The sequence below is a fragment of the Sphingomonas sp. Leaf28 genome (assembly GCF_001421685.1).
In the GTDB taxonomy this organism is placed as follows: Bacteria; Pseudomonadota; Alphaproteobacteria; order Sphingomonadales; family Sphingomonadaceae; genus Sphingomonas; species Sphingomonas aurantiaca.
In genome coordinates this window covers 285226-335739 of sequence record NZ_LMKX01000011.1, presented here as the reverse complement: position 1 = coordinate 335739, position 50514 = coordinate 285226, and the positions used below count along the sequence as shown (strand labels likewise).

The 50514-nt window shown below is 67.7% G+C and carries 43 protein-coding genes and 2 tRNA genes (1 of these 45 only partly in view); 22 read left to right on the top strand and 23 right to left on the bottom strand.

What is annotated here, in order from left to right; genetic code table 11:
• Positions 1–36: 36 nt before the first annotated feature.
• Positions 37–113, top strand: a tRNA-Met gene (locus ASE79_RS19115).
• 134 nt (positions 114–247) lie between these two features.
• Here the strand turns inward: ASE79_RS19115 and ASE79_RS19110 are convergent.
• The 6 genes from ASE79_RS19110 to ASE79_RS19085 all read right to left on the bottom strand — a co-directional run bounded on the left by ASE79_RS19110 (position 248) and on the right by ASE79_RS19085 (position 9480).
• Positions 248–1312 carry a LacI family DNA-binding transcriptional regulator gene (locus ASE79_RS19110; RefSeq protein ID WP_056420482.1) on the bottom strand — a complete coding sequence of 355 codons (1065 nt, stop codon included), beginning with the start codon at positions 1310–1312 and terminating at the stop codon, positions 248–250.
• Between the two features lie 10 nt (positions 1313–1322).
• The gene (locus ASE79_RS19105) at positions 1323–2834 is read right to left on the bottom strand and encodes a tryptophan halogenase family protein (RefSeq protein WP_056420481.1); all 1512 of its coding nucleotides are present in this window, start codon (positions 2832–2834) and stop codon (positions 1323–1325) included.
• Positions 2831–3862 (bottom strand): cupin-like domain-containing protein, encoded by a 1032-nt coding sequence (locus tag ASE79_RS19100; protein ID WP_056420478.1) that lies wholly within the window; start codon positions 3860–3862, stop codon positions 2831–2833. Before ASE79_RS19100 ends, ASE79_RS19105 begins: the two co-directional genes overlap by 4 nt.
• On the bottom strand, positions 3855–4577 hold the full coding sequence (locus tag ASE79_RS19095) for a SapC family protein (protein ID WP_056420475.1): 723 nt from the start codon (positions 4575–4577) through the stop codon (positions 3855–3857). Before ASE79_RS19095 ends, ASE79_RS19100 begins: the two co-directional genes overlap by 8 nt.
• Complete coding sequence (locus tag ASE79_RS19090) at positions 4577–6169, bottom strand: tryptophan halogenase family protein (protein WP_056420468.1); 1593 nt, start codon at positions 6167–6169, stop codon at positions 4577–4579. The genes ASE79_RS19095 and ASE79_RS19090 overlap by 1 nt, the downstream gene beginning before the upstream one ends.
• Before the next feature lie 263 nt (positions 6170–6432).
• The gene (locus tag ASE79_RS19085) at positions 6433–9480 is read right to left on the bottom strand and encodes a TonB-dependent receptor (protein WP_056420464.1); all 3048 of its coding nucleotides are present in this window, start codon (positions 9478–9480) and stop codon (positions 6433–6435) included.
• Positions 9481–9732: 252 nt separating this feature from the next.
• On the opposite strand from ASE79_RS19085, the gene ASE79_RS19080 reads away from it, so the two are divergent.
• On the top strand, positions 9733–10947 hold the full coding sequence (locus ASE79_RS19080) for an MFS transporter (RefSeq protein ID WP_056420462.1): 1215 nt from the start codon (positions 9733–9735) through the stop codon (positions 10945–10947).
• 9 nt (positions 10948–10956) lie between these two features.
• Here ASE79_RS19080 and ASE79_RS19075 read toward each other — a convergent pair whose 3' ends face one another.
• On the bottom strand, positions 10957–11760 hold the full coding sequence (locus ASE79_RS19075) for a family 16 glycosylhydrolase (protein ID WP_235517070.1): 804 nt from the start codon (positions 11758–11760) through the stop codon (positions 10957–10959).
• Between the two features lie 232 nt (positions 11761–11992).
• Between ASE79_RS19075 and ASE79_RS19070 the strand changes: the two genes are divergently transcribed.
• The 4 genes from ASE79_RS19070 (at position 11993) to ASE79_RS19055 (ending at position 14464) form a co-directional block, all read left to right on the top strand.
• Complete coding sequence (locus tag ASE79_RS19070) at positions 11993–12358, top strand: hypothetical protein (protein ID WP_056420456.1); 366 nt, start codon at positions 11993–11995, stop codon at positions 12356–12358.
• Between the two features lie 131 nt (positions 12359–12489).
• Positions 12490–13503: a ribosome small subunit-dependent GTPase A gene (gene rsgA / locus ASE79_RS19065; RefSeq protein ID WP_235517069.1), complete on the top strand. Its 1014-nt coding sequence runs from the start codon at positions 12490–12492 to the stop codon at positions 13501–13503.
• Between the two features lie 69 nt (positions 13504–13572).
• Positions 13573–13770: a hypothetical protein gene (locus ASE79_RS19060; protein ID WP_056420453.1), complete on the top strand. Its 198-nt coding sequence runs from the start codon at positions 13573–13575 to the stop codon at positions 13768–13770.
• A gap of 28 nt (positions 13771–13798) precedes the next feature.
• On the top strand, positions 13799–14464 hold the full coding sequence (locus ASE79_RS19055; RefSeq protein ID WP_056420450.1) for a UPF0149 family protein: 666 nt from the start codon (positions 13799–13801) through the stop codon (positions 14462–14464).
• A gap of 6 nt (positions 14465–14470) precedes the next feature.
• On the opposite strand, the gene ASE79_RS19050 is transcribed toward ASE79_RS19055, so the two are convergent.
• The 5 genes from ASE79_RS19050 to ASE79_RS19030 all read right to left on the bottom strand — a co-directional run bounded on the left by ASE79_RS19050 (position 14471) and on the right by ASE79_RS19030 (position 19247).
• Complete coding sequence (locus tag ASE79_RS19050) at positions 14471–14785, bottom strand: hypothetical protein (protein ID WP_056420448.1); 315 nt, start codon at positions 14783–14785, stop codon at positions 14471–14473.
• Positions 14772–16742 (bottom strand): beta-N-acetylhexosaminidase family protein, encoded by a 1971-nt coding sequence (locus ASE79_RS19045; RefSeq protein ID WP_056420444.1) that lies wholly within the window; start codon positions 16740–16742, stop codon positions 14772–14774. The genes ASE79_RS19050 and ASE79_RS19045 overlap by 14 nt, the downstream gene beginning before the upstream one ends.
• A 100-nt stretch (positions 16743–16842) precedes the next feature.
• A tRNA-Thr gene (locus tag ASE79_RS19040) sits at positions 16843–16918 on the bottom strand.
• A gap of 46 nt (positions 16919–16964) precedes the next feature.
• On the bottom strand, positions 16965–17840 hold the full coding sequence (locus ASE79_RS19035) for a hypothetical protein (protein WP_056420442.1): 876 nt from the start codon (positions 17838–17840) through the stop codon (positions 16965–16967).
• Positions 17841–17927: 87 nt separating this feature from the next.
• On the bottom strand, positions 17928–19247 hold the full coding sequence (locus ASE79_RS19030) for a replication-associated recombination protein A (RefSeq protein ID WP_056420440.1): 1320 nt from the start codon (positions 19245–19247) through the stop codon (positions 17928–17930).
• A 175-nt stretch (positions 19248–19422) separates the two neighbouring features.
• On the opposite strand from ASE79_RS19030, the gene ASE79_RS19025 reads away from it, so the two are divergent.
• Together ASE79_RS19025 and ASE79_RS19020 are read left to right on the top strand one after the other, a co-directional pair.
• The gene (locus tag ASE79_RS19025) at positions 19423–20016 is read left to right on the top strand and encodes a PadR family transcriptional regulator (protein WP_056420438.1); all 594 of its coding nucleotides are present in this window, start codon (positions 19423–19425) and stop codon (positions 20014–20016) included.
• Positions 20013–20303, top strand: a complete 291-nt coding sequence (locus tag ASE79_RS19020) for a DUF2218 domain-containing protein (RefSeq protein WP_056420436.1) — start codon at positions 20013–20015, stop codon at positions 20301–20303. The genes ASE79_RS19025 and ASE79_RS19020 overlap by 4 nt, the downstream gene beginning before the upstream one ends.
• Positions 20304–20331: 28 nt before the next feature.
• Here the strand turns inward: ASE79_RS19020 and ASE79_RS19015 are convergent, their stop codons facing one another.
• Positions 20332–21486, bottom strand: coding sequence for a glycosyltransferase family 4 protein (locus ASE79_RS19015; protein ID WP_056420433.1), 1155 nt, complete (start codon positions 21484–21486; stop codon positions 20332–20334).
• 120 nt (positions 21487–21606) lie between these two features.
• Here ASE79_RS19015 and radA point away from each other — a divergent pair, with 120 nt between their 5' ends.
• The 5 genes from radA to ASE79_RS18990 all read left to right on the top strand — a co-directional run bounded on the left by radA (position 21607) and on the right by ASE79_RS18990 (position 26145).
• Entirely contained in the window at positions 21607–22977 is a 1371-nt protein-coding gene (gene radA / locus ASE79_RS19010) for a DNA repair protein RadA (protein WP_056420431.1), read from the top strand.
• Positions 22978–23064: 87 nt separating this feature from the next.
• Complete coding sequence (locus tag ASE79_RS19005; RefSeq protein ID WP_056420428.1) at positions 23065–23631, top strand: CvpA family protein; 567 nt, start codon at positions 23065–23067, stop codon at positions 23629–23631.
• Positions 23628–24059, top strand: a complete 432-nt coding sequence (locus ASE79_RS19000) for an iron-sulfur cluster assembly scaffold protein (protein WP_056420425.1) — start codon at positions 23628–23630, stop codon at positions 24057–24059. The genes ASE79_RS19005 and ASE79_RS19000 overlap by 4 nt, the downstream gene beginning before the upstream one ends.
• Entirely contained in the window at positions 24059–25822 is a 1764-nt protein-coding gene (locus ASE79_RS18995) for a cation:proton antiporter (protein ID WP_056420421.1), read from the top strand. Before ASE79_RS19000 ends, ASE79_RS18995 begins: the two co-directional genes overlap by 1 nt.
• Positions 25819–26145, top strand: coding sequence for a DUF423 domain-containing protein (locus tag ASE79_RS18990; RefSeq protein ID WP_056420419.1), 327 nt, complete (start codon positions 25819–25821; stop codon positions 26143–26145). Before ASE79_RS18995 ends, ASE79_RS18990 begins: the two co-directional genes overlap by 4 nt.
• A 6-nt stretch (positions 26146–26151) precedes the next feature.
• On the opposite strand, the gene ASE79_RS18985 is transcribed toward ASE79_RS18990, so the two are convergent.
• Entirely contained in the window at positions 26152–27156 is a 1005-nt protein-coding gene (locus ASE79_RS18985) for a helix-turn-helix domain-containing protein (RefSeq protein WP_162237067.1), read from the bottom strand.
• Positions 27153–28424, bottom strand: coding sequence for an MFS transporter (locus ASE79_RS18980; RefSeq protein WP_156359770.1), 1272 nt, complete (start codon positions 28422–28424; stop codon positions 27153–27155). Before ASE79_RS18980 ends, ASE79_RS18985 begins: the two co-directional genes overlap by 4 nt.
• 451 nt (positions 28425–28875) lie before the next feature.
• On the opposite strand from ASE79_RS18980, the gene ASE79_RS18970 reads away from it, so the two are divergent.
• The 3 genes from ASE79_RS18970 (at position 28876) to ASE79_RS18960 (ending at position 33595) form a co-directional block, all read left to right on the top strand.
• Positions 28876–30006 (top strand): lactonase family protein, encoded by a 1131-nt coding sequence (locus ASE79_RS18970; protein ID WP_162237066.1) that lies wholly within the window; start codon positions 28876–28878, stop codon positions 30004–30006.
• 96 nt (positions 30007–30102) lie between these two features.
• Positions 30103–31614, top strand: coding sequence for an ATPase domain-containing protein (locus tag ASE79_RS18965; protein WP_056420407.1), 1512 nt, complete (start codon positions 30103–30105; stop codon positions 31612–31614).
• 13 nt (positions 31615–31627) lie between these two features.
• On the top strand, positions 31628–33595 hold the full coding sequence (locus ASE79_RS18960; RefSeq protein WP_162237065.1) for an ATP-binding protein: 1968 nt from the start codon (positions 31628–31630) through the stop codon (positions 33593–33595).
• 3 nt (positions 33596–33598) lie between these two features.
• Here ASE79_RS18960 and ASE79_RS18955 read toward each other — a convergent pair whose 3' ends face one another.
• From ASE79_RS18955 to ASE79_RS18930, 6 genes are all read right to left on the bottom strand, one after another.
• Entirely contained in the window at positions 33599–35005 is a 1407-nt protein-coding gene (locus ASE79_RS18955) for a coniferyl aldehyde dehydrogenase (protein ID WP_056420402.1), read from the bottom strand.
• 57 nt (positions 35006–35062) lie between these two features.
• A complete protein-coding gene (locus ASE79_RS18950) occupies positions 35063–35620 on the bottom strand; it encodes an NMCC_0638 family (lipo)protein (protein WP_056420399.1) in 558 nt (185 codons plus the stop codon).
• 88 nt (positions 35621–35708) lie between these two features.
• On the bottom strand, positions 35709–36914 hold the full coding sequence (locus tag ASE79_RS18945; protein WP_056420396.1) for an acyl-CoA dehydrogenase family protein: 1206 nt from the start codon (positions 36912–36914) through the stop codon (positions 35709–35711).
• A gap of 12 nt (positions 36915–36926) precedes the next feature.
• Positions 36927–38024, bottom strand: a complete 1098-nt coding sequence (locus ASE79_RS18940) for an acyl-CoA dehydrogenase family protein (RefSeq protein WP_056420393.1) — start codon at positions 38022–38024, stop codon at positions 36927–36929.
• Complete coding sequence (locus ASE79_RS18935) at positions 38021–39559, bottom strand: acyl-CoA synthetase (protein WP_056420390.1); 1539 nt, start codon at positions 39557–39559, stop codon at positions 38021–38023. Before ASE79_RS18935 ends, ASE79_RS18940 begins: the two co-directional genes overlap by 4 nt.
• The gene (locus tag ASE79_RS18930; RefSeq protein ID WP_056420387.1) at positions 39559–40812 is read right to left on the bottom strand and encodes an acetyl-CoA C-acetyltransferase; all 1254 of its coding nucleotides are present in this window, start codon (positions 40810–40812) and stop codon (positions 39559–39561) included. The genes ASE79_RS18935 and ASE79_RS18930 overlap by 1 nt, the downstream gene beginning before the upstream one ends.
• A gap of 119 nt (positions 40813–40931) precedes the next feature.
• On the opposite strand from ASE79_RS18930, the gene ASE79_RS18925 reads away from it, so the two are divergent.
• Together ASE79_RS18925 and ASE79_RS18920 are read left to right on the top strand one after the other, a co-directional pair.
• Complete coding sequence (locus tag ASE79_RS18925; protein ID WP_056420383.1) at positions 40932–41486, top strand: TetR/AcrR family transcriptional regulator; 555 nt, start codon at positions 40932–40934, stop codon at positions 41484–41486.
• Between the two features lie 58 nt (positions 41487–41544).
• A complete protein-coding gene (locus ASE79_RS18920; protein WP_056420380.1) occupies positions 41545–43164 on the top strand; it encodes a choline dehydrogenase in 1620 nt (539 codons plus the stop codon).
• 290 nt (positions 43165–43454) lie between these two features.
• Here ASE79_RS18920 and ASE79_RS18915 read toward each other — a convergent pair whose 3' ends face one another.
• Positions 43455–44234, bottom strand: coding sequence for an SDR family NAD(P)-dependent oxidoreductase (locus ASE79_RS18915; protein ID WP_056420377.1), 780 nt, complete (start codon positions 44232–44234; stop codon positions 43455–43457).
• Between the two features lie 105 nt (positions 44235–44339).
• On the opposite strand from ASE79_RS18915, the gene ASE79_RS18910 reads away from it, so the two are divergent.
• From ASE79_RS18910 to ASE79_RS18895, 4 genes are read left to right on the top strand one after another with little or no spacing between them, the layout of a single operon-like run.
• Positions 44340–45710 (top strand): cytochrome P450, encoded by a 1371-nt coding sequence (locus ASE79_RS18910; RefSeq protein WP_056420374.1) that lies wholly within the window; start codon positions 44340–44342, stop codon positions 45708–45710.
• A 42-nt stretch (positions 45711–45752) separates the two neighbouring features.
• Positions 45753–47822 carry an alpha/beta hydrolase family protein gene (locus ASE79_RS18905; RefSeq protein WP_056420372.1) on the top strand — a complete coding sequence of 690 codons (2070 nt, stop codon included), beginning with the start codon at positions 45753–45755 and terminating at the stop codon, positions 47820–47822.
• Positions 47819–49927 carry a S9 family peptidase gene (locus tag ASE79_RS18900; RefSeq protein ID WP_200910415.1) on the top strand — a complete coding sequence of 703 codons (2109 nt, stop codon included), beginning with the start codon at positions 47819–47821 and terminating at the stop codon, positions 49925–49927. Before ASE79_RS18905 ends, ASE79_RS18900 begins: the two co-directional genes overlap by 4 nt.
• Positions 49928–49972: 45 nt before the next feature.
• The gene (locus ASE79_RS18895) at positions 49973–50287 is read left to right on the top strand and encodes a hypothetical protein (protein WP_056420369.1); all 315 of its coding nucleotides are present in this window, start codon (positions 49973–49975) and stop codon (positions 50285–50287) included.
• A 54-nt stretch (positions 50288–50341) separates the two neighbouring features.
• Here the strand turns inward: ASE79_RS18895 and ASE79_RS18890 are convergent, their stop codons facing one another.
• A protein-coding gene (locus ASE79_RS18890) for an aldo/keto reductase (protein WP_056420367.1) crosses the window boundary here: on the bottom strand, positions 50342–50514 show its 3' portion. Its footprint extends 775 nt past the window's final position; 173 of the gene's 948 nt are visible here — the last part of the coding sequence; the start codon falls outside the window, past its right edge; its stop codon occupies positions 50342–50344.

Here is a 50514-nt window from a genome sequence, read left to right as displayed (position 1 = left end):
CACAAGTCATCTACCCTCAGTCCGTAACCGGACCGTCGCGGGGTGGAGCAGCCCGGTAGCTCGTCAGGCTCATAACCTGAAGGTCACAGGTTCAAATCCTGTCCCCGCAACCATATCCCTACCACAACAACGCCGCCCTCACGGGCGGCGTTGTCGTTTGTGGCGTATGTCATAAAGCTCGCCCAAAAGGGTGGCGGAGGCGTTCCATCCGTTCGACGCCGGTAACATCAGTCCCGACGCTTTCCGTTTACCGCCCTCTAAACTCACGAGGCCGAGCCGTCGAACTGCGTAGCGACAGCAGCGCGGGGACCGTAATGGGCGTGGGCGAGGTGGGGTGTGCGCCGAGATCGGCGATGATGCGGTTGACCGCTTGGGTCGTAACTTCCGCAATCGGCTGTACTATCGCTGTGAGTGGCGGATGCGCGAGGCGGATGATCGGCGTGTCGTCGAAGCTGATCAGCGACAGGTCGCCGGGGACAGCGAGGTTCCGCGTGCGCGCCAGTTCGAGCGTTGCCAGCGTCATCTGGTCGTTGCTTGCGATGATTGCCGTCGGAGGGGTGGGGAGTGCGAGCAACTGCTCCGCTGCCGCACGGCCCGATGCATAGCTGAAGTCGCCGACGGCGAGAAGGTCCGCGTTCGCAACGCCGGCCGCCTCCATCGCGCCGCGCCACCCATCGACACGCCATCCGCTCAGTTCATACTCTGCGGGCCCGGCGGTGAAGCCGATCCGCGTGTGACCTAGCTCCAGGAGATGCTCGGTCGCGATCCGGGCGGCGCGTGCGTCGTCCATGATCAGCCGGATGCCGGGTCCCTCGGTGAGCGAGCCGATCCGCGCGAAGCTGATGCCGTGCGCCGCGAGCAGGTTGATGATCAGCGGGTTGCCCGAATGCGGTGGCGTCAGAATCACGCCATCGGGTTGCAACGCCGCGATCGCCGCGAGGAGCTCGCGCTCGATATGGTCGCTATGCGTGTCGACCAGCTCGACGATCAGCCGATAGCCATGTTCGGCGCAGGTCAGCATCCCCCCCAGCATCATCTGGTCGAACCAGTCGGTGCCCTGCCGCGCCCGCCAGTCGGCGATCGTGCGCTCGCGGTCGTTGAGCGCGAGGATGAGGTAGGAGCGCGATCCGCCCATGCGCTGCGCGGCGATCGACGGGACATAGCCGAGCTTGTCGATCGATGCCTGGACACGGCTCATCATCTCGGGCCGGACGCCCGTATCCTTGTTCACCACGCGGCTGACGGTCTGGAGCGATACGCCCGCATCCGCCGCAACATGCTTGATCGTTACCGCCTGACGTCGCCTTGCCATCCGTGTCGGCTCAGGCAACGACGGTGGAGGGGCGGGCGGGCGCCGCGCCGCAATAGCGCGCGACGTAATCGGCATGTTCGGGCAGCCCCGCGACGGTCGCGTTGGTGCCGTCGCGCAGTCCTGTGAGCAACCGTGCCAGCTCCTCGTCGCGCAGCTTGGTCGCGATCGGGTGATAGCTTTGCGGGACGATCCCCTGACCGAGCATCACCTGCACCCAGCTATTCTCCGCAAACAACTCCTCGTTCTTGCGGAACACGCGGCCCGTCTCGCGGAACAGCTCGATCTTCTGGTCGAGCGACTCCGGGATCGGCATCGCCGCGCATTGCCGCCAGAACGCGCTGTCGCGGCGGTTGGTCGCCTTGTAATGCAGTATCAGGAAGTCGCGGATCTGGAGCATGTCGGTATGCTGCTGGTCGTTGAACTCGGCGACGTCGCGCGGGGACACCGCACCCGCGGGGAACAGCCGCAACAGTCGCAGCACCGCGCGCTGGATCAGGTGGATGCTGGTCGATTCCAGCGGCTCCATGAACCCGCCCGACAGCCCGATCGCGATGCAGTTGCGGTGCCATTGCTGGCGCCGCGCGCCGGTGACGAAGCGGATCATGTTGGGCTCGGTGAGCGTCTTGCCATCGATGTTGCCGAGCAGCCGGTCGAGCGCGGCATCGCGGTCGAGATAGCGGCTGCAATAGACGAGGCCGTTGCCGGTGCGGTGCTGGAGCGGGATGCGCCATTGCCAGCCCGCGTCATGCGCCATTGCCCGCGTATAGGGCAAAGCAGGGCGGACGCTTTCGGTCTGGATCGCGATCGCGGAATCGCAGGGCAAATAATGCGTCCAGTCGTCGAAGCCCGCGTGGAGCGCGCCTTCGATCAGCAGCGCGCGGAAGCCGGTGCAGTCGAGGAACAGGTCGCCCTCGATGCGAGCGCCGGATTCGAGCACCAGCGCGGCGATGTCGCCGCTCTCGCCGTTTAGTTCTACCTGCGCGATCTTGCCCTCGACGCGGCGCGTGCCGTCGGCCTCCGCCATCTTCCGCAGAAACCGGGCGTAGCGCGTCGAATCTAGCTGATACGCATAGTTCATGCGGTCGTCGGGGAGGTGCGCGAACTTGCCCTGGAGCGCCGCACGCAGCTCGAGGCAGTAATCGTCATAGGGCTGGTCGTGGCCCTTGGTCAGGCCGTGGAGCCAGAAATGCTGGAAGCCGGCGGACCAGTGATCCTTGCCGGTGATGCCGAACGAATGGAAATAGCTCTCGCCGCGATCCTTCCAGTCGTCGAACAGGATGCCGAGTTTGAACGTCGCCTGCGTCTCGCGCATGAACTCGGCTTCGTTGATCCCGAGCAGCCGGTTGAAGGTGATCATCGGCGGGATCGTCGATTCGCCGACGCCGACCGTCCCGATCGCGTCGGATTCGACCAGCGTGAGCGCGATTGTGCTGCCCATCGTGCGCGCGATCGCTGCGGCCGCCATCCAGCCTGCGGTGCCGCCGCCGGCGATTACGACGCGGCGGATGGGGTGTTCGGTCATCGGCTTAGGGCTCTCAGGAGGAAGGCACGAAGGCGGCCTGCGGTGTCGGCGGTGAGCGGTGCGAGCACGCCGCGCGCGACATCGGGAATATGGTCGACGACGTCGGGCCCGTTGGCGAAGACATAATGATCGAACATCGCGCGCCAATGCGCCTTCTCGTCGTCGGGCAGGTCGCGGATCGCCAGCATCGCATGGTTCAGCGCGTCCTGAGGCTGACCCAGCCAGCGCGGCGTCTCGCGCCACCAATAGTTCACGAGCACATTAAAGTCGGACAGTCCCTCCACATGATGCCACCACATCGCCGGGATGTAGAGCGCGTCGCCGGCCTCCAGCTCGGCGACCTGCCCGTGCTGCAAGGCCTCGCGAAAGCGCGGATGCGCGGCGTAATCGGGATCGTGGAAATCGACCATGCTGACCGCGCGGCCGGCGGGCGTGTTATCGACCGGGCCGAGATAGAGGTTGCGGAACTGGTCGCGCGGAAACAGCGTGAACCGACGTCGGCCGACCGCGACGCAGGCGAGATTGTCGGGCACGTCGTTATGCGCCGCGATCCGCGTGCGCGTGCCCATCCAGATGCCGGCGAGCGGGGTGCGGTCGCCGAGGTCGACATGGTTCGCCTCGTGCAGCCCGTTGAAGAACTGGTGCATGTCGATCGAGGCGAGATAGATGGCGTGTGCGTCGGCTGCACCTTCGTTCGCGTCGATGCGCGCGAAAATTTCGGGCAATTTCGCGCGGAGCATTTGGAAGTTCATCGCGTGCGCGGCGTCGTAGAAGAGCCGGCCGCCGCTGTCGGGCATCGCGACGGACACCGCGAAGGGCATGTCGCGCGCGTGCCGCTCGATATAGTCGCGTGCCGCCCTCGGCGATTGCTGGCCGGCGCGGACCATCGGCCAGTCGGCGATCAGTCCGCGTATGATGAACGGGGTGGTCGCGTCGCGTAGCCGTGCGTCGAGATCCGCGGGGTGATCGACGACCAGCTCGCGGATCCGCGGCATCGCCGCAAAGATGCCGGCATCCGTCTCAGCCACGCGCCATCCGCCGGTTCTTGCGGGCGACGAGATCGCCGATCGCGCCGAGCGAGGCGAGCGCCATGAAGATCGGCATCAGATGCCCGGCAGTGTGCAGGTCGGCGACCGCGGCGGGATCGAGTGCGGCGAGCCGGTCCTCGTCGATGACGTGATAGCCGACCAGACGGTTCTTCGACCCGTCGTCGAGCGTCACGTCCATCGTCAGCGGCTCGAGCAGATCGTAGCGGCGCAGGGTCGCGAAGAAATCGGCGGACGCGACATAGTCGGTGTCGAGCGCGCGGAGCTGATCGGCGACGCGTTCGAGATACGGCGTCGGCCGGCCGGTATCGTCGAACACGCGGATGCCTTCGCCGCCGCCGATCCCGTGTGCGATCCGCGGGCTCGCCATGTCGATATGCACCTGGCGGACGTCGCCTGCGCCGCGGCCGACCAGGAAGGGCTGGCTGTCGATCGCGAGCGGGCGATAGCGGGCGTCCCAGCCGGCGTCGGTCAGGAACAGGTTCTCGCCCGGCTCGAACCCGAACATCGCCAGCGCAGTGAAGCTGTCGCGCGCGGAATCGAGCTGAAACAGGATCGGATAGTGCGTCTGCACGCGGCGGAATTCGCTGGGGACGGTGATGCAGGTCATCACCGCATCGCCCATGTCTGCCGCGCGGTCCGTCCGGATGCGCAGGTCGCGGTGGTCGTCGGCGGTCAGGATCACGTGGTCGGACATCAGGCTATCGGTTCCATGGCGGGGGCAGGGGCGGGGGCGGTCGCGTGCCGCAGGGCATCGAGATAGGCGCGGTTGGTCGGCAGGCCGGCGGCCAGCATACGCCTGCGCTGATCGACCTGCGCGAGCAAGGTTTGCGTACGAGCCCGGTCCGGCGTAGCGATCGGTCCGCGGGTCGGCGCAGGGAATCCCATGCCGTACAGGACGTATTGATAGCTCGCCGCCGGGAAGATCTCGTCGACCATCGGGAAGTCCGCGCGCGAGGGCGGCTGGTGGCGCCAGAGCTGGAGCAACTCGGCCAGCCGCGGCGGGATCGAGGCGGGGTCGCGGTGGTCGCGCCAATAGGGCTCGTCGCGTTCGCTCAGCACGTAATGCAGCTTGAGGAACTCGACGATCCGGTCCCAGCGATAGCGGAACAGCGTGTTGAAGCGCCTTGCGTGGATGTCCATCGCGCCGCGGTGGCTGGGGAAATTGTCGAGCAGCGCTTCGAGCGAAAGCTCGATCAGGACGATCGCCGAGGCTTCGAGCGGTTCGAGGAACCCAGCCGACAGACCCACCGCGAGGCAGTTGCGGTGCCAGAATGTCTCCCGGTGACGCGACCGGAACGTGAGCTGGCGGAATGACGGCAGCGCGGCATCGGGTGCGGTGGCGCGCAGATAGCGGGTCAGCGTGTCGGCCGCGGCATCGTCGCTGAGATGCGCGGAGGAGTAGACGCAGCCGACGCCGCGCCGAGTCGGCAGGCCGATGTCCCAGATCCAGCCGGCAGCGTGCGCAGTAGCGTTGGTCTGCGAGGCGATCGGGCTGTTGGCGGCGACGGGCACCTGCACCGCGAGCGCGCGGTCGTTGAACAGCGTGCCGCCGCGGTCGACCGTGCCGATCCCGTAATGCCCCTCGATCAGCAGCGCGGCATGGCCGGTGCAGTCGAGGAACAGGTCGCCCGCAATCGCGCCCGACTCGCGGGTCCGCACCGCGGCGATGTCACCGTCCGCGGTGCCGTCGATACCGACGACATGGTCGCGGACGTGGCGCACCCCCAGCCGCTCGGTCGCGTGACGCATCAGCATCGCGGCGAGCTTGCCTGCGTCCAGATGATAGGCATAGTTCAGCGTGCCCGCATAATCGGGCATCGCCCGCTGGCGGGGGGCGAGATCGCGGTGGCAGATGGCGCCCTGCGCGCCGACCGTGTCCGCGAACCGGCCGCCATGCTCGGCCCAGGCGGCGACGATATCGCGTGGGTCGCCGTCGACCGGCGCGGTGAAGGGGTGAAGATAGCTGTCGTCGGCCGCACCGGTCCGCCACCCGTCGAACCGCGAGCCCTGCTTGAACGCGCCGTCGCAGGCCAGCAGGAAGTCGGTTTCGCTAATGCCGATCCGTTCGAGCGTGCGGCGCATCGTCGGCCAAGTGCCCTCGCCGACGCCGGTCGTCGCGACGTCGGGGGATTCGATGAGCGTGACGGACAGCGGCTGCTCCGCCCCGCGATAGGCGCGCGCCGCGATCAGGCAGGCCGCGAGCCAACCCGCCGTTCCGCCGCCGACGACCACGATGGTCGTGATCGGCTGGTCGTTCGTCGCTCCGGGGCCGGTATCCGTGGCCATTGTCGGCTGCCTATCCTTCTTTGCGCATTTCGACCGTGCCCCGCCCGAGTGGGAAAAGCCACCGCCCGTCATCCTGACGAAAGTCAGGACCCAGAGCCGCGAAGCGCCGCCTCTCGTTACTCTGGGTCCTGACTTTCGTCAGGATGACGAGGGAGGTTGGGCATGCCGCCACCCCGCGATAAGTACGTGCTTCATCCGGATGGCGAAGGGACGCGCGTGACCAACCCGACGATCCTCCCCCTCGCGGGGGAGGATCGTCCGGCTCAGAAGGTGAAGCGCAGGCCTGCCGAGTAGCGGGCATAGCCGGGCTGCGCGAAGGTGACGAAGTTATCCGAGCGACGATGCCCGCGACGACCCTGGCCGGTAAGGTTGATCGCCTCGACGAACACCGCCAGCCCCTTTTTCAGCTCCGCGCTCGCGCTCGCATCGACCTGGCCATACGCCTCGACATAGGTCGGGTCGAACGCGCCGCCATTATAGAACTCGCCACGCCAGTTGTACGCGACACGCGCCTGGATGCCGTTCTTGTCGTAATAGGCGACCGCGTTGGCGCTGTCGCTGAGCCCGGTCAGCGCGAACTGGCCGATATTGGGGTCGAGCGCATTGTCGTACTTCGCGTCGCCGTTGACGATCGTGTAGTTCAGGATGACGCCGAACCCGGTTTCCCACAGCCGGTGCTGGATCGCGAATTCCCAGCCGTTGATGTTCGCCGTCTGGTCGCTGTTGAACGGCTGGCTCAGCTGGAAGTTGAACAGATCGTCCTGCGGCAGCCCGAAGATGTTGCCGGTCAGCAGGCCTGAATCGCTCGTGCCCGTGACCTGCGACGAGGCGGGGAAATTGCGCAGGATGTAATCGCGGACGCGCAGATTGTCGGTCGTGCCCAGTGCCGCCACCGCCTGGCGATAACGCGGACCGGAGCCCGGGTTGCGCAGGTCGAATGCGGGCGTGTTGATCTGCGTCGTGCCGATGAAGTTCTTCACGTCCTTCGTGAAGTAGCCGACGGAGATGTAGCTTTCGGGACCGTAATACCATTCCGCCGACAGATCGATGTTCTTCGACTTGAAGGGGACGAGGTTCGGGTTGCCCTGGCTGCCCGTGCCGCCGCCGATGCGCGGGTTGGAATCGATGTTCAGGCCGCCCTGCAGGCTGCCGTAATCCGCACGCGTGATGGTGTGGCTGTACGAGGCGCGCAGCTTGACGTTGCGGACCGGTTCGATGTCGAAATCGACCGCGGGCAGCCAGTTGTGATAATTGCCCTTCAGCGAGGTGAACGAATTGGCGCCATAGGTGAGCGCGAACTCGTTCGCGCCGGTCCAGCGCGTGCCGTTCGGGATCGGCACCAGCGCCGACGAGTTTACCTGCGTCTCGTCATAGCGGACGCCGCCGATGATGTGCGCCGCCATGTCGAACACCGTGAACTTGGTGTTGAACTGGATGTACGGCGAGATCGTCCGTTCGCGGATGCGGCGATCGTTGGTGTAGTTGGCAAGGCAGGTGCCCGGCGCCGCCGTCCCCGTCTGCGGTGCGCTGCAGATATTGTATGTCGAGCGCAGCAGTTCGGCCATCTGCTCGAAGTTGAAGGTGTAGATCGACTTCGGCAGCGCGGGATCGTTCGCGCCCGAGACGCCGTTGAACTTGTTCGGCAGGCTGGTGAGGCTGAAGAAGTCGTCGGGCACCGCCGCCGCGCCGAACGACGCGCCGCGCGGATCGATACCGCCCCAGGTCTCGTTCTGGATGAAGCCGTAGGCCGAGCGCACCTTGTTATCGACGTAGGAGAAGCCCCAGTCGATGCTGCTGAGGAAGTCGCCGTCGTGGTCGTAATGGCCCTTGAGCTGGATCTGGTTGATCTCGTCCTTGAAATACGCGTTGCGGAACGCGTTGCCGGTCGGCGTGATCAGCGATGCGTTCAGCGGATCGATACCCGGATACATCTGGTACGAGATGACCGGCAGGTCCTTCTCGAAATTGATGTTCTGCGACTGCACGCCGAAGATCGCGCCGCCGATCGACGTGCTGCTGCCGTAATCGTTGGTCGGCTTCGACGTGGCGGTCGAGTGATGCGCGTCGAGCGACATCGTGACGTTGCCCGGCGCTTCCCAGGTCAGGTTGCCGCCGAGCGACTTGTTCTCGGACTTGTTCGCGCTCAGCGCGCTGCTGTACGCCAGATCCTTGCCGGGGCCGAAATTCTCCGAATAGAAGACCGGGCCGGCGGCCGGACCATTGGTCCACGCGCTGCGCGTATCGCCGAAGTTGAACCAGATGCCGACGCTGCTGTCGCGCACCTCGACCTTGTTGCTCGAATAGGTGAAGTCGAGCGTCGCGGTCAGCGTGTCGGTCGGCTTCGCCTGGAGGACCAGCTGGCCGTTGATGCGCTCGCGGTCGATGTCGATGACGTCATAGGCCGCGCTCTGCGGAATCTCGTAGACGTCGGTTGGGCCGGGGCGATTGGTGATGTTCGCGCCGCCGGGCGTACCGGTTTGCGCGAGCGTGCCCCAGTTGTTCTCCGCGCCGAGAAAGCCGTCGCGGAAGCCCACGCTGGCCGAATTGTTGCTCGCCTTGCGCCGCTGGTAGGCGCCGCTGAACAGGATGCCGATCCGGTCGTCGGCAAAGGTGGTGGACAGGATGCCCGACACTTCGGGGGTGATCGGGTCCTTGCCGTTGCGCGAGCTGTCGAGCACGCCCTTGGCGGCGACGCTGCCGCGCGTGCCCGGCTTGTCGAGCGGGCGGGGGGTGCGGATGTTGATCGACGAGCCGATGCCACCCGAGGGGACTGCGGCGCGGCCGGTCTTGTAGACCTCGACCGCGGCGACGCCTTCCGAGGCGAGGTTGGCGAAGTCGAACGAGCGCGTGGCGGGCGCGCTGGCGCCGTCGCCCAGCGACGAGGTCGGCATCTGGCGACCGTTGAGCGTCACGAGGTTATATTCGGGGCCGAAGCCGCGGACGGTGACGGTCGAGCCTTCGCCGTTCGAGCGGTCGATCGACACGCCGGTAATGCGCTGGAGCGATTCGGCGAGGTTGGTGTCGGGGAACTTGCCGATGTCCTCGGACGAGATCGCGTCGACCACGCCCTGGCCGTTGCGCTTGATGTCGATCGCCTCGCGCAGCGATGCGCGGATACCCGTCACGACGATGTCGTCGGTAGTCTCGTTCGGATCGGCGGGGGCGGCCTGTGGTGCGATGTCCGACGGGCCGGGATTGCCGACCGTGGCGGCGGCGTCCTGCGCCATCGCGATGCCGGGCAGGCCAACGAGCGCCAGTGCCGAGGTGCCGATGATGAAACGCGAAAGCGAGCGAGCTGTGAAGCCACGCATGATAGTCCTCCCCTGTCGACGACGCTATGATCTGCGCCTTCTCCGTGAACGTTCACATTCTCCGTCCGTCACACTGTGTCAACAACGGTAGCGGTACCGTTGTGAACGTTCACACGAAATGGATCCAACAGTGTCCGCGGTGCAACACTCGGCCATTCGGGGCAGGGCACGGCGGGTGCGGGCGCTGGTTTCGCACGGGCGATGCTGGAGGGCGGTTGCTCCGCGCGGTTCGTCGGGCTTAGGGATTGCGGGATGGCGCGTCCTTCTCCCTTCACCGCGCCGCTGTCCGATCGTCGGTCGACGGGCTTCCTGCTGGTCTTCGCGCTGGCCTATGTCGGCGGGGTCGTCGGTTATCTGCCGCTGCTGACGCTGTTGCTGCCGATAAAGGTCGATGCGGTCGCCGGGGCAGGGCGGCTCGGCGTGCTCACCGCGATCGTCGTCGCGGGCGCGCTGGCCGCGAGCGTGTCCAACATCACGTTCGGCTGGCTGAGCGACCGGGCGGTGACGCGCGGTGGCGGGCGCCGCGCCTGGCTTGCCGGCGGGCTGGTCGCGACGATGCTGTCCTATGCCGCGATCGCCGCGACCACGTCGGCGATGGGGCTCGTCCTGGCGGTCGTCGCGTTCCAGGTTGCGGTGAACGCGCTGCTCGCGCCGTTGCTGGCGATCATGGCGGACGAAGTGCCTGATGCGCAAAAGGGCGTGGCGGGCGGCTTGCTGGCGATGGCGAGCCCAGTTGCCTCGGCGCTCGCCGCCGCGCTTGTGGCGACTGCGCTGCTTGGCGACAGCGCGCGGCTGGCGATCGTCGCGCTGGCGATCGCCAGTTGCACGATACCCCTGCTTCTCACGCGCGCGCAGCCGGTGATGGAGGCGCAGTCGACCGGGCCGGCCCCGGCGGTGCTGCGGCGGGACCTGGCGCTGGCGTGGGCGGCACGGCTGTTCGTGCAGATCGCGGGCAGCGCGCTGATGGTCTATCTGTTCTATTATCTCGAAAGCGTCGCGCCGGCGGAGGCCCCGGGCACCATCGCGGCGCGGATGGGGATGGTGATGATCGCCGCCTATACGGTGCCGCTGCCGATCGCGGTGCTCGTCGGGCGGCTCGCGGACCGCTATGGGCGCACCAAGCCGTTCCTGTCCGCCGCGACGATCGTCGCAGCCGCGGGGCTGGTCGGGATGGCGGTGGCGGACAGCTTTGCCGTCGGCGCGATCGCCTTCTGCGTCTATGCCGCGGGGGCGTCGGTGTTCCTGGCGCTGCACGCGTCGTTCGCGATGCAATTGTTGCCCAGCCCGCGCCACCGCGGACGCGATCTCGGGCTGCTCAATCTGACCAACACCTTGCCCGGCCTGCTCGGACCGCTGCTGACCTGGGCGCTTGCCACGCCGACCGATTTCCGCGCGGTGATGCTTGTGCTCGCCGCGCTGACGTTGTGCGGCGGGCTGATCATTCTGTTCGCGCGCGGCCGGCGTTGAGCGAGTCGGTCAGCGTCGCCAGTACCGGACGTAATCGACCGCCATCCGCTGCGGAAACGCCGTGTCGTCGATGCCCTTCTGCCCGCCCCAGTCGCCGCCGACCGCGAGGTTGAGGATCAGGTCATAGGGGCGCGTGAACGGCCAGGCGGCCTTGCCGCCGGGCTGGTCGTTGGCGACGCGCATGGTGGCGCGATCATCGACGCCGATCGTGATCGCGTCCGCGCGCCAGTCGAGCTGATAGCGGTGATAGGCCGTGCAGGCGGTCGCGATCCGGGTCTGCGCACCACGTTGCGTGCCCTTGGTATGATTGAACGCCGCGGTGTGGAGCGTCGCATGGACGGTGCCCGCATCCCAGCCGACCATCTCCATGATGTCGATCTCGCCTTCGTCGGGCCATGTCCCGCCCGACGGCAGCAACCAGACCGCAGGCCAGCTGCCGCGTCCGCAGGGCAGCTTCACGCGGACCTCGTAGAAGCCATAGCCATAGGGGGTGCGCGAGACGAGCTTGGCGGCGGTATAGGCCTGACCGCCCCAGTCCGGGAATCTCGCCTTCGACAGCGTCTCTCGCTTGGCCTCGATCACCAGCGCGCCGTCTTCGATCCGCGCATTGTCGGCGCGGTCCTTCGCATAATATTGGCGCTCGTGGTTGGCCCAGCCCTCGGCATTGCGCGACGTGTCGAAGCGCCATTTGCGCTGGTCGATCGTCTTGCCGTCGAATTCATCGGCAAAGCTTGGCGTGCCCGTCGGCACGGTCATCGGCGCATCGGCGCTGTAGTTGGTCGCGCCCAGCGTGGCGACTTGTGCCGCGAACATCACCAAGATCATCGGATCGGCCTCCCCCGAACGCCTCGACACCGTCGCCGCACGATGCGGACGCGGTGCGATGGCGGGACCGGACTATGGCATTCGGCGTCACGGCTCAACCAGCGCCAGTTGTCCCCGCCGATTCTCGCGCATGTGTACCTGAGCGGGTGGCGGTGGTAGGAGCGTGGCCCGGCACGAGCGATCACCGTCTTCGCCGCGTGCGACAGACTGCGAGTAGAACGTGCCCGAGAAGACCGCCAAGACCTGGGATCCCGCGATCGTCCGCACATGGCTGGAACGCCGCGTCGTCGCGGCGCGGGCGGACCAGGTGGTGGCGGAGCGCGGCGGATACGCGCTTCAGGACGATTGCGACAAGGCGACCGCCGAGGAGATGGTGTGCTCGCTGATGCTCAAGGGCAGGACGACGCCCGATACGCAGGAGGCGCTGTCGACCGCGCTGCGTGCGCTGCTGGACCGTGACGAGTATCTCTGGCGCGGCGTCTATAACGATACGCGCTTCGACCGGCATGTCCGGAGCTATGTGAAGCGGTTGATCAAGATGACGAAGACCAATGACGGGTTCGAGAAGGTCGCGCATTATCAGTGAGCACGGGGCTCGACCGGTTCGGATGCCCGGCGGCGGCTGTCGCTTCGCCGGCGGGGGCATGCCATACCGGGTCGGGATCCCCATATCGGCTGGGTTCGCGCATGATGACTGCCGATCGCTCGTGAAGAAAGATGCTGCTGCGCCCTATGATGCCGACTGACGAGACATTGGAAGATCTTGGCTGGGACGCCTATTTCAGCGCCCAGCTGTCGGACGAGGACGGTCGCGACTGTCATCCGGTGCGGGTGATGTCGGTCCACCGCGGCAAGATCGCGGTCGCGGGGGCGGGCGCCCGCCATATCGTGACGCCGTATATCGCGGGTGCGCAGCCGACTGACGACCACCCGACCGTCGGCGACTGGGTGCTGATCGACACCTATACGGGGCTGCCGGTCCGCGTGCTTCACCGCAAGAACCTGTTCAAGCGTCGGGCGCCGGGCGATCCGCGTCGCGAGCAGATGATTGCCGCGAACGTCGACACGGTGTTCCTCGTCGCGTCGTGCAACGAGGATTTCAGCGTCGCACGGCTCGAACGCTATCTGGTGCTGGCGCATGACGTCGGGGTGACCCCGGTCGTCGTGCTGACCAAGGCGGACCTGGCCGAGACGCCCGAGACCTATGCCGCCGCCGCCCGCGCGATCGAGCCCGGGTTGCGCGTCGAGATCGTCAACGGGCGCGATCCCGCCGCGGTCACCGGCCTTGCCGACTGGTGCGGGCCTGGCCAGACCGTCGCGTTCCTAGGCTCGTCCGGGGTGGGCAAGTCGACGCTGGTCAATTCGTTGCGCGGGTCGGACAGCATCGCGACCCAGCCCATTCGCGCGAACGATTCGACCGGCCGCCACACGACGACGGTGCGCGAGATGCACCGGCTGGCGCAGGGCGGCTGGCTGCTCGACACGCCGGGGATGCGCGAGTTGCAGCTGGCCGACGCGGCGACCGGGATCGCGGAGATCTTCGACGATTTCGCCTCGGCCGCCGAGGTCTGCCGGTTCTCCGACTGTTCGCACGGGGTCGAGCCGGGCTGTGCGGTCCAGGCCGCGATCGCGACGGGCGAATTGACGAAGGTCCGGTTCGAGCGTTGGCAGAAGCTTGGCGCCGAAGAGCGCGCGGCCACCGCCAAACCGACCAAGCGGCGGTCGCGCTGACACCCCCGAATCCCGCGCACGCTAGAGCCTGCACCCCTGCCTTTCTCCCCTCCTGCTATCGGCCTGACCATGTTGAAGACACGTATCAAGCGACGCGCGATCGAGCGCGACCAGGCGGTCACCTGCCTGGCGGAGATCAAGGCGTCGATCACCGCCCTGAACGACGAGGACCTGCTCGACCTGGCGGATATCTTCGTCCGCGACACGCGCGGGCCGCTGACGGCGATCGCCGCAGCCGAGATGGACAAACGGAGCTTGCGCCTGTGATGCTGCCCCTCAGCCCGCGGGTCCTGTCATGAGACAGCGTCCGTCCCGCCTTCGCCGCCTCGACGATGCGCTCGCCGATCTGCCGCTCGAGGAGCCGATGCTGCTGACCGAGCTCGACGGGTTTCTCACCGCGCTGCTCGTCGGACCCGACGGGATCGCGCAGGGAGAGTGGTTGCAGAGCATCTGGGGTCTCGACGAGGACGGCATCGCGCCGTTCGAGGATCCGCTCGACGTCCAGTGGTTCGTCGATGCCGTCATGGCGCGGTACGACGAGATCGCGCGCGATCTGGCGCGCGGCAAGCCGCGACCGATCTTCGACCATGACGAGCGCAATGGCGACGTGCTGTGGGAAATCTGGATCGACGGATTTGCCGAGGCGATGGCGCTGCGGCCCGAAAGCTGGGCGGCAATCGCGGCAGGCGACGATGCGGAGGCCGCCGAGGGGCTCGCGCGGCTGTCGATGCTGATCGCGATCGCGCGCAACGAAAGCGCGCTCGACAGTGTCGAGATCAACGCGCTGGAAGACAGGGCACCGACTGAGCTCGTCGAGGGCGTTCTTCAGCTCCACGCGGCACGATCGCGCGCGACGCGCGCCGATCCGGCGCCCACGCCCGACGCTGTACCGGTCAAGCTCGGCCGCAACGATCCCTGCCGCTGCGGTTCGGGCAAGAAGGTCAAGCGCTGCTGCGGGTGACGCCCGTTACCCGCCGGTCGCGCGCAGCTTTCTCCAGGCAAGCGATCGCCGGTTGAGCAGCGCCAGATCGGCGTCGCCTGCCAGGGCAGCCTCGGCCAAGGCTACGGCGCGGTCGAGGATCACGGGGTCGGCACGGGCATAGGCCGGGCGACCGGTGATGTGGTCGTACCAGACGCCGTCACAGGCATTGTCGAGAAAGATGCGCTGGAAGCAATGATCGGCCCGGACCGGCCAACCGCGTTCCGGCGCAGCGGCCGGGAGCAGGTGGCGGGTCAGTTCCAACCACCGGGCTTCGGTGGCGCGGCGGTCAGCGTCGTGCATCAGGCACCGGCGCGACCGCGATCATCGCCGGGGCATCGGCGACGAACCGGTCGAGCACGCCGTCGGCGATCTTGATCGGGCCGTCGAACCGGGTCGCGCCGGCGATGGTCTTGATCGCCGCCGCCTCGTCGGCGAGCCGCTTGGCGTCGGCGAAATAGCGGCTGGCGGCGCTGCTGCCGCGATCGGCGGCGTCCAGCCCGGCGGCGGTCAGCTGTAGTGCGCGTCCCCAAAGCTGCATCGCGTCGAGCCATGGCCGCGACTGTGCGGCAAAGCCGGGGTCGATCGTCCCGGACCGGATGACGTCGGGGGCGTTGGTAATCGCATCGGCCTGCTGGGTCAGGTCCGCGATCGCCCGATGCCGGACCGCCGCGTCGCCATCGGCGAGCGCTTCGCGGGCGGAGTCCAGCGCCGCCTTCAATCGCGGGGCCTGCTCCTGCCAGGGCTGGCTGCCGAAGGTCGGCGCCATGTGCTGCGTATCGAAGAAGGCGAGCAAGGCCGCGGTCGCCCGCTCGTCGCCGCCCGCCAGCTCGCGCGCGGAGAAATGCCAGGTCCGATCGGCATCATAGGCGGTATCGTTCCAGCCGAACGCGGCGACGCCGGTCACCGCCGGGCGGCTCGGTGTCTCCTGGTTCATCGGGTTGGACAGGATGCCGGTCAGCTCGCCCGACAGCCCGGCCTCGCGCCGTGCATAGGGGGCCATCAACAGCCGCCCCGTCGTCTGCGCGTAATCGTTGACCGGATAATTGTCCCATAGCAGCGTCTTGCGTCCGAACGCCTTGGTTGCGGCCTTTGCGTCGGGGATCGAGATCGCGGGCGGGACGACGTCGGTGCCGGTCCACTGGACGACGATCCGCGGATCGAGATGCTTGCGCAGTGCCGCCTTGTACGGCGTTTCCTTGGCGTTGTAATATTCGGTCGGCACCATGATGAGCGCGCGCGTACCCGGATCTTTGGCGCTCAGGCCCGCCTGCACCGCGTTGAGCAACTGCGCCTGCGCGACCCCGGCCGCCTCGGCCCCCGACGGGCCGAACGCGGTCTTGTCGCGCGCGCAGTTCCACTTGGTATATTCGATGTCGTCGAGCGCGACGTAGAAGCTGCCGACGCCGATCGCTCGCAGCGCGTCGAATTTGCGTTCCAGCGCCTGTACGTCGGCGGGATCGGAAAAGCAGACCGACGGCCCGGGCGACACCGCATAGACGAAGTCGACATGGTTGTGCCGTGCGGTCTGCGCCAGCGTGCCGAGCGACGCGAGCGTGGCGGCAGGATAGGCCTCGCGCCAGCGATCGCGCGCATAGGGATCGTCCTTCGGGCTGTAGACATAGGTGTTCGCCTTGACCGTGGCGAGGAAGTCGAGATGCAGCGTGCGGTCCGCCATCGACCAGGGCGCGCCGTAGAATCCCTCGATCGTGCCGCGGATCGGCATCGCCGGATGATCCTGGATCACGAGCGCAGGCACGACGGGGCGGGTGGCGAGCTGGCGGAAGGTCTGTACGGCATGGAACAGCCCGTCCGAATCGTGCCCGGCGAGCGTGATGATGCCAGCACCTACGGCAACGCTGGCGATGGTGTAGCCCTCGGCCTGCGTGTCGAGCTTGGCGCTACTGCGGGCGAGCGCATCGCGCACGACGCCGGCATCGCCGACGCCCAGGACGATATGAACGCGATCGGAGGCCGCGGGCAGTCGGCGCGCTTCGGTGATCGTCGTCACCCCCACCGCCGTCAGGATCGTGCGGACGAGCGCAACAGTCCCAGGATCGGTGCCCGGCGCTGCGATCAGCACGACGGACGTGCCCAGCGTGAGCGTGCCCGTCGTCAAGGTCATCGATACAGGCGTCGGGAAGATCGCCGGGCGGGTCACCGGCGCGGCGGACGCCTGGCTGGGCAAAACGGTCGCCAGTCCTGCAAGCGCTGCCACCAGCGACGCTGCGGCGCCGATCTCTCCGGTACGTCGCGCCATCTTTGCTCTCCGGTATCAGATTGGTCTTGTCGGCACGTGGTAGGGCGATCGCACGGCGTCGGCAAGCGAGCGGACGCCTCAGGTCGGAATTCGAAAGGAGTGGTGCCGGTTGCAGGAATCGAACCCGCGACATCCAGTTTACAAAACTGGCGCTCTACCAACTGAGCTAAACCGGCCGGTGCGTGCCGGGCTATGCGCGCCCGGTGCTGAATGCCCAATGCTTCAAGAAACGCCGAAGGTCCAGCCCTCGGTTTGCGCGATATACGGGGTCAGTGCGGGCGGCGCCCAGAAGTCGGCGCGGTGCGCGGTGGTGCGCAGCCACGCGGCGGTGAGGATCGCGTCGGTCGCGTGGTCGTCATAGCGTGCGAGCGGTCGGTGCGGCGCGCTGCCGAGCGCGGCGAGCGCCCTGTCGAGCGACTCGGCGTCGCGCATCTTGCTGAGGCCCTTGCGGATGCCGGCGGCGCGCGCGGCGATCGTCGTGTAGATCTCGACGATCGCCGACCCGCTCGCGGGCAGTGGATCGAACGGCCAGACCGGCAGGCGCCCGGCGAGCCGGTGCAGCACGCGCATGCCCGTCAGGCTCGACTTGCCGACCTGCGCGGCGCCGACCAGGTTGAGCGCGCTGGTCGGGTTGAGCCCCTGCAGACCCTGCGCCTCCTCGGTCACGCGTAGCCGGCCGCGCCCTTCGAAGAACACGCCCTTGCGCCCGCCATGGCGCCGCAGGTGCGGCGCGATCGCGTCATGATCGACGAAGCTGCTCGCGCCGAGATGCGGGTCGTCCGCGCAGATCGCCTCGACCAGCCGCCACAAGCCGCGCGCGTCCGCGGGGCTGTCGGACCAGCCGGGGAAGAACGCACCGCGATCGACGAACGGCAGCGATGGCCCGAGATCGAGCCCGACCAGCGTATCGGGTGGCATCGCACTCGCCAACCAGTCGAGCGCGGCGGCGCGCGACCAGCCGCCCTCGGCCGCGACCAGCGTCGGGGCCTCGGCACCATGCGTGCAGATCGCGACGGCGATGCCGGGTTGCCGCGCGCCGACCGCGCCCGACCAGTCGATCGCGGCGAAGTGGCTGAACCGATCAGGGGCGATCGCCATAGCCTTTGCGCTGCGCGACCAAGGTCTGATCCCATGCCGCGCGATCGGTCAACGAGAGCGCATAGGCGGCGACCGCGTCCCTATCCCTCATGCACGTTTGGTCGCGCGCAGGCCGTCCCAATAGGCCAGCCGTTCCGACAGGCGCTTTTCGAACCCGCGTTCGGTGGGCGCGTAGAAGGTCTGCGGGCTCATCTCGTCGGGCCAGTAATCCGAGCCCGAAAACGCATCCTCGGCATCATGGTCATACGCATAGCCCTTGCCGTAGCCGATATCGCGCATCAGCTTGGTCGGGGCGTTGCGGATCGCGGCGGGGGGCATCAGCGACCCCGTCTCGCGCGCCGATTTCCACGCCGCCTTCTGCGCCTTGTACACCGCGTTCGATTTGGGCGCGGTCGCGAGATAGACGCAGGCCTGCGCGATCGCGAGCTCGCCCTCCGGGCTGCCGAGAAAATCGTAGGTGTCCTTCGCCGCGATGCATTGGACCAGCGCCTGCGGATCCGCGAGCCCGATATCCTCGACCGCGGCGCGGGTCAGGCGGCGCAGGAGGAACAGCGGCTCCTCGCCCGCGGTCAGCATCCGCGCGAGATAATAGAGCGCCGCCTGCGGATCGCTGCCGCGGATCGATTTGTGCAGCGCGGAGATGAGGTTGTAATGCCCCTCGCGATCCTTGTCGTACACCGCGACGCGGCGTTGCAAGAAGTTCGACAGCCCCGCCGGATCGAGCGGTTCGGGCAGGTTGACCGAGAACAGCGTCTCCGCCTGGTTGAGCAGGAATCGGCCATCGCCGTCCGCGCTCGCGATCAGCGCGTCCTTGGCGGGCGGCGTGACGGGTAGGGGGCGCTCCATCACCACCTCGGCACGGTCGAGCAGCTGTTCGAGCGCACCGCGGCCGAGGCGTTCGAGGATCAGCACCTGCGCGCGGCTGAGCAACGCGGCGTTGAGTTCGAACGACGGGTTCTCGGTGGTCGCGCCGACCAGCGTGACGGTGCCGTCCTCGACATAGGGCAGGAAGCCGTCCTGCTGCGCGCGGTTGAAGCGGTGAATCTCGTCCACGAACAACAAGGTGCGCTTGCCCATCTTGGCATGCTCGCGCGCTTCGGCGAACGACTTCTTCAGTTCGGCCACGCCCGAGAACACCGCCGATATCGCAACGAACCGCAGGTCGACCGCGTCTGCGAGCAGCCGTGCGATGGTGGTCTTGCCGGTGCCGGGCGGGCCCCACAGGATGATCGAGGATAGCCGTCCCGCCGACACCATCCTGCCGATCGCACCCTCGGGGCCGGTGATGTGATCCTGCCCGACCACCTCGTCGAGCGTGCGCGGGCGCAGGCGATCCGCGAGCGGCGCGTTCTCGGGGGGCGTTTCGGTAGGGGGGGCGGGTTCGAAGCCCGCGAAGAGGTCGGCCATCCGGCAAAGATAGGGGCGGGGGGGCGGTTTGCCCATCCATGCGCGTCCTCCCTCTACGGATCGTCTTTCCCGTGGCGGACGAGAATTGCGCGAATCTTTCGACCGCCCCCTTGAACACGAAATAGTCTTCGATATATCTTGCGTCATGAACGAAGATATATCGGAGAACACTCAAATGCGGTTTGGTACAGAATATGGAGCATGGACCGGTGGCCCGCGTGGCGACGGCGAGCAACGCGGTCGGCCGGGCCATGACGGTCATGGCGGGCATGGACGGCACGGGCATCGCGGCGGCCCCGGTGGTCGGCGCCGGCTGTTCGATGGCGGCGAGTTGAAGCTCGTGATGCTGAAGCTGATCGCCGACGCACCACGCCACGGCTACGACCTGATCCGCGAGATCGAAGGGCTGACCGGCGGCGGTTATGCGCCGAGCCCGGGGGTCGTCTATCCGACGCTCAGCATGCTCGACGAGATGGGGCTGATCGAGGAGCAGCAGTCGGAGGGCGCCAAGAAGCGCTTTGCGGCGAGCGACGAGGGCCGTGCGCATCTGGCCGAGAATAGCGCGATCGTCGATGCGCTGTTCGCGCGGCTGGCGGCGGTGGGCGCGGAATCGGAGCGGACCGATGGCGCGCCGATCCGGCGGGCAATGGGCAATCTTCGCCAGGTGCTCCAGCACCGGCTCATGCGCGAGGACGTCAACGAGGATACGCTGCACGACGTGGCGGCACTGATCGACGAGGTCGCGCAGAAGATCGAGCGCTTGAAGTGAGCGTCTCCGTCGCACGCGTACCGACGCATTCGGCGAGCAAGTATCTCCAGCAGCTTGCCAAGCACTGGAGTCACAAGATGGACGTCACGATGTCGGAAGAGGAGGGCCGCATCGCCTTCCCGAACGGCGCGGTGCTGGAGATGCGCGCGGACAGCGAGACGCTGGACGTCGCGCTGACGGTCCCCGACGGCGAGGATGTCGAGCGGATGCGCGGCGTGGTGTCGAGCCATCTCGACCGCTTCGCCTTCCGCGAGGCGCCGCTGACGTTCGACTGGGCGGCTGTCTGACGCCGATCGGTGCGTTATCGGTGGTCGATCAGCCGCGCTCGCGGCGCGCCATCACCGCAAGGTAGGTGTCGAGCACGGTCTGGTTGATCACGTCCCAGCGATAGCCCGCCGCCTTGGCATGGCCGGCGCTGCCCATCGCGTGGCGCAGGCCCGGCTCGGCGACGATCCTGCCGATCGCGTCGGCATAGCCGGCGATGTCGGTCGGTGGCACCAGGAAGCCGGTGCGGCCGTCGTCGATCAGGTCGACCGCGCCGGTCGCGCGCGCGGCGACGACGGGGACGCTCGCCGCCATCGCCTCGAGCGTGACGTTGCCGAACGTCTCGGTGACGCTGGGGTTGAAGAACACGTCCATCGACGCGACCGCGCGGCCGAGCGCCTCGCCCGACTGGAAGCCGGTGAACACCGCTTCGGGCACGCGCTCCGCAAACCAGTCGCGCGCCGGGCCTTCGCCGACCACCACGACGCGGTGGCGGACGCCCCGGCGGCGCAACTCGGTCAGCACGTCGGCAAAGACGTCGAGGCCCTTTTCCTTCACCAGCCGGCCGAGGAACCCGACGACCATCTCGTCATCGCCGATGCCGAGCGAGCGCCGCCAGGCCAGATCGCGCCGCGCCGGGTTGAACCGGTCGTGATCGATCCCGCGCGACCAGATGCCGATCGACGAGGTCACCCCCCAGCCGCGCAACAGCTCGGCCATGCTGGGCGAGGGGACGACGACCTCGTCGACCCGGTTGTAGAAGCGGGTCAGCCGCTTTTTCGCGAGCGGCTCGAGAAAGCCCATCCGGTAATAACGGAAATAGGTCTCGAACCGCGTGTGGAACGAGGCGACCGTCGCGATCGCGCGCGTGCGGGCATAGGCGACCGCGGCATGGCCGAGAAACTCGGGCGCGGAGACATGGACGATGTTGGGCGCGAACGCATCGATGTCGCGGCGCACGCGCGGCGTAATGCCCAGCGCGACGCGATATTCGCCGCGACCGCCGACCAGCGGGATCGCGGGCACGTCGACCAGATCGCCGATCGCGGGGAAGGCGGGCTTGGCGACGGTCGGCGAATAGACGCGGACCTGCACGCCGCGCGACAACAGGTGCCCGACAAGCAGGTTCAGCGACTGGTTCGCGCCGTCGCGGACATAATTATAATTGCCGCTGAACAGGGCCACACGGAGATCGGTCGGCTGCATCCTCCGGGCGGATAGCGCCGCACGTGGACAAGCGCCAGACAATCCGGCCGCACGCGCTTTGCGGGGCCGATCTGGGCGAACGATGTTCCCTTATCGTTCCTGCTGGGCTAAGCCGCCGCCATGGCGAAACCCCAGAAACGTTATGTATGTCAGTCCTGTGGATCGGTGTCGCACCGGTGGGCGGGGCAGTGCGCCGATTGCAACGAATGGAACACGCTGGTCGAGGAGGCGAACACCGCTGCGACGCCGTTCCATTCGAAGCACAATCTGCAGACCGGCGGCCGCGCGATCCAGCTCGTCGGGCTCGATGCCGAGATCAAGCTGCCCGACCGGATGGCGACCGGCATCGCCGAGCTCGACCGCGCGCTGGGCGGCGGGTTCGTCGAGGGATCGGCAACGCTGATCGGGGGCGATCCCGGCATCGGCAAGTCGACGCTGCTGCTGCAGGCGGCGGCGAAGATGGCGCTCGCGGGCCAGTCGGTCGCCTATGTCTCGGGCGAGGAGGCGGCCGACCAGGTGCGGCTGCGCGCGCGGCGGCTGGGGCTCGGCAATGCGCCGGTGCAGCTCGCGGCGGCGACCTCGACGCGCGACATCCTGACGACGTTGCAGACCCGGCCGCCGGCGATGCTCGTGATCGATTCGATCCAGACGATGCATTCGGACCTGATCGAGGGCGCGCCCGGTACGGTCAGCCAGGTCCGCGCGTCGGCGCAGGAGCTGATCCGCTTCGCCAAGGAACGCGGCACCGCGGTGGTGCTGGTCGGGCACGTCACCAAGGACGGCTCGATCGCCGGTCCGCGCGTGCTCGAGCATATGGTCGACACGGTGCTGTCGTTCGAAGGCGAGCGCAGCCACCAGTATCGCATCCTGCGCGCGATCAAGAACCGCTTCGGCGGTACCGACGAGATCGGCGTCTTCTCGATGCAGACCGAGGGGCTGGCGGAGGTCGGCAATCCGTCGTCGCTGTTCCTCACGCACCGCGACGACGCGATGACCGGCGCGACGGTGTTCCCCGCGCTGGAGGGGACTCGGCCGGTGCTCGTCGAGATCCAGGCGCTGACCGTTAGGCTTGCGTCAGGCGCGACGCCACGGCGCGCGGTGGTCGGCTGGGATTCGGGGCGGCTCGCGATGATCCTCGCGGTGCTCGAGGCGCGGTGCGGGCTCAGCTTCTCGAATGCCGAAGTCTATCTGAACATCGCCGGCGGCTACCGCGTGCAGGATCCGGCGGCGGACCTGGCGGTGGCGGCGGCGCTGATTTCGGCGATGTCGGAACGCCCGGTGCCCGTCGACGCGGTGGCGTTCGGCGAGGTCGCGCTGTCGGGCGAGATTCGTCCGGTCGCGCATGGGCCGTTGCGGCTCAAGGAGGCGAGCAAGCTCGGCTTCGAGCGCGCGCTGGTCCCGGCGTCGATGACGGGGGAGAAGAGCGGCATGAAACTGTCGGGCTTCAAGACGCTGGCCTCGTTCGTCGATCACATGATGGGGCGGGGGTAGCACCGCGCGGGGTATGACGGGGCTGGCGAGGACGCGACACGAACTCCCGCACTAGCGGTTCGGCGCGCGCATCCCTATTCCAGATCCATGAACCTCACCGCGCTAGACATCGTCGTCCTGCTCGCCGTCGCCGGGTCGGCGGTGCTCGGGTTGATCCGCGGGTTCGTGACGGAAGTGCTGTCGATGTTCGCCTGGGTCGCGATGGTGGCGATGCTGAAGCTGTTCCACATCCCGCTCGCCGCCACGCTGTCGCCGATGATCGGTACCGTCGGCGGCGCCGCGGTGCTTGCCTTCGCGATCATCACCGGGCTGACCTATATCGGCGGAAGGCTGGTCGCCAATGCGATCGGCGCACGGACCAGGACGTCGATCTTGGGACCCGTCGATCGCGCGCTCGGCTTCGGGTTCGGCGCGCTCAAGGGCCTGATCCTCGCCAGCCTCGTCTTCCTGCTCGCGACGCTCGTCATCGATACGATGGGCGGCGGACCCGCGCGCCGGCCCGGCTGGATGACGACGTCGCGTACCTACCCGCTGCTCAACGCCACCAGCGCCAGCATCGCCGATTTCGTCGACCGCCGCCGCCGCGGCAAACCCGTGTTCGGCGCCATGACGCCGCCCTCCCGATCCGATAACGCAAGCGAGCCGAAGCCATGAGCGCGCCCCTCTACAACGCCGAGATCCTGCGTCTCGCCGCGACGATCCCGCACCACGAACGCCTCCCCGCGCCGATGGCGACCGCCGAGAAACGCTCGCCTATCTGCGGCAGCCGCGTGACAATCGACGTCGCGGTCGACGCCGAGGGGCGCGTGAGCGAGGTCGGGCTGCTCGTCCGCGCCTGCGCGCTGGGCCAGGCATCGTCGTCGTTGCTCGCCGCCAACATCCTCGGCCGGACGCCTGCGGAACTCGCCGCCGCGCGCGATGGGCTGACCACCTGGCTTGCGCGCGAAGGCGATGCGCCCGATTGGCCGGGGATGGATATCTTCACCCCCGCGCTCGATTACACTGCGCGCCATCCCTCGATCCGGCTGGCGTTCGAAGCCGCGGCCGAAGCCGCCGATACCGCTGCAAAGGCCAAAGCCTGATGGCCGAGGGCACGTCGCCGTCGCTGCTGCGCGACGGAGTCGTACTGCTTGGGTTCGGGTTGATGTTCGTGCTGTTGTTCCGGCGACTCGGGCTGGGTGCGACGCTCGGCTATCTCGTCGCGGGCGCGGTCGTCGGGCCGCATGTGCTCGGCCTGGTCGGCGATGCGGAATCCAAGCTCGGCTTCGCCGAACTCGGCATCACGCTGCTGCTGTTCATCGTCGGGCTTGAGCTCAATCCGTCACGCCTGTGGCGGATGAAGGAGGAGATATTCGGGCTGGGCCTGTTGCAGGTCGCAATCTGCGGGCTGGCGATCACCGCGATCGTCTGGATCGGCGCTAGATTCTCGCTGCCTGCCGCACTCGCGCTCGGGCTCCCGCTCGCGCTGTCCTCGACCGCGCAGGTCCTGCCGATGCTGCGATCGTCGGGCCGTATGAAGACGCCGTTCGGCGAGCGCGCGTTTTCGATCCTGTTGTTCCAAGATCTCTCGATCGTCCCGCTCATCACGATCGTCGCGGCGATGAGCCGCAATCCCGCCGACGCCAACGCGCCGCCCGGCTGGCTGCTCGCGATCTACACGGTGCTCGCGGTCGTCGGCCTTGTCGTCGCAGGCCGCTTCCTGCTTCGCCCGTTCTTCCGCCTGATCGGCAATCTCGGCGAGCGTGAAATGTTCGTCTTCGCCGGCCTTTTCACGGTCATCGCCAGCGCCGCGATCATGGAATGGCTCGGGCTGTCGACCGCGCTTGGCGCGTTCATCGCCGGCGTCATGCTCGCTGACAGCCCGTACCGGCACGAACTCGAAGCCGATGTCGAGCCGTTCCGATCGATCCTCCTCGGGCTGTTCTTCCTCGCGGTCGGCATGGTGCTCGATCTGAACGCGATCGCCGAGCGTCCGCTGTTCGTGATGGCGATGGCGGCCGCGCTGATCCTGACCAAGACCAGCGTGATCATGCTGATCGGGATGGCATTCAAGATGACGTGGCGCCAGGCGTTCGCGCTCGGCCTGTTGCTGAGCCAGGGCGGCGAGTTCGGCTTCGTGCTGTTCGCACAGGCGCAGGCCGGGCTGCTGATCGAACCACAGGCGGCGAGCCTGTTCGGCGCGATCATCACGCTGTCGATGGCGACGACGCCGTTCCTGATGGGGATCACGCGCCGCTTCCGGACCGAGCCGGTCGCCAAGGGGCAGCAGCGCGACGGTCCCAAGGTCGACGGCGCGAACGCGATCATCGTCGGCTATGGGCGGTTTGGCCAGACAGTCGGCCAGATCCTGCTCGAGGAGGATATTCCGGTGACGCTGATCGACACCGATATCGAGATGATCGACATCGCCGGCGAGTTCGGCGCGAAGGTCTATTATGGCGACGGCACGCGGCTCGACCTGTTGCGCCAGGCGGGCGCCGCGGAGGCGGAGGTCATCTGCTTCTGCATGGACGGCGACCAGCTCGATCCCGCGACGATCGAGGGCGTGCACGAGGCGTTTCCCGACGCGGCGATCTACGTCCGCGCCTATGATCGGCGTGCGCTGGTCAAGCTGAAGAACACGTCGGCGAATGCGGTGGTCCGCGAAGTGCTCGAATCGGCGGTGAAGATGGCGCGGCTGGCGTTGCGCGGGCTCGATGTCGCGCCGGGCGATATCGACCGCGCGGAGGAAGCCTATCGCGCGCGCGACAAGGAGCGGTTGCAGTTCCAGATCGACTCGGGTGACATCCGCGCGGCGCGCACCGAGACCGCGCAACGCTTTCCCTGGGGGAACGACCAGCCATGATCATCGTCATTCTCGCCGCCTTGTCGGGCGCGCTCGCGGTCGCTGCAGGCGCGTTCGGCGCACACGGCGCGAGCGGTGCCGCCGCGGAGTGGCTGAAGACCGGCGCGCAGTACCAGCTGGTCCACGTGGTCGCGGCGCTGGTCGCGATCCGCATGGAGGCGCGCGGACCCGCCTGGCTGTTCGTGGCCGGCGCGGCGATCTTCGCGGTGACGCTCTATGCGATGGCGCTGGGGGCGCCGCGCTGGTTCGGGGCGATCACGCCGATCGGCGGCGCGTTGCTGATCGGGGGCTGGCTGTGGCTCGCATGGCAGGCGCGGTCCTGACCGAGGTCAGCGCAGTTCCTGCTGCCACAACCGGATCTGCTCGATAGGGTCGGTCTCCGCCATCGCGGTCGCGACCGCGGTGCGATAGCCGCCGGGACGCAGCCCGTAGCGCGCCAGGAACGCACGGCTGGCGTGGCTCTCGGTGACGAGCCCCGCGTCGAGCGCGATCTCGGCGAACGACCGTCGCTCGGCGGGGTTGGAGAGCGCGCGCCGGACCTGTTCGAGGCGTCGCGCGAGGATAAAGGCGGCAAGCCCCTGTTGCGGCCGCAGCAGCCGGTACAGCGTCGCACGCGACACGCCGGTCTCGGCAATTGCCGTCTCTGCATCGAAATCGGGATCCCCCAGCCGGCCGTCGACCAGCGTGCGAAGCTGGCTCAGTCGCCGCCCGTCGCGCCCGGCCTCGACGATGGTGTCGTGCAGGCCATAGGTTTCCAGCGCGACCTTCAGCAGCGTGCACAGCGCAGACGTCGCAGCCGGCAGCGACGAGGTCTTCATGTTGGGCAGGTTCGACAGCAGCGACTGGACAAAATCGGCGTAGAGCCGGCACTGGTCGGCGGTCAGCACCAGTCCGTGCAGAGCCCCGATCGGCCCGACGGTCTCCTCGATCCGGTCCTGCGCGATCGCGAGCGTCGCGATTCGTGCATCGCGCATCATGTTGCGCGTGGCGCGGCTGACATCGACCAGCACGACCTCGCCGGCTTTGATGTCGCGGATGCCGTCGCCGATATCGACCTGCAACAGGCCCTCGAACACCAGCGTCACGGTCCAGTGCGTGAAGCCGTCGCGGCCGACCCTCTGCTCGCCCCGGCTGTGGCTGATGTCGTTGAGGCGGCGATCGTAGAGCAGCGCGCGGTCCAGTCGCCAGGCCTCGAACGCGGCGCGCGGGTCGGGGCCGATCTGCGTGACGTCGGCGCCCAGCGCGTAGAGCGCCCGATACCGATCGATCCGCTCGTTCGGCGGCAACGCCGCGCTGTCGAACGAAACCCGTTCGGGTGCCTCGGGCGCGGTCATGGCGCGCATCTTTGGCGATAGCGGGGCCGGACCGCCCAGACCGCCAGCGCACACACGCAGCTTGCGATCACGCCGGTGGTGAACAACGCGGCCCCGAGCGCCCCGACAGCAGGAACAGTGCCGCCGCCGCCGCTTCCGGCGACGGTCGCCAGCACGCCAGTCAGCAGCGGTCCGACGCCGACGCCCACCAGCGTGACGAGCGCGAGAAAGATGCCGTTGACGGTGACGCGCGCCGAGACCGGGCTCAGCATCTGTACGCCGAACAGCCCGCAGAACGAAGCGATCCCGAGTGTGAGGTTCGCCATCGCCACGCCGACCACCGCCCCGGCGAGGCTCGGCGCCCAGACCAGCGCCGCGAGCGGCAGCAGCGTCGCGATCAGCCCGGTGAGGAGGATCGCCGGGACGTGATCATGCCACGCGGTATAGCGGGTCATCAGCCAGCCGCCGGCAAGCTGGCCCGCGGGCGCCGCGATCAGCGTTACGCCGCCAAGCAGGATCGCCGCTTCGGCGGGCAGGAGACCGCGGTCGCGCACGAACAGCGTCGGCAGCCACGCGCCCATCGCCTGGATGAGCAGGACGGGCATGATCGCCGCCGCAAAATATAGCGCGATCGTCGACCAGCGGACTTCGGCTGGCAGGGGACTCGTCGGTGGACCATCGGGCAGGGGCCCGACCGGGCCGATGCGCGCGGCGCTGCGGCGGATACCGACGAGCAGCGGGAGCATCACGATGTTGGGCAACGCGGTGATCACGAAGAGCCACCGCCAATGCGCGACGCCGCTCAGCGGGTTGGCGGGATCGACGGGCGCGAGGACGGTCAACAATGACAGCAACGCGCCGATCGCCAGCAGCGCGGTGCTGCGCCCGATCGTCGAGCCGCTCGTGAAGACTGAGAGCGCACGCGCGCGCGCGTCGGCGCCGGCCGTGTCGACGAGCCAGGCGATCGCCACCGGCACGAACATCGCCTGGCCGATGCCGAGCCCCGCCCGCGCCAGCAGCAAGATCGTCGTGGATTGTGCCGCGCCAGTCACGAGCGTTGCCGCGGTCCAGACCGCCACGCCGCCGATCAACCACCACGGCGATGCCCGCCGCCCGCGCAGCATCGCCGCCAGCGCCAGCGCGGTCACGCCGTACGGCACGGCAAAGGCGGTCCCGATCAGCCAGCCCGCGCCGGCATCGGTCATCGGCAGGTCCAGGCGCATCAATGGCAACGCACCGCCGATCATGGTGCGATCGATGAAGGCGAGACAGTGCAGGATTGCCAACACGGTGATGATACGCCTGATGACCCACCCCCCCCCAGGCGTTCGATATATCCAATAATGACAGCGATCTGGCCCCGGTGGCGGCAGCGGTCAAGCCTTGCGGATGCACAGCCGGCAGGCGTGCCGCACCGCGCGGTAACTATTGTCCGCGCGATGCAGTAAACGCGAAATGGTCGCGAGCGCGCGTTGCACGTCGCCCAGATCAGTCGCCTGTTCTTAAAGAACACAAACCCGTCGGAATTGAACCGTTCTCATTGTCCAGGCGTCGCGTCGGGACGTCTGCGGCAGCGCGCCGCTTCCGGCGATCGTGAGTGCGATCGAGGCGTTTCTCGACCGGGGGGTGGCCTGGGCGGGCATCGCGATGCGGTCGCGCTTCCCAACGCTTGCTCGCTGCCGCATGGGGATGTGGTGCAGGCGCCGTATCGCGTGCATGTGGCGCATGGCGGGGGATGGCATGACCGACGGAACGACACGACGGACTCTGCTCGGCGCGATGGGCGCGACGCTGGCTTTTCCGATGGCGGCCGGACACGCCCGAACGGCGCGAACCGCGCCGACCCTGATCGCGGGTACCTACGGGCGCGAGGGCGGCAAGGGCTTGTATCCGATCGCGGGTAATGGCGATCGGTGGCGGGTCGGGATGCCGGTCGACGGCATCGCGGACGCGTCGTTCGGGATCGGCGGTGGGCCCGGCGGGATGTGGTATCTGGTGCGCGAGCAGGCGCAGGGCGAGGTGTCCGCCTACGCCCCCGGCTGGGTCCGGCGCGCGACGGTATCGAGCGGGGGCGCGGATCCGTGTCACGTCGCGCTCGATCGCCAATCCGCTTGTCTCGCAGTTGCAAACTATTCGAGCGGCAGCGTCGCATTCTTCCCGCTCGACCGGCAGACTGGGGCGCCCGCATCCCCCAGCGTGTTCCGCCATGCTGATGCGGACAGCTTCGCCAGTGCGGGCAAGGATCATGAACGCCAGGAGGCACCGCACGCGCATTGGGTCGGCTGCAGCCCGGATCGTCGCTGGCTTCACGCGGTCGATCTCGGCGCCGATGCGATCTTCGCCTATCGGTTCGATCCGGTGTCGCGTAGCGTCGCGCCGCCGTTGGTCGCGTGGCGTGCGCCGGCGGGGGCGGGGCCGCGGCACATGGTTCGGCACCCCCGCCAGCCGCTGGCCTATGTCGTGTGCGAACTGTCGAACGCGCTGCACACGCTCGATGCGCGCAAGGACGGGATGTTCGTCGGTCGCCACAGCCTTTCGACACTGCCCGCCGGGCATCGCGGCGCGTCGCAAGCCGCGCATATCGCGATCGATCGCGCCGGCAGGCGGATCTATGTCTCGAACCGCGGGCATGACAGCATCGCGGTGTTCGCGCTCGATGCGGCAGGCGTTCCGTCGCTGATCCAGCATATCGCGAGCGGCGGGCACTGGCCGCGCGTCTTCGCGCTGCTCGATGACGAGCGGCAGCTGGTCGTCGGCAATGAGCGATCGGGGAGCCTCGCGGTGTTCCGAATCGCCGCCGATGGTCGCCTTGCCCCCACCGGCGAGACGCTGTCCGTGCCCGGTGTCGTGTTCCTTGGGCGACCCGGCTAGGCGCGCCGCCGCCTTTGCGAATAGCGCGCAATCTCCTATGTTTGCTGAGACCGGAAGCCCGATATTGGCGTGCCGGTCGAGAGAAAGGAGTGCCAGTTGGCACACGACGACGATCTTCCGACACTGGCACGGACTGGAATCGAAGGGCTCGATGATATCCTCAATGGCGGGCTGACCCCGGACCGGATGTATCTGGTCGAGGGGACGCCCGGCACCGGCAAGACCACGCTTGGCCTAGGGTTTCTTCTTACCGGCGTCGCAGTCGGCGAGGTCGGGCTGTATATCACGCTCGCCGAGACCGAGGTCGAGCTGCGCGCGGTAGCCCGGACGCATGGCTGGTCGCTCGATCCGCTCGTGCTGTTCGAGATGGTGCCCGTGGACGGCTTCAGCGAGGATCACGAACAGACGTTGTTGCATCCAAGCGAGGTCGAGCTCGGCGAGACGATCCGCGACATGATGGCGAAGGTCGACGAGATTCGGCCCTCGCGGATCGTCATCGACAGCCTGTCCGAGCTGCGTCTGCTCGCGCAGAGCCCGATCCGCTATCGCCGCCAGATCCTCGCGCTCAAGCACTTCTTCTCGACGCGCGACTGCACCGTGCTGTTCCTCGACGACAAGAGCGGCAGCGGCGGCGACCTCCAGCTGCACAGCATCGCGCACGGCGTCGTCTCGCTCGAGCAGACGCTGTCCGGGTTCGGTGCGCAGCGGCGGCGGCTGCACGTCGTCAAGATGCGCGGTGTCCGCTATCGCGGCGGCTATCATGATTTCGAGATCGAGCGGGGCGGGCTGCGAGTCTATCCCCGGCTGGTCGCGTCGGAACATAGCGCACCCTATTCCGACGAGGCGATGTCGACCGGGTCGAGCGAACTCGATGCGCTGCTGGGCGGCGGGCTGATCCCCGGCACCGCCACGCTGCTGACCGGCCCCGCGGGCGTCGGCAAGACCACCGCCTCGGTGCAGAGCATGATCGCCGCGCTCAAGCGCGGCGATCGCGCCGCCTACTTCCTGTTCGACGAACGACTGCCGACGTTGCTCAAGCGCAGCGCGGCGCTCGGCATGGACCTGGCGCCGTTCGTCGACAGCGGCCAGCTGGCATTGCGCGCCATCGATCCTGCCGAAATGTCGCCAGGGGAGTTTTCGAACGCGGTCCGCGCCGCGGTCGAGGTGCACGGCGCCAAGGTCGTCGTGATCGACAGCCTCAACGCGTATCTGCAGGCGATGCCGAACGAACAGTTCCTCGTCCTGCAGATGCACGAGATGCTCACCTATCTCGGCCAGAAGGGGATCGTCAGCCTGCTGATCCTCGGGCTGCACGGGATCACGGGCGATATCCGGTCCGATGTCGACCTGAGCTATCTGTCCGACACGATCGTCCAGCTGCGCTATTTCGAGGCGCATGGCGAAGTCCGCCAGGCGATTTCGGTGATCAAGACCCGCACCGCGCGGCACGAAAGGACGATCCGGGAGTTCCAGATCGGTAGCAGTGGATTGCATGTCGGCGAACCGCTGCGGCAATTCCAGGGCGTCCTGGCTGGCGTACCGACATTCTCCGGTGAAGGAACGACGTTGATGACGAGCCGGATCAGGACCGAGGACCTACAGCGCTAGCATGCAGGACCGCGTGCTTATCCTAGCCCCGCGTGGCCGCGACGCGGCGATCGCGGCGGACCTGCTGTCGCGCAATGCGATCGTCGCGACGATCTGCGCCGACCAGGCCGCGCTGGTCCTCGCGTTGCACGATGGGGCGGGCGCAGTGATGCTCACTGAGGAGGCACTGACGGCGGAGGATTCCTCCGCGCTGACCGACTGGGTCGCAGCGCAGCCGGGCTGGGCGGATATCCCATTCGTGGTGCTCGCCAACGGTACTCGCACGCCGCGCACACTGCGCGCGACCGAAAGGCTGCGCGACCTGGGCAGCGTCGTGCTGCTCGAGCGGCCGCTTCATGCTGAGGCGATGCTCGGCGCGATCCGCTCCGCGCTGACCGCGCGCGGCCGGCAATATGAATTGCGCGACGTCGCGGTTACGCTGGAACGCGCGGTCGAGGATCGCACCGCGGAACTCCGGCTGGCGCGCGAGAGTCTCGAAATCGCACTCGACGCGGCCGGGATGGGCAGCTGGGATTTCGATCTGAAGACCGGCGAAACCCGCCGGACCCAGCGGCACGATGATATCTTCGGCTATCCGCAGGGCGCCGCACGGTGGAATCTTGAGACCTTCCTGGACCATGTCGATCCGCGGCAACGTGCGGAGGTGAAGCGCGCGGTGGACGAGGCGTGGCGGGTCGGGACGCTTGATCTCGAATGCAGCATCGACGCGGCGGACGGCGTCAGGCGCTGGGTCGTCCTCAAGGGGCGCGTCCGCCACGACGACAGCGGCACGGCGGTACGGATGTCGGGCGTGATCTCCGACGTGACCGACCGCAAGGAGGCCGATGCTCAACTCGCCCAGGCGCAGAAGATGGATGCGATCGGCCAGCTGACCGGCGGTGTCGCGCATGATTTCAACAATCTGCTGACCCCGATCGTCGGCAGCCTCGATCTGATGCGGCGGCGCCACAAGGACGACGAGCGAACGCAGCGGATGATCGGCGGCGCGCTCCAGGCCGCCGAGCGCGCGGCGACGCTGACCCAGCGCCTGCTTGCCTTTGCGCGACGGCAGGCGTTGCAGCCACGCGCGGTCGTTATCGGTGCGCTGATCGATGGGCTGGTCGACCTGATCCGCCGCTCGCTCGGCCCGTCGATCACCGTCGTGCTGGAGGTGCCGCGGCATCTGTCCTCGGCGCGTGTCGATCCGAACCAGCTCGAACTCGCGTTGCTCAACCTGGCGATCAACGCGCGCGACGCGATGCCGGGGGGCGGGCGCCTGACGCTGTCGGTCGGTGAGTCCGTGGTCGACGATCGCAACACGGTCGGCCTGGCGGCGGGCAGCTATATCCGGCTGACCGCGGCCGATACCGGGATCGGGATGGACCGCGCGACGCTCGCGCGCGCGACCGAGCCGTTCTTCTCGACCAAGGGCGTAGGCAAGGGCACCGGGCTCGGCCTGTCGATGGTTCACGGCCTCGCCGCGCAATCGGGCGGGACGCTGCGGCTGACGAGCGAGCCGGGGGCGGGGACTGCGGTCGAACTGTGGCTGCCCGCGACCTCCGAGACGCCCGTCGACATGGTCGAGAGCGCGTCGGAACCCGTGCCCGCGCGACACGGCGCCAAGGTGCTGCTGGTCGATGACGAGGACGTCGTGCGCGCCGCGACCGCCGACATGCTGCGCGATATCGGCTATGTCGTGATAGAGATGTCGTCGGCGAGCCAGGCGCTGTCGGCGATCCGCTCGGGCGTCGATGCCGACATCGTGGTGACCGACTATCTGATGCCGGGGATGACCGGCGGCCAGTTGATCGGCGAGCTGCGCGCATCGGGCAACCGCACGCCCGCGTTGCTGGTGACCGGCTATGCCGCGGCGGGCGAGGACGTTCCCGACGACGTCATTCGGCTCGCCAAGCCGTTTCGCCAGGTCGATCTCGCCGCGCGCGTCGACGAACTGCTGCGCCAGTCCCCTGCGGGGCGGCCAAAACTGCGCGCGGTCGACTAGGCCTCAGCGCATCATCCGCGCGATCGTCTTCGCCGCCGCCGCGCCATAGGGCGGCTTGAGCCCGGCGAGCTTGGCGATGTCGAGCTTCGATTGCTTGAAGACCGCGCGTGCGTGGCTGAACGTGCGGAAGCCCTCGATGCCGTGATAGGCGCCCATCCCCGACGGACCGCTGCCGCCAAACGGGAGATCCTCCATCGAGATGTGGAAGATCACGTCGTCGAGCGTCACCCCGCCCGAGATCGTCCGGTCGAGCACGCGGCGGCGTTCGCCCTCGTCGGTGCCGAAATAATAGAGGCCGAGCGGGCGGTCGCGGCGGTTCACCTGCGCGATCGCGTCGTCGATCCCGTCATAGCGGCGGATCGGCAGGACGGGGCCGAAGATCTCCTCCTGCATGACGATCATGTCGTCGGTCGCGTCGCGGACGATATGCAGCGGCATCTTCCGCGAGTTCGCGCTGCCGAAATCCTCGTTCGCCGGGTTCACGACCTCGACCGTCGCGCCCTTCGCGCGCGCGTCGGCGATCCAGTCGGTGAGGCGCTGGTGGTGGCGATCGTTGACGACCGATGTGTAGTCGGCGTTGGCGAGCAACGTCGGATACATCGCGCTGGCCGCCGCCCTGATGCCGTCGACGACCTTGGCCTCGTCCGCCGCTGGGACGAGCATGTAGTCGGGCGCAAGGCAGATCTGCCCGGCGTTCATCATCTTGCCGAGCGTCACGCGTTCGGTCGCGCGCGCGATATCCGCCGATGCGCCGAGGATGACGGGGGACTTGCCGCCGAGCTCGAGCGTCACCGGCGTCAGATTGTCCGCGGCGGCGTGGAGGATGTGGCGGCCGACCGCGGTCGCGCCGGTGAAGATGAGATGATCGAACGGCAGCGCGGCAAACGCCTTGCCGACGTCCGGACCGCCGGTGACGATCGCGACTTCCTCGGGCGAGAAATAGCGGCCGACGATCTCCTCGAACAGCGCGGCGGTGGCGGGCGTGTATTCGCTCGTCTTCGCCATCGCGCGATTGCCCGCGGCAAGCACGCCCGCGAGCGGCGCCATCAGCAGGTTCACCGGGAAATTCCACGGCGCGATGATGCCGACCACGCCCTTGGGCTGATATTCGACCCACGCCTTCGCGCCGAGCAGCCCGAGCGGGAACTGCACCGGGCGGCGATCGCGCTGCATCCAGCGGTCGAGATGCTTGGCGGCATGCGCGATCGGCGCGAGCGAGGCGCCGATGTCGGTCATCATCGTCTGTTCGCGGCTGCGATGGCCGAAATCCTCCGACACCGCGTCGCAGAACCGCGCGGCATTGTCCTTTACCATCGCCGCCGCGCGCTTCAGCCGATCGAGGCGGATGGCGCTGGTGACGGGGAGGTCCGCCATGAACGCGTCACGCTGGGCGGTGAGGATGGTGTGCATGTGGGGCATTCGGGCATCCCAATATATATAGGTCGGATAGCTTCAACAGCATCAGTTTCAATCCGTGGGGTCGGGCGGCGCATACTGATGGACGAACCTGAGCGTGAAGCCTGTTTCGCCGGCAGCGCGTCGTTTCGGATCGCTTACGCTCTGCTCGAAGAAAAACAGCGACTCCTGCGTTTTATCCGGAAGAGTGCGGGCCTCGCCGACTGCGCGGATATGGATGTCGTTCTGATCGGCTTCCATCGGGTCGATTGGCGAAAACCCGCCAATGGCAGCTTCGTACGTGTTCGCGATAGCGCGGTAAGCATCCATGTTGCCGACGTCGGCCGCACTCCAGCGCACCGAGCACGCATGGAACGGGGGATACTCGATCCACAATGTGGCACCCCCATCGTTAAGGTCCCACGCGCGTGCCGGATCGTCCCGCATCGTCACTTTGACGTCGGACTGAGACAGCTCCCGCGCTCCTCGCGCTACCATCATCGCTTCGACGGCCTTATCGTCAGGAAAGCGCTTGAGGCAGATATCGTGATACAATTTGGTCAACCGTAGGACGCGCTCGTCTGGCGGCGTAGCGGCGGTCGTCATCAGCAGAGTCAGCAAGATCGACATCGCGTTCCCCGTTTAACCCGGCAGCGTCCTCCCGGAGCAGCGCGGTATTGCCGCCAATCTACACACCCGGATATCCGAAGCGAGATTTTCACGCCCCCACCGGCAGATCCCGAAACGCCTGATCCTTGTCGACGCGCATTTCGCCGGGGAGGCCAAGGACGCGTTCGGCGATGATGTTCTTGAGGATCTCGTCGGTACCGCCGGCGATGCGCAGGCCGGGCGCCCACATCGTCGCGGCGTGGAACGCGCCCTTCAACGGGGTCAGCGCGGGGTCGGCGATGATGCCGTATTGATCGCCCGCCTCGACCGCGGTGTTGCCGATCGCCTGCAGCTGGTTGGCCGCGACGATCTTGCCGATCGAGCTTTCGGGGCCGGGCACCTCACCCTTCGACAGCGCGGTTATCGTCCGCATCCGCGTGTTGCGCAGGCCCTCGGATTGGACCCACCAGTCGGCGAGCTGCTGGCGGAACGCGGCGTCCTTGAGCAGCGGCCCGTCCGCGCCGTTCGCCTGCGCGGCAAAGGCGAGGATGTCCTCGGGGCCGACGCCGCCGCCCGTTCCGATCGCCAGACGCTCGTTCATCAGCGTGAACAGCGCGACCTTCCAGCCGCCGTCGACCGGCCCCAGCCGCTGCGCGTCGGGAATGCGGACGTCGGTGAACCAGACCTCGTTGAAGTTCGAGCCACCCGACATCTGGTGGATCGGGCGAATCTCGATTCCCGGTGCCTTCAGGTCGAGCCAGAACATCGTCAGGCCCTGATGCTTGGGCACGTCGGGGTTGGTGCGGACCAGGACGATCCCGTAATCGCTGTAATGCGCGCCCGAGGTCCAGACCTTCTGGCCGTTGACCACCCAGTCGTCGCCGTCCCGGACTGCGCGCGTGCGGATCGCGGCGACGTCGGAGCCGCCGGCGGGCTCGGAGAAGAGTTGCGACCAGATCTCGTCGCCGCGGACCGCGGGGCCGACGAACCGCGTCTTGGTCGCATCGTCGGCATAGGCCATCACGGTCGGCACGCACATGCCGAGCCCGATCGTGAAATAGCTGCCGTCGACCGCGTGGTGCGCCTCCTCCTGCCCGAAGATGACGCTCTCGATCGGCGTGCCGCCACCGCCGCCCCATTCGCGCGGCCAGGTGATGCACGCATAGCCGCCCGCCGCTTTCCGCGCCTGCCAGGCCTTCGCCTTGGTCATGTCGTCGGGATAGTGGCCCGCCTCGTGCTCGGCGATGTTCGTGTCGAGCCACGCGCGGGCTTCGGCGCGGTAGGTCGCTTCGTCGTCGCTGTCCTTGAAGTCCATATGCTGCTCCGATCAGGCCGCGTTGCGCATTTCGAGTTGACCGACCAGGCGTTCGCGCCACGCCGCGGGGGCGCCGGCGACGAGCGCGAGCTGGCGCGAGCGGCGGTAATAGAGGTGGCAGTCGGACTCCCAGGTAAAGCCCATTCCACCATGCGTCTGGATATTCTCCTTCGACGCGAACCAATAGGCGTCGGACGCGGCGACGCGCGCGGTGGCGGCGGCGAGCGGCAGTTCGGCGGCGTCCGCGTTTAGCGCCCACGCGCCGTAATAGGCGTTGGAACGCGCGAGTTCGGTCTTCACATACATGTCGGCGAGCTTGTGCTTGATCGCCTGATATCCGCCGATCTGTCGCCCGAACGCGTAGCGATCGAGCGCATAGCCCTTCGCCATCTCGAGACAGCGATCCGCGCCGCCGAGCTGTTCGAACGCGAGCAGCACCGCCGCGCGGTCGAACACCGCCTGCATCGCGATGATGCCGTCGTCGGTGCCCAGCCGTTCGCAGGGGGCGTCGGTGAAGGTGAGGCGTGCGGCGCTGCGAGTCGGGTCGAGCGTTTCGAGCACTTCAGCGGCGACGCCTGCGCCTTTCTCGACGAGGTAGAGTCCATCGCGTGCGAGGACGACGATCAGGTCGGCCACGTCGCCGTCGGTGACGGGGATCTTCTCGCCCGTGAGCGTGCCGCCAGAGACGGTGGTACGGATCGATCGCGCGGTGACGGGGCCCGCGCCTTCCGACGTCGCGAACGCGCCGATGACGTCGCCCGCGGCGATCCGGGGCAGCCACTTCACCTTCTGCGCGTCGCTGCCGTAGAGCATCAGCGCCTCGGCGACAAAATACACGGTCGAGGCGAACGGGATCGGCGCGCAGGCCCGGCCCAGTTCCTCGGCGATCGCGCAGAGTTCGATATGGCCGAGCCCGAGCCCGCCAAATTCCTCGGGGATCGCAGCGCCGAGCCAGCCTTGCGCGCCGACCGCCTTCCACAATGCCGCGTCATAGGCGGTGCCGGGATCGTCGAGCACCGCGCGGACGCGGTCGCTGTCGCACTGCGCGGCGAGGAACTTGCGCGCCTCGTCCTTCAGGAATTTCTGGTCGTCGGAATAATCGAAGTTCATGCAGGGTCCTTCGCATGCGCCCAATATTCGTCGCGGAGCAGGCGCTTGTAGAGCTTGCCCGTCTCGTGCCGCGGCAACGCCTCGCGAAAGTCGATGCGGCGCGGTGCCTTGACGTGGCTGAGGTTCGCGCGCGCGAACGCGCTGAGTTCGGCGGCGAGCTGCTCGCGGTCCTCGGACGGATCGGCGGGGCAGACGATCGCCACCACTTGCTCGCCCATCTCGTCGTCGGGCGCGCCGATCACCGCGACGTCCGCGACCTTGGGGTGCGTGACGAGCAGATTCTCGATCTCGGCGGGATAGATGTTCACGCCGCCCGAGATGATCATGAAGCTCTTGCGGTCGGTGAGATAGAGATAGCCCTCCTCGTCGAGCCAGCCGACATCGCCGAGCGTCGTCCAGCCCTGCGCGTTGGCGGCCTCTGCGGTCCGTTCGGGATCCTTGTGGTATTCGAACGCGCCCCCGCCCGCGAAATAGACGTCGCCTTCGGTGCGCGGCGGGAGGGGATTGCCGGCGTCGTCGCAGATCATCGTCTGCGCGGTCAGGTTGCGGCCGACCGAGCCCTTGTGCGCCAGCCATTCCGCGCTCGAGATCGCGCAGAAGCCGTTGCCCTCGGTGCCGGCATAATATTCGCCGATGATCGGGCCCCACCAGTCGATCATCGCCTGCTTGACCGGGACAGGGCAGGGCGCGGCAGCATGCCAGACGGCCTTCAGCGACGACACGTCGTACCGCGCGCGGATGTCGGGCGAACGTTTCAGCAGCCTGATGAAGTGCGTCGGCACCCATTGCGCGTGGCTGACGCGGTAGCGTTCGATCGCGGCGAGCGCGGCTTCCGGGTCGAAATGCTCCATCACGACGACGGTGCCGCCGACCTGCTGCACCGCCATCGACCAGCGCAGCGGCGCGGCGTGATAGAGCGGTGCGGGCGAGAGATAGACCATCTCGGGCGTGAAGCCGTACAGTCCCTTGCCGAGCATCACGAGCGGCGAGACGTTTGTGCCGAACGGTTCGTCCGACAGCGCGTGCTTGACGCCCTTCGGCTTGCCGGTGGTGCCCGACGAATAGAGCAGGATGCCGCCCGGGGACGGATCGGCGATCGGCGTTGCGGGCATCGCGTCGCGCGCGCCCTCGTACGCGTCATAGCCGTCGATCGCCCCGTCGACCATGTAGCGCCAAACGTCGGGCAGCAGCGGCACGAGACCTGCGGCGACGCCAGCGCATCCCTGGCTCGCGATCAGCACGCGGCAATCGCCGTCGTCGATGATGTACGCCGCCTCGCCCGCGGTCAGCTTCGACGACAGGCACGTGCAATAGACGCCGGTGCGTTCGGCCGCCCACATCACCTCGAGATAGCGCGGCGAATTGTCCATCAGCACCGCGATGCCGTCGCCGCGTTTCAGCCCGAGCGACCGGAGCAGATGCGCGCCCTGGTTCGCACGCGCGTCGAGGTCGCGATACGTCACCGTCTCGCCCGTCGCCGCCATGATATAGGCGGGTTTGTCGGGCGTGGTCAGCGCGTGCGCGACGGGGTGCATCAGACGCGCTCGATGATGATCGCCGGTGCCATCCCGCCGCCCGCGCACATCGTCACGAGCCCGCGCTTCAGGTCGCGGCGTTCGAGTTCGTCCAATATCGTGCCGATCAGGATCGCGCCGGTCGCGCCGATCGGATGGCCGAGCGCGATCGAACCGCCATTGACGTTCACCTTGTCGCGATCGAGCTTCAGGTCACGGATGAACTTCTCGGCGACCACCGCGAACGCTTCGTTGATCTCCCACAGGTCGATATCGTCGACCGTGAGCCCGGCCTTCGCGAGCACTTTGCGCGCAGCGGGGACGGGGGCGTTAAGCATCAGCGTCGGATCGTCGCCCATGTTCGCCATCGCGACGATCCGCGCGCGGGGTTTCAGGCCATGCTTGGCGGCATAATCGGCGCTGGCGAGCAGGATCGCGGCGGCGCCGTCGACCACGCCCGACGAATTGCCGGCGTGATGGACGTGCGCGATCTCCAGGTCGGGATAGCGGCGGTTGATCTGCTTGCGGAAGGTCGTGCCCTTGTCGTCGAGCGGCACGTCGGCAATCCCGGCGAACGAAGGACGCAGCGCGGCAAGACCCTCGGCGGTCGTATCGGGGCGCGGATATTCGTCCTTTTCGAGGACTAACGCGCCGGAGGCGTCGGTAACGGGGACGAGGCTGCGATCGAATCGTCCTTCGGCGATCGCCACCGCGGCGCGGCGCTGGCTTTCCAGCCCGAGCGCTTCGAGCGTTGCGCGGTCGATCCCCTCGATGCTGGCGATCGCGTCCGCGCAGATGCCCTGGTTCGATTGCGGGTGCGCCGCGTCGAGCCTGGCGTTGCCCGAGCCGATCCCCAGCGGCCGTTTGCCCGCCGCCATGTCGTCCTGCATCATCGTCGTGGTCAGCGACATCATCTCGGTGCCGCCGGCGATGACGAGGTCCTCCATCCCGCTCATGATCTGCGCCGCGGCGAAGTTCACCGCGGTGATCCCGCCGCCGCAGAACCGGTCGAGCGTCGTCCCGCTCGCCTTGACGTCGTACCCCGCGTCGAGCGCCGCCATCCGGCCGAGATCGCCGCTCTGTTCGCCGCGCTGAGTCGAGGTCGACCAGATGATGTCGTCGATATCGCCGGTATCGAGGTGGTTGCGCTCGGCGATCGCCTTGAGCACGGTCGCCGCGAGGTGTTGCGGGTGCATATGCGCCAGCGCGCCCTTGCCGGTCTTGCCGATCCCGCGCGGGGTACGGACGGCGTCGATGATGAATGCCTCGGCCACATCGCTCTCCTGTTGCACCCGCCGGTCTGCTCCGATCGTAGTGCCTGATGCCGGATTGCATCCGGCTTCGTTGCGACGTAACATTCGTTATGGGGGTTGGCTTGTCAAGCATGGTATTGATGGAATCAGTGACAGTGCCGCGGGGCGATCTGGCGCCGCGCGATTGGTTGGAGATCGGGCTGTCGTCGCTTAAGACGGGCGGGTTACGCGCGCTGAAACTGCGCAGCCTGGCGCTGGCGCTGGGGGCGTCGACCGGAAGCTTCTATCATCATTTCAAGGATTTCGACGGCTATCACGCGGCGCTCGCGGGGTATTTCGTCGAGGCGCATATCGATCCGCTGGTCGCTACGCTGACCGAGTCGGACTTGCCGCCGGTCGAGCGGATCCGCGCGTTCGCCGATCATGTCCGCGACCACGACATGGCGCAGCTTGCCTTGGCGATGCGCGCCTGGGCGCGGAGCGACGCGCGTGCCGCGGCGGCGATCCGCGCGCATGACGACAAGGTGATGGCGTTTCTCGTCGAGCAGTTGACCGCGCACGGGTTCGACCCGGTCGAAGCCGGAATCCGTGCCTATGCTTTGCTCGCGATCGGTCTCAGCGAAGTGCATCCGGACGAGGCGATCGACCGCAACGTGCTGCGCCGCGGGTTGCTAACGCTGCTGTGCGAGCGCTAGCCTGATACCAGACCGCGACTCCGTGGAAAAAGCGGAGCGCGAACAGGAGGATGTGGGCATGCAGACGTATGACTATGTGATCATCGGCGCCGGCTCGGCCGGCTGCGTGCTCGCCGCCCGGCTCACCGAGGACCCCGATGTGACGGTGCTGCTGCTCGAGGCGGGCGGGCGCAACGACGGTGTGCTGGTGCGGATGCCCGCGGGGGTCGGCGAACTCATCAAGAGCAAGAATGCGAGCAACTGGGGCTTTTCGACCGAGCCCGAGCCGCATCTCGACAACCGTCGGCTCTGGTGGCCGCGCGGCAAGGGGCTGGGCGGCAGCTCGTCGATCAACGGCATGATCTACACGCGGGGCCATCCGCAGGATTATGACGAGTGGCGGCAGATGGGGCTGCCGGGCTGGTCGTTCGACGACGTGCTGCCCTATTTCAAGCGACTCGAAGGGCATCATCGCGGGGACTGCGACCTGCATGGCGGCGGCGGGCCGCTGACGATCTCCGGCGGCGAGTCCGACAGCCCGTTCTACGACGCGCTGGTCGAGGCAGGGCGGCAGGCAGGTTATCCCGTCACCGAGGACTTCAACGGCACGAGCCAGGAGGGGTTCGGGCGCTACGACCTGACCGTTGCGGACGGGAAGCGGTGGAGCACGGCGGCGGCGTATCTGCGGCCGGTGCTGGCCCGGCGCAACCTGACCTGCGTGACCGGTGCACGGACGACGCGGATCCAGATCGACAAGGGACGCGCGGTCGGTGTCGACTATGTGCTCGACAAGGGCGCACGGGCGGAGAGCGTTACGGCGACGCGCGAGGTGTTGTTGTGCGCCGGCGCGGTGCAGTCGCCGCAGATCCTCCAGCTGTCGGGGATCGGCGATCCCGACCGGCTGACCGCGGCGGGGATCGGCGTGGTCCATGCGCTGCCCGGCGTGGGCGAGAATCTGCAGGATCATCTCGACGTCGTGATGAACTGGACATCACGCGGTCTGCGGACCGGCTATGCGATGACCAAGGGTATCGGGATGCTCGGCGTAGGGCTCAATTACCTGCTGCGCGGCAAGGGCGCGGGGCGGCAGCAGTTCCTCGAGGCGGGCGCGTTCGTGTCGTCGCGCGAGGGGTTGTCGCGGCCCGACGTGCAGATCCACGCGGTGCTCGCGATCATGCAGGATCACGGCAAGGTCAAGGCGACCGCGGACGGCTTCACGCTGCATCTGTGCCAGTTGCGCCCCGAGAGCCGGGGGCGGATCGGGGTCGCCTCAGCGGATCCGTTCGCCGATCCGGTGATCGCCGCCAACTATCTGGCGACCGCGGAGGACCGCCGGGTGATGCGCGCGTGTGTCGGCATCGGCCGCGAGGTCGCGCGGCAGGCGGCGCTCGATCCGTATCGCGCGGGAGAATTGTCGCCGGGCGAGGCCGTGCGGACCGACGACGAGATCGACGCCTGGGTGCGGCGGACCGCGGAGACGATCTACCACCCGGTGGGGACGTGCAAGATGGGCACCGCGGACGACGCGCTGGCAGTGGTCGACGCGACGCTGGCGGTGCGCGGGCTGCAGGGGCTGCGCGTAATCGATGCGTCGGTGATGCCGACTCTGATCGGATCGAACACCAACGCGCCGACGATCATGATCGCGGAGAAAGCGGCGGACATGATCCGGGGCCGGCACCTGGCGCGGGCTGCCTGAGGAGCGCGCGACCGCTTGAACTACAAGGCTACCGCCCCGGCGGAGGCCGGGGCCCAGTTGGGGAACGGTGCTAACGAAGGACCGCGCTTCGTTACGCCGACCTTTCCAACTGGGCCCCGGCCTCCGCCGGGGTGGTGGGGGCGTCGCGCGATGGGGACCTCCGCCATCCCCCTGCTCCCGTCATCCTGACGAAAGTCAGGATCTAGGATCACAAGCGACGGCGATAGCGGCTCTGGATCCTGACTTTCGTCAGGATGACGGTGGGGCGGATTGGGCGGCTCGGCCCGCCGTTACCGCGGCGCCATCCGGATCGCACCATCCAGCCGCACGTCCTCGCCGTTGAAATACCCACATTCGATCATCGTCAGCGCCAGCGCCGCGAACTCCTCCGGCCGCCCCAACCGCTTGGGAAACGGCACCGACGCTGCCAGCGCATCGCGCACCGGCTGCGGCGCCGCCGCCAGCAGCGGCGTGTCGAAGATCCCCGGCAGGATCGTGTTCACGCGGATCCCCTCGCTCATCAGGTCGCGCGCGATCGGCAGCGTCATGCCGACCACGCCCGCCTTCGACGCGGAATAGGCGGCTTGCCCCATCTGGCCATCCTCCGCCGCCGCACTCGCGGTATTGACGATCGCCCCACGCTCGCCGTCCGCGCCGGGCTCCAGCGTCAGCATCCCCGCCGCCGACTTGGCGATGCAGCGGAACGTGCCGACCAGGTTGATCTGGATGATCCGGTCGAACGCATCGAGCGGGAAATGCTTGATCGATCCGTCCTGCTTCGATCGCCCCGCGGTCTTCGCCGCGTTCCCGGTACCGGCGCAATTGACCAGGATCCGCTCCTGCCCGTGCGCCGCGCGCGCCGCGGCGAATCCGGCATCGACGCTGTCGTCCGACGTCACGTCGACCTTGCAGAACACGCCGCCAATCTCGTCGGCCAGCGCCTCGCCCTTGTCCGCCTGAAGATCGAAGATCGCGACCTTCACCCCCTTGGCGGCCAGCGCGCGCGCGGTGGCGGCGCCGAGGCCCGACGCGCCGCCGGTCACGACGGCAGCACATTTTGCGAGGTCCATGCATCTCTCCTGTCAAAGCCCCGAGATCCGCGCCCCGGTTGCAGAACAATAGTTATGCCCGTATTCGAGACTTGCCAAGCCGCCATGTCGAACAGGGATCCGACGATGACTGAAGCCGTCCTGGACAATGCCAGCCCGCACTGGCTGCCACGCCAGCCCAAGAGCGCGCTCGATCACATTCCCGGCAACGACGGCTGGCCGATCGTCGGCAACACGTTCCGCCTGCTCGCCGACCCCACCGGCTTCGCGCAGCACATGGTCGCGCGGTACGGGCCGGTCTATCGTAACACGGCGCTCGGCGGCACCAGCGTCATGCTGCTCGGGCCCGACGCGAACGAGCTGATCCTGTTCGATCGCGACAAGACTTTCTCGTCCGAGCAGGGCTGGGGGCCGATCCTCAACCTGCTGTTCCCGCGCGGGCTGATGCTGATGGATTTCGAGCAGCACCGCGCCGACCGGAAAACGCTGTCGGTGGCGTTCAAGCCCGAGCCGATGCGACACTACGCGACCGAACTCGATGCCGGGATCGCTGCAGCGGTGGACGGATGGGGCGGGCGGTCGGTGCGCTTCTACGACGTCGTTAAGACACTCACGCTCGATCTCGCCGCGACCAGTTTCCTCGGCGTTCCGCTGGGGGCGGAGGCGAACCGGATCAATCAGGCGTTCGTCGACGAGGTGCAGGCGAGCGTCTCGCCGATCCGCAAACCCTGGCCGGGCACGCAGATGCGCAAGGGCGTGAAGGCGCGCGCCTATCTCGTCGACTTTTTCGAGCGCGAGATCCCCGCGCGACGCAGCGGCGACGGGCAGGATTTCTTCTCGCAATTCTGTCGTGCGACCGACGACGACGGCGCGCCGCTGACCGCGCTGGCGATCGCCGACCATATGAACTTCCTGATGATGGCCGCGCACGACACGATCACCTCGTCCGCCACCAGCCTCGTGATGCTGCTCGCGCGCAACCCGGACTGGCAGGAGCGGTTGCGCGCGGAGGTCGCGACGCTGGATACCGCGCTGCCGTTGACCGAGCAGCTCGATCGCCTCGTCCTCACCGAATATGCGTTCAAGGAATCGCTGCGGATGATGCCGCCGGTCCCGTCGATCCCGCGCCGCGCGCTCAAGCCGTTCCGCTTCGGCGGGTTCGACATCCCGGCGGGGACCAGCGTCGGCGTCGGCATCACCTATACGCACCACATGGCGGAATACTGGCCCGATCCCGATCGGTTCGATCCGCTGCGCTTCACGCCCGAGGCGTCGAAGGGGCGGCACCGGTTCGCCTGGGTGCCGTTCGGCGGCGGCGCGCATATGTGCATCGGGCTCCATTTCGCGACGATGCAGATGCGGCTGCTGATCGCGCATCTGCTGACGCGCTACCGGATCGAGGCGGCGGCGGGCAGCGGCGATGCGTGGCAGGTCTTCCCGATTCCGCGCCCGAAGGACGGCTTGCCGGTGACGTTCGTGCCGCTTGCCACCACGTAATATTATGTCATCTTCGCGCGGTTCATTCGAAGGAGCCGCCCGTTGCGCTTGACCCTTGCCTTTCTCCTGCTCGCGACGACGCCGGCATTCGCGCAACACCAGCCGACCGCACCGCTATCCGAAGGCCCCACGCGCAGCTTCACAGGCAGCGACCTGTTCGGCCTGACGATTGCGGCGGACCCGCAGATCAGCCCCGACGGCAAGACGATCGTCTATGTCCGCCGCACCGGCGACGTGATGACCGACAAGATGCAGTCCTCGCTCTGGCTGATCGACATCGCTAGCGGCCGGCAGACGCCGTTCGCCACCGACGGCAGCAGCCCGCGCTGGTCGCCCGACGGATCGCGCATCGCCTATGCCGCGCGCGATGGCGAGGGATCGCAGCTGTTCGTGCGCGGGATCGGCGCGGCGCAGGGCGCGCGGATCACGAGCTTCCCGGGCGATCCGCAGGCGCTCGCCTGGTCGCCCGACGGCACCCGGCTCGCCTATATCGCGACGGTGGCGGGCGAGGGCACCAAGCTCGGCGCCGCCCCGGCAAAGCCCGAGGGCGCGAAATGGGCCGAGCCGCTGACGATCATCGACCGCGTCAACTATCGCAACGACGGACCCGGCTATGTGAAGCCCGGCTACGACCATCTGTTCGTGGTCGGCGCGGACGGGGGCGCGGCGCGACAGCTCACCTATGGCAAGTTCGACGATGGCGGTCCGCTGTCCTGGACGCCCGATGGCCGCAGCATCGTCTTCGCCGCCATCCGCGGCCCGGCGGCGGATCGCCAGGTGATGAATTCCGACGTGATCGCGGTCGATGCGGCAAGCGGCACGATGCGGACGCTGACCACGCGCGACGGCCCCGACGCAAAGCCGCGCGTGTCGCCCGACGGCGCGAAGATCGCGTGGCTCGGGTTCGACGACAAGCGCCGCAGCTACGAGAACACGCAGCTCTATGTCGGCGACCGCGATGCAGCCGCGCCGCGCTCGCTGACCGCCACGCTCGACCGCGGGATTGAGGACGCGGTGTGGGCCGCCGATGGCCGCAGCCTGTATGCGAGCTACGACGATCACGGCCAGCGCCGCGTCGCGCGGGTCGGCGTCGACGGCCGCGTCACGCCGCTGATCGACAATGTTGGCGGCGGCGGGCTCGACCGGCCCTATACCGGCGGCGACTTCTCCGTCTCGAAGGGTGGCACGATCGCCTATACCGGTGGCGACGCGAGCGCGCCCGCCGACGTCTGGGTGCTGGCGGGTGGCAAGCCGCGCCGCCTGACGACGCTCAACGCGGTGCTGACCGGATCGAAGGCGCTGGCGCCGGTGCGGAAGATCGCGGTGACCGCGCCCGATGGCCGGCCGATCGACGCCTGGCTCGCCACCCCGCCGGGCCGGATCGCTGGCCAGCGCGTGCCGTTGATCCTGGAGATCCATGGCGGGCCGAACGCCGCCTATGGCCCCGGCTTCGCGACCGACATGCAGCTCTACGCGGCCGCGGGCTATGCGGTGCTGTGGACCAACCCGCGCGGCTCGACCTCCTACGGCGCCGACTTCGCCAACCTGATCGACAAGACCTATCCCGCCGCCGATTATGACGACCTGATCGCCTCGGTCGACGCGGCGATCGCCGACGGCACCGCCGATCCGGACAATCTGTTCGTCACCGGCGGCTCGGGCGGCGGGCTGCTGACCGCGTGGATCGTCGGCAAGACCGATCGGTTCAAGGCCGCGGCCACGCAGAAGCCGGTGATCAACTGGATCAGCGAGGCGCTGACGATGGATAACACGCTGTTCACCTCGCGCTACTGGTTCACCAAGCTGCCATGGGAGGATCCGATGAGCTATTGGAACCGCTCGCCGCTCAGCATCGTCGGCAACGTCAAGACGCCCACCCTGGTGGTGGTCGGCGGCGACGATTACCGGACGCCCGTCAGCGAATCCGAGCAATATTACGCCGCGCTGCAGATCCGCGGCGTGCCGACCGCGCTGGTGAAGGTGCCGGGCGCGAGCCATGGTGGCCTCGCGGCACGTCCCTCGCAATCCGCGGCCAAGGCGTCGGCGATCATCGCCTGGTTCGATCGATACCGGAAGCCCGCAGCGGCGCCGGCACAGGGGGCAGCACAATGACGACACGCTACATGATGCTGGCCGGCGTGGCGTTGGTTTCCACCGCCGCTGTCGCGCAGGTGCAGCCGCCGCGCGTCGCCAAGAAGCCGTTCCAGGTGACGTCGCCCAACGGCGCGCGCGAGGACGATTATTACTGGCTGCGCGACGACACGCGCAAGAACCCCGAGATGCTCGCCTATCTCGCCGCGGAGAACGCCTATGCCGATGCGCAGCTCGCGTCGCTGAAGCCGCTTCAGGCCAAGCTCTACGAAGACACCGTCGCGCATATCAAGCAGGACGACAGCTCGGTCCCCTATGCCAAGCACGGCTATTATTACGGCTCCCGGTTCCAGACGGGCGCGGATTACCCGATCCTCGAACGCCGCAAGGGCAGCCGCATCGCGCCGCCCGAAACGCTGTTCGACGAGCCGGCGATGGCCAAGGGCCACAGCTTCTTCGCGCTGAGTGACTGGGCGGTCAGCCCCGACAACGCCCGCGTCGCCTGGGCCGAAGACACGGTGGGGCGCCGCCAATATGTGCTGAAGGTCAAGGATCTCGCGACCGGTGCGCTCCTCGCCGACACCGTCTCGAACATCGAGCCCAACGTCGTCTGGGCCGATGACAACAAGACCATCCTGTACGTCGAGAAGGATCCGGTGACGCTGCGCGGCTACCGCGTGAAGGCGCATGTCCTCGGCACGCCGGTCGCCGCCGACCAGGTGTTGTACGAGGAAAAGGACGATACCTACCAGATGGGTATCTCGCGAACGTCCGACGATCGCTTCGTCTGCATCGGCGTCGAAAGCACGGTCAGCGACGAGCAACGCTGCGCCCCCGCCGCCGCGCCGACCCGCTTCACGATCGTCGCACCGCGCGCGCGCGAGTTCCGCTACGGCGCGGATCATATCGGCAACCGCTGGATCATCCGCACCAACCGCGCCGCGAAAAACTACAAGCTCGTCACCGTCGCCGACGCGGACCTAGCCAAGGGAACGGCGGCATGGCGCGACCTGACGCCCGCCAGCGACACCGTCTTCATCGAAGGCTTCAAGCCGTTCGACGGCTTCGTCGCGATCGACCAGCGCGAAGGCGGCAACCGGATGATCCGCGTGCTGAGCGACGCGGGCAAGTCCACCCCCGTCACCGCCGACGAACCCGCCTATCGCATGTCGCTCGACGTCAACGAGGAAACCGCGACGCCGTGGGTGCGCTACACCTATGGCTCGCTCGTGACCCCGACGACGACCTACGAAGTCAACGCGCAGACCGGCGAGCGGCGCGTGCTGAAGGTCGCACCGGTGCCGGGCTATGATCCCGCCAAATACGTCACCGAACGCGTCTGGGCGCCGGCGCGCGATGGTACGCGGATCCCGGTTTCGCTGGTCTATGCCAAGGGTGTGAAGCGCGACGGCACCGCACCGCTCTTCCAATATGCCTATGGCAGCTACGGCATTTCGAGCGATCCGGCGGTCGATCCGGGCCGCATCGGCCTGCTCGACCGCGGCGTCGTCTACGCGATCGCGCATATCCGCGGCGGGCAGGAGATGGGTCGCGGCTGGTATGACGACGGCCATCTGCTCAACAAAAAGAACAGCTTCACCGACTTCATCGACGTGACGCGCTATCTTGTCGCGCAGAAATACGCCGCCAAGGACCGTGTGGCCGCGATGGGCGGCAGCGCGGGCGGGCTGTTGATGGGTGGCGTCGCGAACATGGCGCCGGCGGACTACAAGCTCATCATCGCACAGGTACCGTTCGTCGATGTCGTCACGACGATGCTCGACGCGTCGATCCCGCTGACGACGTTCGAGTACGACGAATGGGGCAACCCCGCGCAGAAGGCGTCCTACGACTATATGCTGAGCTATTCGCCCTACGACAACGTCGCGGCGAAGACGTATCCGGCGCTCTATGTCGGCACCGGGCTATGGGACAGCCAGGTGCAATATTACGAGCCGACCAAGTGGGTGGCTAAGCTCCGCGAGAGGAAGACCGATACCAACCCGCTGCTGTTCCGCGTCAACATGGAGGCGGGGCATGGCGGCAAGTCGGGCCGGTTCGAGCGTTACCGCCAGAATGCAGAGTGGCAGGCGTTCATGCTGCAACAGCTAGGACTGGCGCAGTAACGCACCGCGCGGTGGGCGAAGATTGAAACGAGAAGAGGTTCGCGAATGCTGGTTCGGATTTTCATGGGCGCGAGCTGGGTCGGCGCGGATCGGCAGGAGGATTACGAGTTCGACGCGCTGCCGGCGGTCGGCCACAAGCTTGCGATCGCGTATGAGGATGGCTGGGAGGTCGCGACAGTGCGCGACATCGTCCACCGGCTGACCGACCCGGAAACGGCGGCAGATATCGCGATGCTGGTGTCGGTGCCGGTGCAGGGCGGTCAAGTGTCGGATGCGCTGCCACTCGCCGGACTTGACGGCGTCTCTGTCAAGCCATCGGGCGTATCGGTGCCCAAAACGACTGGCCCTTGGGGGGCGTAAACGAAGCGGAACGTCGAACCCCACATCCTCCCCCGCAAGGGGAGGATTAGGCGATCAGACCCCTGCGTCGGTCAGCGTCTCCAGCTGATCCTTGGTCAGTTCGAGCGCCATCGCAGGCAGCAAATCTTCGATCTGCTTCACGCTGGTTGCGCTGGCGATCGGCGCGGTGACGCCGGGCTGCGCGATCAGCCATGCAAGCGCGACCTGCGCATGCGTCGCGCCCGTCT

What these genes read in the sequence shown, in the direction of transcription:
- ASE79_RS19110 (WP_056420482.1), bottom strand. Translation starts at nt 1,312, where the DNA reads ATGGCAAGGCGACGTCAGGCGGTAACGATCAAGCATGTTGCGGCGGAT.
- ASE79_RS19105 (WP_056420481.1), bottom strand. Translation starts at nt 2,834, where the DNA reads ATGACCGAACACCCCATCCGCCGCGTCGTAATCGCCGGCGGCGGCACC.
- ASE79_RS19095 (WP_056420475.1), bottom strand. Translation starts at nt 4,577, where the DNA reads ATGTCCGACCACGTGATCCTGACCGCCGACGACCACCGCGACCTGCGC.
- ASE79_RS19090 (WP_056420468.1), bottom strand. Translation starts at nt 6,169, where the DNA reads ATGGCCACGGATACCGGCCCCGGAGCGACGAACGACCAGCCGATCACG.
- ASE79_RS19085 (WP_056420464.1), bottom strand. Translation starts at nt 9,480, where the DNA reads ATGCGTGGCTTCACAGCTCGCTCGCTTTCGCGTTTCATCATCGGCACC.
- ASE79_RS19080 (WP_056420462.1), top strand. Translation starts at nt 9,733, where the DNA reads ATGGCGCGTCCTTCTCCCTTCACCGCGCCGCTGTCCGATCGTCGGTCG.
- ASE79_RS19075 (WP_235517070.1), bottom strand. Translation starts at nt 11,760, where the DNA reads ATGTTCGCGGCACAAGTCGCCACGCTGGGCGCGACCAACTACAGCGCC.
- rsgA (WP_235517069.1), top strand. Translation starts at nt 12,490, where the DNA reads ATGCTGCTGCGCCCTATGATGCCGACTGACGAGACATTGGAAGATCTT.
- ASE79_RS19060 (WP_056420453.1), top strand. Translation starts at nt 13,573, where the DNA reads ATGTTGAAGACACGTATCAAGCGACGCGCGATCGAGCGCGACCAGGCG.
- ASE79_RS19055 (WP_056420450.1), top strand. Translation starts at nt 13,799, where the DNA reads ATGAGACAGCGTCCGTCCCGCCTTCGCCGCCTCGACGATGCGCTCGCC.
- ASE79_RS19050 (WP_056420448.1), bottom strand. Translation starts at nt 14,785, where the DNA reads ATGCACGACGCTGACCGCCGCGCCACCGAAGCCCGGTGGTTGGAACTG.
- ASE79_RS19045 (WP_056420444.1), bottom strand. Translation starts at nt 16,742, where the DNA reads ATGGCGCGACGTACCGGAGAGATCGGCGCCGCAGCGTCGCTGGTGGCA.
- ASE79_RS19035 (WP_056420442.1), bottom strand. Translation starts at nt 17,840, where the DNA reads ATGGCGATCGCCCCTGATCGGTTCAGCCACTTCGCCGCGATCGACTGG.
- ASE79_RS19030 (WP_056420440.1), bottom strand. Translation starts at nt 19,247, where the DNA reads ATGGCCGACCTCTTCGCGGGCTTCGAACCCGCCCCCCCTACCGAAACG.
- ASE79_RS19025 (WP_056420438.1), top strand. Translation starts at nt 19,423, where the DNA reads ATGCGGTTTGGTACAGAATATGGAGCATGGACCGGTGGCCCGCGTGGC.
- ASE79_RS19015 (WP_056420433.1), bottom strand. Translation starts at nt 21,486, where the DNA reads ATGCAGCCGACCGATCTCCGTGTGGCCCTGTTCAGCGGCAATTATAAT.
- radA (WP_056420431.1), top strand. Translation starts at nt 21,607, where the DNA reads ATGGCGAAACCCCAGAAACGTTATGTATGTCAGTCCTGTGGATCGGTG.
- ASE79_RS19005 (WP_056420428.1), top strand. Translation starts at nt 23,065, where the DNA reads ATGAACCTCACCGCGCTAGACATCGTCGTCCTGCTCGCCGTCGCCGGG.
- ASE79_RS19000 (WP_056420425.1), top strand. Translation starts at nt 23,628, where the DNA reads ATGAGCGCGCCCCTCTACAACGCCGAGATCCTGCGTCTCGCCGCGACG.
- ASE79_RS18995 (WP_056420421.1), top strand. Translation starts at nt 24,059, where the DNA reads ATGGCCGAGGGCACGTCGCCGTCGCTGCTGCGCGACGGAGTCGTACTG.
- ASE79_RS18990 (WP_056420419.1), top strand. Translation starts at nt 25,819, where the DNA reads ATGATCATCGTCATTCTCGCCGCCTTGTCGGGCGCGCTCGCGGTCGCT.
- ASE79_RS18985 (WP_162237067.1), bottom strand. Translation starts at nt 27,156, where the DNA reads ATGACCGCGCCCGAGGCACCCGAACGGGTTTCGTTCGACAGCGCGGCG.
- ASE79_RS18970 (WP_162237066.1), top strand. Translation starts at nt 28,876, where the DNA reads ATGACCGACGGAACGACACGACGGACTCTGCTCGGCGCGATGGGCGCG.
- ASE79_RS18955 (WP_056420402.1), bottom strand. Translation starts at nt 35,005, where the DNA reads ATGCACACCATCCTCACCGCCCAGCGTGACGCGTTCATGGCGGACCTC.
- ASE79_RS18950 (WP_056420399.1), bottom strand. Translation starts at nt 35,620, where the DNA reads ATGTCGATCTTGCTGACTCTGCTGATGACGACCGCCGCTACGCCGCCA.
- ASE79_RS18945 (WP_056420396.1), bottom strand. Translation starts at nt 36,914, where the DNA reads ATGGACTTCAAGGACAGCGACGACGAAGCGACCTACCGCGCCGAAGCC.
- ASE79_RS18940 (WP_056420393.1), bottom strand. Translation starts at nt 38,024, where the DNA reads ATGAACTTCGATTATTCCGACGACCAGAAATTCCTGAAGGACGAGGCG.
- ASE79_RS18935 (WP_056420390.1), bottom strand. Translation starts at nt 39,559, where the DNA reads ATGCACCCCGTCGCGCACGCGCTGACCACGCCCGACAAACCCGCCTAT.
- ASE79_RS18925 (WP_056420383.1), top strand. Translation starts at nt 40,932, where the DNA reads ATGGAATCAGTGACAGTGCCGCGGGGCGATCTGGCGCCGCGCGATTGG.
- ASE79_RS18920 (WP_056420380.1), top strand. Translation starts at nt 41,545, where the DNA reads ATGCAGACGTATGACTATGTGATCATCGGCGCCGGCTCGGCCGGCTGC.
- ASE79_RS18915 (WP_056420377.1), bottom strand. Translation starts at nt 44,234, where the DNA reads ATGGACCTCGCAAAATGTGCTGCCGTCGTGACCGGCGGCGCGTCGGGC.
- ASE79_RS18910 (WP_056420374.1), top strand. Translation starts at nt 44,340, where the DNA reads ATGACTGAAGCCGTCCTGGACAATGCCAGCCCGCACTGGCTGCCACGC.
- ASE79_RS18900 (WP_200910415.1), top strand. Translation starts at nt 47,819, where the DNA reads ATGACGACACGCTACATGATGCTGGCCGGCGTGGCGTTGGTTTCCACC.
- ASE79_RS18895 (WP_056420369.1), top strand. Translation starts at nt 49,973, where the DNA reads ATGCTGGTTCGGATTTTCATGGGCGCGAGCTGGGTCGGCGCGGATCGG.